Source organism: Paraburkholderia sediminicola, from assembly GCF_046026855.1.
GTDB classification, from domain to species: Bacteria; Pseudomonadota; Gammaproteobacteria; order Burkholderiales; family Burkholderiaceae; genus Paraburkholderia; species Paraburkholderia sediminicola_A.
In genome coordinates this window covers 1-44,307 of the sequence record NZ_JAQQET010000052.1, presented here as the reverse complement: position 1 = coordinate 44,307, position 44,307 = coordinate 1, and the positions used below count along the sequence as shown (strand labels likewise).

Annotated in this window: 35 protein-coding genes; 19 read left to right on the top strand and 16 right to left on the bottom strand. The window is 63.0% G+C overall.

Annotated elements, in window-relative coordinates:
- Positions 1-624 precede the first annotated feature (624 nt).
- The 3 genes from PQR40_RS36860 to PQR40_RS36850 form a co-directional block, all read right to left on the bottom strand.
- Positions 625-2,025: a sigma-54-dependent transcriptional regulator gene (locus PQR40_RS36860; RefSeq protein ID WP_408238500.1), complete on the bottom strand. Its 1,401-nt coding sequence runs from the start codon at positions 2,023-2,025 to the stop codon at positions 625-627.
- Positions 2,026-2,342: 317 nt separating this feature from the next.
- Entirely contained in the window at positions 2,343-2,621 is a 279-nt protein-coding gene (locus PQR40_RS36855; protein ID WP_408238497.1) for a hypothetical protein, read from the bottom strand.
- A 48-nt stretch (positions 2,622-2,669) separates the two neighbouring features.
- Positions 2,670-2,987, bottom strand: a complete 318-nt coding sequence (locus PQR40_RS36850; protein WP_408238494.1) for an ElaB/YgaM/YqjD family protein — start codon at positions 2,985-2,987, stop codon at positions 2,670-2,672.
- Between the two features lie 376 nt (positions 2,988-3,363).
- Between PQR40_RS36850 and PQR40_RS36845 the strand changes: the two genes are divergently transcribed.
- The 3 genes from PQR40_RS36845 (at position 3,364) to PQR40_RS36835 (ending at position 6,004) form a co-directional block, all read left to right on the top strand.
- Positions 3,364-4,425, top strand: coding sequence for a sigma-54 interaction domain-containing protein (locus PQR40_RS36845; RefSeq protein WP_408511097.1), 1,062 nt, complete (start codon positions 3,364-3,366; stop codon positions 4,423-4,425).
- A gap of 374 nt (positions 4,426-4,799) precedes the next feature.
- Positions 4,800-5,387, top strand: a complete 588-nt coding sequence (locus PQR40_RS36840; RefSeq protein WP_408392901.1) for a hypothetical protein — start codon at positions 4,800-4,802, stop codon at positions 5,385-5,387.
- 128 nt (positions 5,388-5,515) lie between these two features.
- Positions 5,516-6,004, top strand: a complete 489-nt coding sequence (locus PQR40_RS36835; RefSeq protein WP_408511098.1) for a hypothetical protein — start codon at positions 5,516-5,518, stop codon at positions 6,002-6,004.
- Positions 6,005-6,064: 60 nt separating this feature from the next.
- On the opposite strand, the gene PQR40_RS36830 is transcribed toward PQR40_RS36835, so the two are convergent.
- Together PQR40_RS36830 and PQR40_RS36825 are read right to left on the bottom strand one after the other, a co-directional pair.
- Entirely contained in the window at positions 6,065-7,411 is a 1,347-nt protein-coding gene (locus tag PQR40_RS36830) for an ABC transporter ATP-binding protein (RefSeq protein ID WP_408238485.1), read from the bottom strand.
- Between the two features lie 124 nt (positions 7,412-7,535).
- Positions 7,536-9,287 (bottom strand): ABC transporter permease, encoded by a 1,752-nt coding sequence (locus tag PQR40_RS36825; protein ID WP_408511096.1) that lies wholly within the window; start codon positions 9,285-9,287, stop codon positions 7,536-7,538.
- Positions 9,288-10,009: 722 nt separating this feature from the next.
- Between PQR40_RS36825 and PQR40_RS36820 the strand changes: the two genes are divergently transcribed.
- Entirely contained in the window at positions 10,010-11,701 is a 1,692-nt protein-coding gene (locus tag PQR40_RS36820; RefSeq protein WP_408238479.1) for a sensor domain-containing diguanylate cyclase, read from the top strand.
- Positions 11,702-11,897: 196 nt separating this feature from the next.
- Positions 11,898-12,164: a hypothetical protein gene (locus tag PQR40_RS36815; RefSeq protein ID WP_408238476.1), complete on the top strand. Its 267-nt coding sequence runs from the start codon at positions 11,898-11,900 to the stop codon at positions 12,162-12,164.
- A 102-nt stretch (positions 12,165-12,266) separates the two neighbouring features.
- On the opposite strand, the gene PQR40_RS36810 is transcribed toward PQR40_RS36815, so the two are convergent.
- Together PQR40_RS36810 and PQR40_RS36805 are read right to left on the bottom strand one after the other, a co-directional pair.
- Complete coding sequence (locus PQR40_RS36810) at positions 12,267-13,583, bottom strand: ATP-binding protein (RefSeq protein WP_408511095.1); 1,317 nt, start codon at positions 13,581-13,583, stop codon at positions 12,267-12,269.
- Positions 13,567-14,292 carry a response regulator gene (locus PQR40_RS36805; protein WP_054035058.1) on the bottom strand — a complete coding sequence of 242 codons (726 nt, stop codon included), beginning with the start codon at positions 14,290-14,292 and terminating at the stop codon, positions 13,567-13,569. Before PQR40_RS36805 ends, PQR40_RS36810 begins: the two co-directional genes overlap by 17 nt.
- 220 nt (positions 14,293-14,512) lie before the next feature.
- Here PQR40_RS36805 and PQR40_RS36800 point away from each other — a divergent pair, with 220 nt between their 5' ends.
- A complete protein-coding gene (locus PQR40_RS36800) occupies positions 14,513-15,049 on the top strand; it encodes a Spy/CpxP family protein refolding chaperone (protein WP_408511094.1) in 537 nt (178 codons plus the stop codon).
- A gap of 205 nt (positions 15,050-15,254) precedes the next feature.
- Here PQR40_RS36800 and PQR40_RS36795 read toward each other — a convergent pair whose 3' ends face one another.
- Positions 15,255-15,965, bottom strand: coding sequence for a pirin family protein (locus PQR40_RS36795; RefSeq protein WP_408511093.1), 711 nt, complete (start codon positions 15,963-15,965; stop codon positions 15,255-15,257).
- A 579-nt stretch (positions 15,966-16,544) separates the two neighbouring features.
- Here PQR40_RS36795 and PQR40_RS36790 point away from each other — a divergent pair.
- The 5 genes from PQR40_RS36790 (at position 16,545) to PQR40_RS36770 (ending at position 21,563) form a co-directional block, all read left to right on the top strand.
- Positions 16,545-17,321: an ABC transporter substrate-binding protein gene (locus PQR40_RS36790; protein WP_408511092.1), complete on the top strand. Its 777-nt coding sequence runs from the start codon at positions 16,545-16,547 to the stop codon at positions 17,319-17,321.
- 266 nt (positions 17,322-17,587) lie between these two features.
- On the top strand, positions 17,588-18,277 hold the full coding sequence (locus tag PQR40_RS36785; protein ID WP_408332854.1) for an ABC transporter permease: 690 nt from the start codon (positions 17,588-17,590) through the stop codon (positions 18,275-18,277).
- Positions 18,274-18,987: an ABC transporter permease gene (locus PQR40_RS36780; RefSeq protein WP_408511091.1), complete on the top strand. Its 714-nt coding sequence runs from the start codon at positions 18,274-18,276 to the stop codon at positions 18,985-18,987. The genes PQR40_RS36785 and PQR40_RS36780 overlap by 4 nt, the downstream gene beginning before the upstream one ends.
- 49 nt (positions 18,988-19,036) lie before the next feature.
- Positions 19,037-19,816 carry an ABC transporter ATP-binding protein gene (locus tag PQR40_RS36775; protein ID WP_408219276.1) on the top strand — a complete coding sequence of 260 codons (780 nt, stop codon included), beginning with the start codon at positions 19,037-19,039 and terminating at the stop codon, positions 19,814-19,816.
- Between the two features lie 592 nt (positions 19,817-20,408).
- A complete protein-coding gene (locus PQR40_RS36770) occupies positions 20,409-21,563 on the top strand; it encodes a porin (RefSeq protein ID WP_408511090.1) in 1,155 nt (384 codons plus the stop codon).
- Between the two features lie 239 nt (positions 21,564-21,802).
- Here PQR40_RS36770 and glnK read toward each other — a convergent pair whose 3' ends face one another.
- Together glnK and PQR40_RS36760 are read right to left on the bottom strand one after the other, a co-directional pair.
- A complete protein-coding gene (glnK, locus tag PQR40_RS36765; protein ID WP_006048444.1) occupies positions 21,803-22,141 on the bottom strand; it encodes a P-II family nitrogen regulator in 339 nt (112 codons plus the stop codon).
- A gap of 169 nt (positions 22,142-22,310) precedes the next feature.
- Positions 22,311-23,999: an NAD+ synthase gene (locus PQR40_RS36760; RefSeq protein WP_408238452.1), complete on the bottom strand. Its 1,689-nt coding sequence runs from the start codon at positions 23,997-23,999 to the stop codon at positions 22,311-22,313.
- A gap of 130 nt (positions 24,000-24,129) precedes the next feature.
- Here PQR40_RS36760 and PQR40_RS36755 point away from each other — a divergent pair, with 130 nt between their 5' ends.
- Together PQR40_RS36755 and PQR40_RS36750 are read left to right on the top strand one after the other, a co-directional pair.
- A complete protein-coding gene (locus PQR40_RS36755; protein ID WP_408332862.1) occupies positions 24,130-25,299 on the top strand; it encodes a GNAT family N-acetyltransferase in 1,170 nt (389 codons plus the stop codon).
- Positions 25,300-25,309: 10 nt separating this feature from the next.
- Positions 25,310-25,642, top strand: a complete 333-nt coding sequence (locus tag PQR40_RS36750; protein WP_408332865.1) for a GIY-YIG nuclease family protein — start codon at positions 25,310-25,312, stop codon at positions 25,640-25,642.
- Positions 25,643-25,757: 115 nt separating this feature from the next.
- Here the strand turns inward: PQR40_RS36750 and PQR40_RS36745 are convergent, their stop codons facing one another.
- Positions 25,758-27,863: an FUSC family protein gene (locus PQR40_RS36745; RefSeq protein WP_408511089.1), complete on the bottom strand. Its 2,106-nt coding sequence runs from the start codon at positions 27,861-27,863 to the stop codon at positions 25,758-25,760.
- A 317-nt stretch (positions 27,864-28,180) separates the two neighbouring features.
- The gene (gene ppa, locus PQR40_RS36740; protein ID WP_408332870.1) at positions 28,181-28,708 is read right to left on the bottom strand and encodes an inorganic diphosphatase; all 528 of its coding nucleotides are present in this window, start codon (positions 28,706-28,708) and stop codon (positions 28,181-28,183) included.
- Positions 28,709-28,981: 273 nt separating this feature from the next.
- Between ppa and PQR40_RS36735 the strand changes: the two genes are divergently transcribed.
- From PQR40_RS36735 to PQR40_RS36725, 3 genes are all read left to right on the top strand, one after another.
- On the top strand, positions 28,982-30,421 hold the full coding sequence (locus tag PQR40_RS36735; protein ID WP_408511088.1) for an aldehyde dehydrogenase family protein: 1,440 nt from the start codon (positions 28,982-28,984) through the stop codon (positions 30,419-30,421).
- A 98-nt stretch (positions 30,422-30,519) separates the two neighbouring features.
- The gene (locus PQR40_RS36730) at positions 30,520-31,278 is read left to right on the top strand and encodes an SDR family oxidoreductase (RefSeq protein ID WP_408238437.1); all 759 of its coding nucleotides are present in this window, start codon (positions 30,520-30,522) and stop codon (positions 31,276-31,278) included.
- A gap of 84 nt (positions 31,279-31,362) precedes the next feature.
- Positions 31,363-32,682 carry an MFS transporter gene (locus tag PQR40_RS36725; protein ID WP_408511087.1) on the top strand — a complete coding sequence of 440 codons (1,320 nt, stop codon included), beginning with the start codon at positions 31,363-31,365 and terminating at the stop codon, positions 32,680-32,682.
- 207 nt (positions 32,683-32,889) lie between these two features.
- Here the strand turns inward: PQR40_RS36725 and PQR40_RS36720 are convergent, their stop codons facing one another.
- From PQR40_RS36720 to hemC, 3 genes are read right to left on the bottom strand one after another with little or no spacing between them, the layout of a single operon-like run.
- Positions 32,890-34,080, bottom strand: a complete 1,191-nt coding sequence (locus PQR40_RS36720; RefSeq protein ID WP_408238431.1) for a heme biosynthesis protein HemY — start codon at positions 34,078-34,080, stop codon at positions 32,890-32,892.
- A gap of 2 nt (positions 34,081-34,082) precedes the next feature.
- Positions 34,083-36,101, bottom strand: a complete 2,019-nt coding sequence (hemDX, locus tag PQR40_RS36715; protein WP_408511086.1) for a fused uroporphyrinogen-III synthase HemD/membrane protein HemX — start codon at positions 36,099-36,101, stop codon at positions 34,083-34,085.
- Positions 36,101-37,105 carry a hydroxymethylbilane synthase gene (gene hemC / locus PQR40_RS36710; RefSeq protein WP_408238425.1) on the bottom strand — a complete coding sequence of 335 codons (1,005 nt, stop codon included), beginning with the start codon at positions 37,103-37,105 and terminating at the stop codon, positions 36,101-36,103. Before hemC ends, hemDX begins: the two co-directional genes overlap by 1 nt.
- Positions 37,106-37,509: 404 nt before the next feature.
- Between hemC and ppc the strand changes: the two genes are divergently transcribed.
- A complete protein-coding gene (gene ppc, locus PQR40_RS36705) occupies positions 37,510-40,734 on the top strand; it encodes a phosphoenolpyruvate carboxylase (protein ID WP_408238422.1) in 3,225 nt (1,074 codons plus the stop codon).
- 234 nt (positions 40,735-40,968) lie between these two features.
- Here ppc and PQR40_RS36700 read toward each other — a convergent pair whose 3' ends face one another.
- Positions 40,969-41,721: a class I SAM-dependent methyltransferase gene (locus PQR40_RS36700; RefSeq protein ID WP_408511085.1), complete on the bottom strand. Its 753-nt coding sequence runs from the start codon at positions 41,719-41,721 to the stop codon at positions 40,969-40,971.
- Between the two features lie 180 nt (positions 41,722-41,901).
- Here PQR40_RS36700 and PQR40_RS36695 point away from each other — a divergent pair, with 180 nt between their 5' ends.
- Positions 41,902-42,714: a helix-turn-helix transcriptional regulator gene (locus PQR40_RS36695; RefSeq protein WP_408238416.1), complete on the top strand. Its 813-nt coding sequence runs from the start codon at positions 41,902-41,904 to the stop codon at positions 42,712-42,714.
- A gap of 99 nt (positions 42,715-42,813) precedes the next feature.
- Positions 42,814-44,220, top strand: a complete 1,407-nt coding sequence (gene argH / locus PQR40_RS36690) for an argininosuccinate lyase (protein WP_408238413.1) — start codon at positions 42,814-42,816, stop codon at positions 44,218-44,220.
- The last annotated feature ends 87 nt before the right edge of the window (positions 44,221-44,307 follow it).

Here is a 44,307-nt window from a genome sequence, read left to right as displayed (position 1 = left end):
AGCAAGAGAAAGCGGCTCACCCCGCTAATTCTTAAGCGGGTCCCCCGCGCAGTTGCGGTAGTGGTACATCTGGAGTCCGTGTTCTCGCACATTCAGCCATGGCGACAAGGCAGTCATGCTTCCCGCCTCGCACTGCGTGCTCGCCGGCAGGGTTCATCATGCAAACCCATGGCTTCGTTTGAAGGTGCATCGAATACCGCTTCATTTGGAGGTGCGTCGAATACCGCGGGCGGCTTTGTGAAGTACTGCTGAGCGAAAAAACGGCGCACGGTTCAATGAAGTACCCTTCGACGCGCGCAGCGCCGCCGGAAGTATGACGGCCTTGTCACCAAGGCAGAATGTGCGAGGGCACAGATTCCAGATGCACCACTACCGCCACTGTGCGGGGGACCCGCTTAAGAATTAGCGGGGTGAGCCGCTTTCTTTGCTTATCTTTCTTTGCGGCGGCAAAGAAAGTAAGTGCCTGCCCCGCACAGGGGCGAGCACTAATAGACCACTAAGAATTCAAGGAAAGGCCAACGCCACAGGCCAACAGCCAAACAAACGCCGAGCAGGCAAAAACCCAGGCAAAAGACCAACACCGTAGGCAATCAACCCCATCCCCAACGGCAAAAAACCCCACCTTCAGGCATCCGCCCCCCCCAAAGCCCGCGATTCATCAGCAGCATCACCGTCATCACGCGCATCGTTGCCGTACTCAACGAGACGGTTATAAAGCGTCTTCAGACTAATACCAAGAATCTCAGCAGCGCGCGTCTTCACGCCACCACATTGCTCGAGCGTAGCCAGAATCAACTGACGGTCCGCTTCGGCAAGCGAGGTGCCAAACGGAATCGTGATTGCCGTGCCGGTCGCGGGCTTCGACAACGTGATCTGCAGCGGCACCGTCGCCGTACTGTCCGAATCCGTACCCGACATGATGTGCGCGCGCTGCACGTAGTTCTTCAGTTCACGCACATTGCCCGGCCACGGATACGACATCAGCATTTCCTTCACCGCGGGCGGGAAATGCTTCTTCGTACTGTGACGCTCATTGAGGTCGTCGAGGAACGCTTGCGCGAGCAGTTCGACGTCCTTACCCCGGTCGCGCAGCGGTGGCAGACTGATCGGAAACACGTTCAGACGGTGGTACAAGTCCAGCCGCAACTTGCCTTCCAGCACCGCCTGCTCAGGATCGCGGTTGGTCGCCGCGATCAGGCGCACGTCCGTTTCGATTTCCTTGGTCGTACCGACCCGCATGAACATGCCGGTTTCCAGTACGCGCAGCAGTTTCACCTGCAACTCGATCGGCATTTCGGTGATTTCGTCGAGGAACAGCGTGCCGCCATTCGCGCGCTCGAAATAGCCTTTGTGCTGACGGTCCGCGCCGGTGAACGAACCGCGCTCGTGGCCGAACATTTCCGATTCGATCAGGTTCGGCGAGATCGCGCCGCAGTTCACCGCGAGGAAGGCATGCTTGCGGCGCAAGCTGAGTTGATGCAGCGTCTGGGCGGCGACTTCCTTGCCGGTGCCCGACTCGCCTACCAGCATGACCGAGGCCGCCGTCGGCGCAACGCGGCCGATCTGGTCGTAGACCTCCTGCATGGCGGGCGAATTGCCAAGCATCAAACCAAAACGGCCCATGCGGCGCAACTCACCGCGCAAGGTGCCGATTTCCGCTTTCAGGTCGCCGGCGCGCGGCAGGCGCGACAGGATCGCCTTCACGCGCTGCATGTTGATCGGCTTCACCAGGTAGTCGGTGGCGCCCATCTTCAGCGCGTTGACCGCCGACTCCACCGTGGCGTGACCGGTAATTACGATCACCTCCACGCCGGAGCGCGGATCGAGATCTTCAAACAGATCGACCCCGCTGCCGTCAGGCAGCTTCAGGTCGGTGAAGACCACGTCCGGCATCTGCCGGACCAGTTGAATGCGCGCTTCGCGCAAATCGCCCGCAGTGGCGGTAGTCAGACCGTCTTCCCCGATGATGGCGGCAAGCGCCTCGCGGGTACCGGCATCGTCATCGACAATCAGTACGTGTGGCATCGCGTCTCGAGAGCCCGAAAGCGTGAATGGGGGAACATTTAAAACCGTATGCTGGACAGCCGGCCGGCCACTGGTCGTTGCGCCGCGTATGCGCCCAGATGTGAGCACACGCTAACATTTCGCGACAGCGCCGAGCCTTCGACTTGATTCAATATCGCAACAATCGACGGCGAAACCGCGCCACAACGTGCGACATTGTTGTCTATTTACCTATTATACGGCTTTAGCGAGACAAATCTGTAATGTGCGGGAGGACGCTACTTGGCGGAGCGTTACCCCGGCGATACAGCGCACCCAAAGGTCCTCAACCGTAGTCCTCAACTGCGCGGGAACGGCCACGCACCTTCTTTTCCGTTCGGATGCGTCGAGCCATTTGCGCCGTGCGCGGTGTCTGGAGTCGACGGGCCGGCACTCGCCGCGCTCACGCTACCGGCCGGCGTAGGCGGCGTCGCCACCGTGCCGCCCTCGCCTTCCCAGCGGCTTAGTTCACGCGCCGCCGGAACCTGCGCGGCACGGTTTCGCTGCACGTAGCGCAAAGCCAGAAAGCCGCCGAGGGCCATCAGCGCGCCAAAGATGCCAATTTTGGGTCGTCCCATCGCGAACTCCTTGTTATCGTCAAACGAATCGGCGTCGAGCATTGCGCGTTAGCGCGCGCTCAGAACGCCAAGCAGGAAGCCGGCGCCCGCGGCAATACCGATCGAGCGCCACGGGTTGTGCCGCACGTAGCGTTCGGTATTGACTGTCGCGACCCGGTAGCGGCGCTGCGCGTTCTGTTGCGCATCGCCGAGCGCCGTTTGCAGCGTTTCGACATGCGCCCCGAGCCGGCCGCGCAGTGCGTCGACGCCCTCACCCGGTACGTTGGCGGCAAGCCGCAGCATCTCTTCCGAGTCCGTCAGCAGCACCCTCAGATCCTCGACAATCTTCTGGCCGCCGAGTGCAAGCTGTTGCGTGGTGTCAGTCATCATTCACTCCTATGTCTGAATTCGGCGTTTTGCGCGTTGTGCGCGCGTTATTTCCGGCGCGTCGCGATCAATCGACAAACCGCGCCTGCCGCCGGCGCGCTTTGAACGGAGCCGCTCATAAAGCACTCGCGTGTCGGATGGATTGCGCAAACGTCGTGCCCGGTAAATTTGCCGCCTTCATTCGAGGCTGGCACGGGCTAAGGCACTTTCGACCGACCCCGCGCCGGCCTATTTCGCCGTCCGTCACATGGATTGCCCGAAGCCGCGCCAAAGTGGTTAAATCGAATTTCTGTGAGATAGTGCCCGCATGGGTCCCTCTTGCTCCAAGGCCTGCGCGCCGCAACACCGAACCCCATTTGCACAGGACTCCCCGTTTATGGCGTCAATCGATCTGGACTCGCCCACCGTCACCGCCGGCGGCAATGCTTCGGCACAGGCGAAGCAGCGCGTCGCGGACGGCATCGCGGGACTGAAATCGTACGGGCTGCTGTATGGCTCATCGCCGGTGATGCTCGATCTGTACGAACAGATTGAACGCGTCGCCAGCACTGACGCGACCGCGCTGATCATCGGCGAATCCGGCACCGGCAAGGAACTGATTGCCCGCACGATTCACGATCAGAGCAGCCGCAAGGACGCGCCGTTTGTCGCCGTGAACTGCGGCGCGATTCCCGACGAACTCATCGAAGCCGAATTGTTCGGCCACGAAAAAGGCAGCTTCACCGGTGCGGTCCAGGGCCGCGTCGGCTACTTCGAACATGCGAACGGCGGCACGCTATTCCTCGACGAAATCACTGAAATGGCGCCGGTACGCCAGGTCAAGCTCTTGCGCGCGCTTGAGACCGGCACGTTTTTTCGGGTCGGCGGTAACGAACTGATTCGCGGTGACGTGCGCGTGATCGCGGCAACTAATCGCGACCCCGCGGTAGCCGTGAAGGAAAACGGTTTGCGTGAAGACCTGATGTACCGGCTTGCGGTTTTCCCGTTGCGCGCGCCGCCGCTGCGGGAGCGTGAGAGCGATCGCGAACTCCTTGCGCAACACTTCCTCGCCTTGCTAAATCAGCAGGAAGCCGCGAGCAAGAGCTTCAGCAAACGGTCGATCGAAACACTGCGAACCTGGTCGTGGCCCGGCAACGTACGCGAATTGAAGAACGCGGTGTATCGCGCGTTCATTCTCGCGGAGAAAACAGTCGAGCTGCCGCATCCACATCTCGCATCGCGCGTGAAAAAGCCTGTGACCCAAGGCGACGCAATGAGCGTGTGGATCGGCACCCCGCTCGCCGATGCGCAAAAGCAGATCATTCTCGGCACGCTCAAGTATTGCGGCGGCGACAAGCGGCGCGCGGCCAAAGCGCTCGGCGTGAGCCTGAAAACGCTGTATAACCGCTTGAGCGTGTACGGCGGCGACGAAGGCGCTGAAGAAGAAAACGAGCAGTAAGCCGTGCCAGGCACTCATGCGGCGCGTTCGCGTGAGCCTTTTTTTTCGCGCTCGCCACCTATTTTTTGCCCTTCCTTTTGCACCCCTCTTGTACGCCTCTTTTGCATTCCCTATGTGCTGAATTGCCCTTTTCTGCACACCCGTCATCTCATAATTAATCCATTCGCACCACCAATCAAATTGGCCGCTGCTCAGCAGAAACCGATTTGACTCGCATCATCTTTTGCAATTGCTTGCACTTTCCCTCTGCCAATTACAAATGGCATCCTGCAAAATGCGGCAGCGCATCGTGCAGCAATGAGAAAGACGTGCCGCTCGTTTACGCACTTGGCGTCGCGTGACCGAAAGGCAGTAGCAGGAGCAGAGACAGGGAAATGCAAAAAAGTATGGTGTGGGCCAAATGGGCAAAGCAAACAAACAACGCGGCTAAATGCGGGCGTCCCGGTGCAACGGTACTCGTCGCGTTGGCCGTGGCGATCACGTCGACATTGAGCGGCTGTAGCTCGCTCTATTCGGAAGGTGCCACCGCCGGCGCCGGTATCGCAGGCGCCGCGCTCGCGGCCAAGGTCACTAGCAATGCGGCGGTCGCCACCGGCATCGGTCTCGGCGCGCTGGCCGCGGCGCGCGCCGGCGTGCAGTACTCGGAGCGCGTGGTGCACACGAATACGCAGGACGGTATCGCCAAAATCGCCGGGCCGCTCGAAGTCGGCGCGATCGCCCCCTGGAGCGTGACGCACTCGGTGCCGATCGAAGATGACGAACACGGCCGCGTCACCGTTAGCCGCACGATCAGCGCCGGCGCGCTCGACTGCAAGGAAATCGTCTTCTCGGTCGATCAGACCGCTACCAAGAATGTGCCGGCAAGCAGCGCGTTCTACGTCGCGTCGATCTGCCGTGACGGCGACAACTGGAAATGGGCGTCGGCCGAGCCCGCTACCGAACGCTGGGGCGCGCTGCAATGAGGGCGCTGTCACCTCCACGGCCCCGGAATGAACGCACGCTGTCCGGGCGACGCCTCGCCGATGGTGCGCGTGCCGCCCTGGTCCCCCGCACGTCTGCGGCAGCGCTTGCCGGCAACCGGCTACGGCTCATGCTGGCCGGTGTGATCTGCATCGGCGCCAGTCTGCTGACAAGCGGTTGCTCGTCGGTCGGCGCGGCGAGCGGCGCTGCCGCCGGTGTCGCGTCGGGCCTGGTGACGTCCAACCCGGCAGTCGGCATCGGCGTCGGTATCGCCGTGCAGGCCGCGACCGACGAAGCCATCGGCCGCTACATGCGCAACATGCACACCGATCAGCAGAACATGATCGCCGCGTTGGCGGGTGCTATGCCAGTCGGCGAGACGCGGCCCTGGGCGGTCAAGCACACGCTGCCGATCGAGAACGGCCACGGCCAGGTGCGCGTGACGCGCGCGTTCGGCTCGGCGCTCGCGCTGTGCAAGGATTTCGTGTTCTCGGTACAGGACGGCGACGGCCCGAACGCGCATGAAGCCTGGTACACGGCGAGCGCGTGCCAGCAGGACAAGGGCTGGAAGTGGGCGTCGGCGGAACCGGCGGTCGAGCGCTGGGGCAATCTGCAATAAAAAAGCGGCAGGGTCTCCCCTGCCGCTTTTTGCCTGAAGCCGTCTTGGCCAACCGCGGGTTTAAGACTCCACGTCTTCCAGACTGAAAATTTCCGTCTGGTCGTTGTACGAGAAGATCTCGCCATAACGGCCCCAGTTGATCACTGCGTCGAGCGTCTCTTCCGCGGCGCTGTCCGACAGAAAATCCTCGAGCTCCTGTTCGAAGCGTACGCGCGGCGCGCGATGCCCCGGCCGTTCGTTCAACACCTTCTTGATTCGTGCGGCGAGCGGCACATGGCGCAGCAGATGCTCGGCGAACATCATCTTGCGTTCCTGGGTGCCGAATTCAGAGAACACGCGCGCCGGCGGCGTCAGGAAAATATCACCTTCACGCACGTCGGCGAACCCCAGATGCTGCAGCACTTCGGCGACCGGGAACAGATCGTCCACCTCCAGATGCAACGAACGGGCGATTTCCGGCATGTCCGCGCGGCCATGGTACGGCGCAGCGGCCAGTGTTTCGATCAGACCGGCCATCAGGTTAGTCGACACATGCGGCAGCCAGCTGTGCAGCTCCAGCCCCTTCTTGGTCTTTTCGTCGGTCTGACGCGCGGTCATCTTCGCGTAGATCTCGTCGACCAGACGACGGAACGCCGGGTCGAGGCGGTTACGCGGATGCTTGAACGGCACCTTGATCTCGGCGATCACGCGCCCCGGATTGGACGACAACACCAGAATCCGGTCGCACATGAACACCGCTTCCTCGATGTTGTGCGTGACGATCAGCACCGCCTTGATCGGCATGCGGCCTTGCGTCCACAAGTCGAGCAAATCGGTACGCAGCGTTTCAGCGGTCAACACGTCGAGCGCCGAGAACGGTTCGTCCATCAGCAGCAGCGTGGGGTCGACCACCAGCGCGCGTGCAAAGCCGACGCGCTGACGCATGCCACCCGACAACTCGCGCGGATAAGCGTTTTCGAAGCCGTCGAGACCGATCAGGTCGATCGCCGCAAGTGCGCGTGTGCGCCGCTCGCTCGCGCCGACACCCTGCGCTTCGAGACCCGCTTCCACGTTTTGCAGCACGGTCAGCCACGGGAACAGCGCGAAGGTCTGGAACACCATTGCCACGCCCCTGGCCGGGCCGTCGAGCGGCTTGCCCATATACGTGACTTCGCCGTCGGTCGGCTCAATCAGACCGGCGATGATGCGCAACAGCGTCGACTTGCCCGAGCCCGAACGGCCCAGCAAACCGACAATCTCGCCTTCGCGCAACGACAGATTCGCGTCGTCGAGGACGAGCAACTCGCCCTGCGACTTGTTAAACCCGCGGCACACGTCCTTGACGCGCAAGATCTCTTCGCCGAGGCGCGGTGGCTTCGGCGGGGTCTGGATCGGCGCGGCGGTCATAGCAGCTTTAGGATTTTGCATCGCGTTTAGCCTTTATTCTCTCAAGAAAACGCCGGGCCGCCCCCAGGTTTTCCGCTCCGCAGGAAGTCCTCTTGGGGGATTACCCACTCGGGGGCCTGGCGCGAAGCGTCAGGTTCGGGGGCGCTCAGTCTAGCCGGAGCTTGGCTTCGGCATAGGCGTACATCGGACGCCACAGCAGGCGGTTGAACAGGGTCACGAACAGGGACATCACGGCGATGCCCAGAATGATCTTCGGATAGTCGCCCGCCGCAGTGGTCTGCGCGATATAGGCGCCGAGGCCATGCGCGGCGACCTTGGTGTCGCCCCACTGGACGAATTCCGCGACGATACTCGCGTTCCACGCACCGCCCGAGGCGGTGATCGCGCCCGTGACGTAGTACGGAAAAATGCCCGGCAGCATGATCTGACGCCACCATTGCCAGCCGCGAATGTGGAAGTTCTTGGCCGCCTCGCGGTAGTCGTTCGGATACGAACTCGCGCCGGCAATCACGTTGAACAGGATATACCACTGGGTGCCGAGCACGATCAGCGGCGACAGCCAGATATCCGGGTTCAGATGAAAGCGCACGATGGCGATCACGAACACCGGGAACAGCAGGTTCGCCGGGAACGCCGCGAGGAACTGCGCGATCGGCTGCATCTTCTCCGCCAGCGCCGGCCGCAGCCCGATCAGCACACCGATCGGCACCCAGATCACCGAGGCGATTGCGATCAGCAGCACCACCCGCAGCAGCGTGATGAGCCCGAGCACGAACACATGCCAGACTTCGTCGAGCGACACGCCGGTTCGCACGTAGGTGATCACGCGGAACACCACATAGACCGTGGTGACTAGCACCAGAATCGCCCAGGTGATGTCTCCGAGACGCGAGGACTTTTCGCGCTGTGGAATATGGAAGCGCGGGCCATGGAATACCGGCAACCGGAACGGCATACGCGCGGCTTTCGCAAACAGCCAGCCGAGCGGCACCAGCAAGCGGTGAATCAACCGGGTGCGGCGGATCAGGTCGAGCAGCCACGACTCCGGCGCATTGCCCGAGCTGGTGGTTTCCATGCGGAATTTGTCGGCCCATGCGACCAGCGGGCGAAACAGAAACTGGTCGTAGGCGAGAATCACGACCGTCATGGCAAGGATCACCCACCCGACCGCATGCAGGTTCTTATCGGAGATCGCCTGCGCAAGGTAGGCGCCGATACCCGGCAGCGTGATCGTATTGTTGCCGACCGTGATGGCTTCCGACGCGACCACGAAGAACCAGCCGCCCGACATCGACATCATCATGTTCCAGATGAGGCCCGGCATTGAGAACGGCACTTCGAGTTTCCAGAAGCGCTGCCATGAAGTCAGATGAAAGCCGCGCGAGACTTCGTCCAGATCACGCGGCACCGTGCGCAGCGACTGGTAGAAGCTGAACGTCATGTTCCACGCCTGGCTCGTGAAGATCGCGAAGATCGCCGCGAGCTCGGCGCCGAGCACACGGCCCGGAAACAACGCGAGGAAGAACGTAACCGTAAACGAAATGTAGCCGAGCACCGGCACCGACTGCAGGATGTCGAGAATTGGCACCAGCACGAGGCCGGCGCGGCGGCTCTTGGCAGCCAGCGTGCCGTACACCAGCGTGAAGGTCAGCGAAGCGACCATTGCCGCCAGCATGCGCAGCGTGGTGCGCATGGCGTATTCGGGCAAATTCGACGGATCGAGCGAAATCGCTTGAGTCTTGAGCGTCGACATCGGCGCCAGGGTCTCGTGGAAGCCGATCGCGGCCATTGCGATGATGCAGATGATCAGCGGAAAGGCGACGAAGTCCCAACGATTGGGCAGCACCCGCCATGCCGATGCATTGGCGGTGCGCTTCAGGTTGAAGCTGAAATCCATCAGACGCTCTCCCTCTTCATACAGGCATTCAAACGCACCAAGGGGGCCGCGGCTTCGGCGCGGCGGTCTGAAATTTGGTCCGGAAAGCGGAAATCAGGCATGGCAAAACGCGTGTGCGCGGTAAATCGTTAGCGTTGGAGACACGTGGACCGGTGACGGATGTGTCCGTGGGCGAGCTGCCCGGGACCGCAACCGGCAAGCCGGGCTCCTGTCGCCGCAGGCGCCGCCCGAAGGCTGGCGGGCTTTCCTTGTTTTGGACGGCACGACACTACACCATCCTATGTTTCAGGCACAACCTTTCGCGGCAATTAGTGGCAAATAGCGCTGAACGCCCCGGCAATGGCCTTCGCCAGCCCCAGCCAGCGGTGATGCACGAGTCATCGACTCCCGTGCGCCAGCCACTTTTCCCGCCATCGTGATCGCGGCCCGGGTCGCGTTTCAAACACCCGGAAAACCCGCGCTGCCATTCAGAAAGCTGACACGTTGCCGTTAAGAATCGGATGGACGCGGCGGGCGCACTTCGCATTCCCGCAATAACGGTGGCATCAAGCCCCATGACGGTTAAAATCAAGAGACGGCACATCTCTTCGCGGTTATGCCAGACCACCGCGCGGCCCACACCGAGGGCGTATCGCCGGCCGCTTCCGCAGGGGCGAAACAGCGCCAGCGCGCTGCCACGAATGAGCTAGTTGCATGTCACAGCCAGACGAATCAGAGGGTCGATGAACAGGACAACCTTGCGCCAGGCAACCGGACCGATCAGCTTCGTGCTGATCGTGCTCGTTTGCTGGTTCGTGGCTGGCATGGTCGCGGACCGGATGGTACAGCAAGAGCTGGACGCGGCCTTGCGCACGCAGCGGCAAATGTCCACGTCGATCGTCGACAACATGGCGGAGGTGATCGCCAGCGACCTCGCGATGTCCCGGGCCATCCCCGCAACCATGGCCGAAATGGACGTGATCCAGCACGCGCTGGTGCAATCCCAGAATTATGCCGCGAACAGCGCAGCGGCGGAACCCGCCTTACGCGCCGCGTTGTTAAAAGACCCGCAGATGAGCGCCGTGAGTGATTTCCTGCACGACGCGCAAGGCTTCTCCGGGCTCGACCAGGTCTGGCTCGTCAACGCCAACGGCATCTGCGTCGCTTCGAGCAACTCCATCAATCACCCGCTCGGCGCGGAACACTCCTTCGTCGGCGTCGACATGCGCACGCGCGGTTACCTGACGAATGCTCTGCTCGGCGCGTTTTCGGAAGCCTATGGCGTCGGCCGCAATACCGGCGAGCCTGGCATTTTCATCGCGGCGCCGGTGTACGCCGACGGCCTGCTAGTCGGTGTGGTGGTGGCCAAGGTGGGGATCGCGCGACTGCGCCACTGGGTCGCGCATGCAGGTACCTTCGTCGCCGATGAGAACGGCGTCATCATCATGGCGCACAACAGCGAACTCGAAGGCCACGCGCTGCCGAACTCGCGCGTCGCGCAGATGAGCACAACCGAACGCGTGACCATCTATCGCCGCGAAATCCTCCCCGACATACGGATTCAGGTCGACCCGCAAGTGCGTGAACAGGCACCCTGGGTGCCCGCAAGCGTCGCCGGACAACTGTTCGGCATGAGCGAGCAACCGGCGCCAGCGCTATATCAGGCACGCAGCGGCTTGAATTCGGGGCTGTCAGCGCATCTGGTCGATCCGCTCGCGGCCTGGCCCGAACTGCTGCGCAATCACAAGCGCGATCATCTGCTGGTGTTTCTGACGCTGGCCGGCACCGTCGCGCTCGCGTGGGTGATCACCGTGTCGTACGTGCGCGAGCGGCGCCACCATCGCGCCACGCGCGATCTTGCGGAGCAATTGCAATCGGCCAACACCCTGCTCTCGGCCGAGGCGCGCCATGACGCGTTGACCGGCGCGCTGTCGCGGCGCTACTTCCTCGATCTGCTGCGCCGCGAGATCGAACATGCGCATACGGCCAACGAGCCGCTGTGCATGGCAATCGCCGACCTCGACCACTTCAAGCAGATCAACGACCGCTTCGGCCACGCCGCCGGCGACCGCGCGCTCGAACATTTCGTCGACACCTGCCGCGCCGAACTGCGCGGCTCCGATGCGGTTGGCCGGCTGGGCGGCGAAGAGTTCGGCTTGCTGCTGCCGGCCACGGACCTGGCCGGCGGCCGCGAAGTCGTCGAACGCCTGCGTCTGCGTCTGAAGGCGGTTCCTTCGCCGAAGTTGCCAGTCTCGGTGGGCTTGAGCGTGAGCATCGGCATCACCGAACTCTCGTCCGACGATCTGCCCGAACGCATCATGAGCCGCGCCGACACCGCGCTTTACGCGGCAAAGACAGGCGGCCGCGACCGCACCGAAGCGCTTCCGCCCGACGACACCGCACCGCCCGCGCGAACGGTGGCCACCGCCTGGTGACACCTGGCGATGCCTGGCGACACCAGGCAGTACGCCGGTCACCGCCGGAAACCCATTCCCGCCTCAGTGCCGTCAGTGCCCCGGTGAGTCAGGTAACTGACGCAAAGCAAGTCACAGCCTCGGGCGTCCCGTAACGAAGCAGGTATCATCAACCCTGACATTGAGGTTGCCGCTACCGCACTAACGGGAGATTCGCATGAAGGGAAATTTGGTCATCGTCTGTCGCGATCACGATGCTGACGCATTCGACCATCTGCTGGCCGAATACGGCGCGTTCCAGACGCGCTTGTCGTCGACCGCGTGGTATCTGAAACTGGCTGTCGCGCCGGAACTGATTCAGGAAGAGATACTCGCGCGTCTTGGCAAATACACCACGCACTACATCTTTGAAGCCGAAACGGTGACGTGGAATACCGTGGATAGTGACGCGGCGAATGCGTTGAACACGCTGTTTTCAGACTAGCGCAACGATTGCCGGACGCCGCGTTCCGAACATTGCGTTCGGACGTCGCATTGCAGTATGGATATAGCGGGGCCGGCGCCTGCCGCCCTTGCCCCGCTCAACCTACCAGACGCTTTCCGAGATTGCCAGGACACGCGGCACCACTTCGAACGGAAAGCTCATCAAGACCCGCAAGCCACGGCCGCCGTGGTTGCCAATCTCCCACTCCCCGCCCGCACGCCGCACCAGACGCTCGACGATCGCGAGCCCCAACCCGCTATGGCCGTTGCCGCCACGTGCCGGGTCGAGCCGGACGAACGGCCGGCTGGCATTGATCAGGTCCTGCGCGGCGATACCGCTGCCGTTGTCGCTCACCGTGAGGGTGAAACCCTGCGCTGTGCGCGCCGTGGCAACGACGATCGGCGGTGCGCCGTAGGCATGCGCGTTGTCCAACAGGTTCGACAGGATCCGGTCGAGCGTCGCCGCCGGCAGCAGGAAACCGGGCCCCGCGTTGAGCTCGGTCCGCACGGTGGGCGCACCAGCAGCAACCGCACGGTAACTGCGGACCACGCGCTCGCACTGCGCGTCCACTTCGACCGCTTCGCTGCGATCGGCGCCGTCGTGCGCGAACACCAGAAACTGTTCGACGATATGCGTCATCGAATCGACGTCGCGCACGACGCCGTCGCGCATCTTCACTTCTTCCATCATTTCGGCACGCAGCCGCAAGCGCGCCAACGGCGTTTTCAGGTCGTGCGCGACGCCGGCCAGCATCACGGCCCGGTCGTTTTCAGTACGCGCCACTTCCTGAACCATCTGGTTAAAGCCGTGCGTCAACTGCCGCAACTCGCGCGGACCGCGTTCGGGCACCGGCGGCACGGGCAAGCCGCGGCCGAAGCGCGCCACCGCCTGGGCGAGCGAGCGCAACGGTTGCTGCAACGCCCACGCGGCAAAGAGCGCCGCCATCACCGCGAACGAGAAAATGATCGCGAGCCACAGTACCGTGCGATCGAGCGAACGCGGTGGGCGCAATGGCTGCACCGGCACCACGATCCAGCTGCGATCCGTAGTGGCGCGCACCCACAGCGTGGGTGGACGGCCTGGCTGGCCGACCCGCACTAAAGTGCCGGCGGGCATGCGATCGCGCACGTCCTCAATGAAACGTTCGAGCGGCGGCGGCAGTGTGGTGATATCCGGCGGCACGTCAGCGCTCGCCGGATCGACCAGCCTGACGCGTGACGGCAAGGGCTGATCCGGCGTACGGGCGACGTGCTGGCGCACCGCGTCGACGAGGAAGGTGGCTTCCTCGACTGCGTAGCGCGTTTGCAGCTGGCTGCGCTCGAGCCGCATCAGCGCGTACCACGCGAAATGCGACAGCAGCAGCACCGCAATGACTAGCAGCGCGAGGCGCCCGAAAAGCGAATCAATGGGCCGGCGCATGCTGTTCGCCATCCGGCACGAACACGTAGCCGCGTCCACGCACCGTTTGAATGAAGCGCGGCGTGGACGGGTCGGTTTCGAGAATGCGACGCAAACGCCACACCTGTACATCGATACCGCGGTCGGTGCCGTCGTATTCCGGCCCATGCAGCAGTTCGAGCAGGCGCTCACGTGTGAGCGTGCGCATGGGGTGATTGACAAAAATCTTCAGGAGCGCGAATTCGCTGCCCGACAGCGTGAGCGGCTTGTCTTCGAGATGCAGCGTGCGCGACTGGAAATCCAGCGTGAAGCGGCCGAAGTTGAACGGCTCGCGCTGCTCGGGCGCCGCCGCCGACGGCAGCGTGCGGCGGCGCCGCAGCACCGCCTGCACGCGCGCCAACAGCTCGCGCGGGTTGAACGGCTTGCCGAGATAGTCGTCCGCGCCGAGCTCCAACCCGACGATCCGGTCGACGTCGTCAGCCCGTGCGGTGAGCATGATGACGGGGATGTCGTCGCCCGACGCGCGCAGCTTACGCAGCGCGGTCAGCCCGTCTACGCCGGGCATCATCAGGTCGAGCACGATCAGATCCGGACGCTCGCGTTCGAGTCTGCGCTCGAGCGTGCCCGCGTCGTGCAGCACCGAGACTTCGATGCCCTGACGGGCCAGATAGTCGCGCAGCAGATCACGCAATTCGACGTCGTCGTCAACAACAAGTATTTGAGTAGCCATGGCATGAAGTTTAACGCGCAGCAGGAAGGGTTTTCGATTTCAGACGGCCCGCAAGGGTTACCGGGTGTTACGGTGAAAGGCGTACGTAATGGCCCGTAACAGCCGCATTAACCCACGTAACACAGCGCCGGGCGCAGTTCTCTACGCTGTGACTTACCGAATGCACGCCGTCCTTTATCAGCGGTTGCATCGTCGGCTATTCCATTACAGGGAGTCTTACATGTCCACCAAAAAAATGTCGCGCGTTCTCGCCGTTGCCGCCACTGCACTCGCCATCGGCGCGGGCGCTGCCTATGCCGCACAACCCGCCGGTCACGGCGGCCCCGGCGGCCCCGGCGGCTGGCATGGCCACTTCATGAAGGAACTGACGCAACTGCATGACCAGTTGAAGCTGAACGCGGATCAGGAAAAGCAATGGCAAGCCGCGCTCGACACGATGAAGCAGAACCACGAAGCCATGCGCGCCAACCATGAACAGATCAAGAACCAGATGAAGGCCGCGCAGCAGCAGCCGATCCTGGATCTGAACGCCATGGCCGCCGCGCACCAGCAAGTTGAGCAGAAAGACGCACAACTGCGTCAGCAAACCACAGACGCGTGGCTCAAGTTCTATAACGGCTTGAACGACCAGCAGAAGACTACCGTCAGCACCGCGCTGAAGCAGCGTTTTGCGAAGATGGAAGCGCGTCACGAGAAGATGCGCGAGCGCTGGGAACATCGCAAGGGCGCGGCGTCGGCGCCGGCTGCGAATCAGTAAGCGGTACGACGCAGGCGGAAGGCGGCCTGCGCGGCCGTCGTCCGAATGCAAAAACGCCACGGAAGGTCTTCCGTGGCGTTTTTGTTTGCGTACAGCTTGCGCTTCAGGCTGGGGGCTTCGTTGCGCCAGCAACTACCGGTAGCACCCGGCACCCGCCAACCATCGGCGGATGCATGAACGGCCGGTAACGGGCACTTCGCCGCGCTTATCCGTTGAGCGGACCGAGGTCGAACAGCAGCACTTCGGCGTTCTCGCCCTTTTCGAGCGTCACCAGATCAGTCTCACTGAGCCTGGCGGCGTCGCCGGCCTGGAGCGCCTCGCCGTTCACGGTCAGCGCTCCGCGCGCCACGTGCACATACGCCAGCCGGCCTTTCGGCAACGCGAACGCAGCCTGTTCCGCGCCGTCGATCAGCGCGGCGTAGATCGAGGCATCCGCATGAATCGTAACGGAGCCGTCCCGGCCGTCAGGCGAGGCGATCACGCGTAGACGCCCGCGCTTATCGGCATCGTCGAAGCGCTTTTCCTCATAGCCGGGCTGGTCGCCCGCACGTTGCGGGATCACCCAGATCTGCAGCAGGTGCGCCGCCTCGTCCTGCGATGCATTGAACTCGCTGTGCTGCACGCCCGTGCCGGCGCTCATGCGCTGCACGTCGCCGGGACGGATGGTCGAACCGTTGCCCATGCTGTCGCGGTGCGCGAGCGCGCCTTCCAGCACGTACGTGACGATTTCCATGTCGCGATGGCCGTGCGTGCCAAAGCCCTGGCCGCCGGCGATGCGGTCTTCGTTGATCACCCGCAGCGGTCCGAAATGCACATGTTGCGGGTCGCGGTAGTCAGCAAACGAAAAGCTGTGATACGAGTCGAGCCAGCCGTGATTGGCGTGGCCGCGTTCGTCGGAACGGCGAATCTCGATCATGGGGATCTCCCGGAGAGTAAATAGCGATGCTCAGAATGTATGGGCGCGAAGCACGCTAAACAATCGGCAACAGCGCACCGGATCGTTTCATAAATCCGTGCAATCGGGCGCCGGTCGGGCGCGCGGTACTGCCAGACCGGCTGCTGGCGGCCGTTCTCGCAACACCGGCCACCTGTTTGTCGATCATCAGCCTGAACGAGCGCGAATGGGCGCGTGCCAAGCGCAACCGGACCGCGACCCGGCAACGTCGCGCATCCACAACGCATGCACCCGGCCACCGGCAGGCAGCGGCGTCCGGCACTGGCGCGCAGCCCCTGTTCGGGTAAAATACCGCCCTTTTCGAGACGCGTGGGCGCTCAAGGTGCGCCGGCGGCCCCGGCAACCGGGCCGAGAGGGGGCAGCCACCGGTTTCAGCGCCTGCCAATTTCCCTCGAAAGCGTCGAAAAGACACCGGCGGGACCGAAGCGAACCCCATACGCGGCGCGACAATTTTGACCGCCTAGAATAGCGACGGTCGGCCATGAGCCGGCGGTCGTCGAGATCGGCACACCACGACGATCAGTTTGATCCAGGAGAAACATGAAGAAGGCCGCACTGTGCGTGGCGCTTGCCGTCATGGCCACCAGCGCAATGGCGAAAGAATGGAAAACCGTGCGCATCGGGGTGGACGCCAGCTATCCGCCGTTCGAATCGACGGCGGCAAGCGGCCAGGTCGTCGGCTTCGACGTCGATTTGACGAAAGCGCTGTGCGCCAAAATGAACGTCAAGTGCGTGTGGGTCGAGCAGGATCTGGACGGGATCATCCCGGCATTGAAGGGCAAGAAGTTCGACGCAATCGTGTCGTCGCTGACTGTCACGGACAAGCGCCGCGAGCAGATCGATTTCTCCGACAAGCTGTTTGACGCGCCGGCCCGCATGATCGCCAAAGCCGGCTCCCCGCTGCTGCCCACGGCCGAGTCGCTGAAGGGCAAGCATGTCGGCGTCGAGCAGGGCTCGACTCAGGAGGCCTACGCTAAGGCGTATTGGCAGCCCAAAGGCGTGACCGTGGTGTCCTACCAGAATCAGGATCAGGTGTACGCCGACATCGCGTCGGGGCGTCTCGACGCTGCGTTGCAGGACGAATTGCAAGCCGACGCCGGGTTCCTGAAGACGCCGCGCGGCAAAGGCTTCGCCTGGGCCGGCCCGGAAGTGAAAGACCCCAAGACCATCGGTGAAGGCACGGCCATCGGCCTGCGCAAGGACGACGTCGAGCTGAAAACGATGTTCAACCAGGCGTTGGCGCAGGTGCACCAGGACGGTACGTTCAGGAAACTCGAGAAGCAGTACTTCGACGTCGATATTTATCCGGGTTATTGAGATGGTCACGAACTCGGGGCTCGCCCGCATGGGCTTTCCCGAGGCTTCGTAATACAGTCGCAAGAGATTCAAAAACAGCTTCAACCCCGATTCAGAACGAGAGTCGAAAAGCGCGCTGCAAGACCGGCAACGGTCATGCAGTCATGATTTGCACAGCGGTGCGCTGTGCGCCGCAGGAAACGGCGAGCTCAGGCTCGCGGCAAACGCGGTGCAGAGCTGGCCGCGTCTTTCGCGGTACGTCACACGCGTATCGTCAAGGACCCCATATGTTCCTTCAAGGCTACGGCCCGCTGCTTCTTAACGGCACCTGGCAAACCGTCAAACTGGCGGTGTTGTCGCTGGCGTTCGCTTTTGTGCTGGGCCTGCTCGGCGCGGCGGCGAAACTGTCGAAGAATCGCTTGACCTATAGTGTCGGCACTATCTACACGACGCTCGTGCGCGGCGTGCCCGACCTGGTGCTGATGCTGCTGCTGTTCTACAGCATCCAGATCTGGCTGAATAACCTGACCGACCTGCTCGGCTGGGACCAGATCGACATCGACCCGTTCGTGGCCGGAGTCGCGGTGCTGGGCTTCATCTACGGCGCGTACTTCACCGAGACGTTCCGCGGCGCGTTTCTCGCGGTGCCGCGCGGCCAGCTCGAAGCGGGCTCGGCCTACGGCATGAGCAGCTGGCAGGTGTTCTCGCGAATCATGTTCCCGCAGATGATGCGCTTCGCGCTGCCTGGCATCGGCAATAACTGGCAGGTGATGGTGAAAGCCACCGCGCTGGTGTCGATCATCGGTCTCGCGGATGTGGTCAAGGCCTCGCAGGATGCGGGCAAGGGCACGTTGCGATTCTTCTTCTTCACCCTGCTCGCAGGGGCGATCTATCTCGTCATCACCACAGTGTCCAACTTCGTGCTGATGTACCTCGAAAAGCGTTACTCGACCGGCGTACGAAAGGCGGATCTATGATCGAGATCATTCAGGAATACTGGCGCAACTATCTTTATAGCGACGGCTACCGCCTCACCGGCGTCGTGATCACGCTGTGGCTGCTGGTGGTGTCGATCGGACTCGGCTTCTGCCTGTCGATCCCCCTCGCGGTCGCGCGCGTGTCGAAGAAGAAGTGGCTGGCCAGCCTGGTGTGGCTGTATACGTATATCTTTCGCGGCACGCCGCTCTACGTGCAACTGCTGCTCTGCTACACCGGCCTGTACAGCCTCGAGATCATCCGCAATCACGAGCTGACCAACGCGTTCTTCCGCGACGGCATGCATTGCACGCTGCTCGCGTTCACGCTGAACACCTGCGCGTACACCACCGAAATTTTCGCGGGTGCGATCAAGGCCACGCCTTATGGTGAGATCGAAGCGGCGCGCGCGTATGGCATGTCGTCGTTCACGCTGTACCGGCGCGTGATTCTGCCGTCGGCGCTGCGCCGCGCGTTGCCGTACTACAGCAATGAAGTGATCCTGATGCTGCACGCCACCACCGTCGCGTTCACCGCGACTGTGCCGGACATCCTCAAGATCGCGCGCGACGTGAACTCGGCTACGTATCAGTCGTTCAATGCATTCGGCCTCGCCGCCCTGCTCTATCTGTTGATTTCTTTTGCGCTCGTGTGGCTGTTCCGCCGCGCGGAGCGTCGCTGGCTCGCTTACCTGCGGCCGCAAGGCAAGTAATTAAAAAGGGCACTGCGCCCCCAAGCAAGTAAGCCCGCCAAGGATCCCGATGAACACCAAGAAGCAAAAGCTCTTCGTTGACGAGCTTCACAAACAGTACGGCGACAACGAAGTCCTCAAGGGCGTGTCGCTGAAGGCCAACGCCGGCGACGTAATCAGCGTGATCGGCTCGTCCGGCTCGGGCAAGAGCACGATGCTCCGCTGCATCAACTTCCTCGAACAGCCGAACTCCGGGCGCATCTTTGTCGACGGCGAAGAAGTCCGCACGCAGATCGCCAGGAATGGCGCCTTGCGCGTGTCCGATCCGAAGCAGTTGCAGCGCGTGCGCACCAGACTGTCGATGGTGTTCCAGCACTTCAACCTGTGGTCGCACATGAACGTCCTCGAGAACATCATCGAGGCACCGGTCAACGTGCTGGGTCTGAAGCGCAAGGAGGCCGAAGAGCGCGCGCGTGAATATCTGGAGAAAGTGGGCCTCGCACCGCGCCTGGAAAAGCAGTACCCGTCGCATCTGTCGGGCGGCCAGCAGCAACGTGTCGCGATCGCGCGCGCGCTGGCCATGCATCCGGACGTCATGCTGTTCGACGAACCGACTTCCGCACTCGATCCCGAACTGGTCGGCGAAGTACTCAAGGTCATGCAGACGCTCGCCGAAGAAGGCCGCACGATGATCGTCGTCACCCATGAGATGGCGTTCGCGCGCAACGTGTCGAATCACGTGATGTTCCTGCATCAAGGCCGCGTCGAAGAAGAAGGCCACCCGGACGAAGTCTTCAGGAACACGAAGAGCGAACGGCTCAAGCAGTTCCTCTCTGGCAGCCTCAAATAAGACTGTCGTACAGCCTGGTATTTGGGTTGTAGTCAAAGTAGTATTACAAGGCGCTTACGAGCGCCTTTTTTACTTCGCTCACCTGTGCATTCCGGCCGTTCTGGCCTCGAAAATGCGCTTGAACCACGCCCAAGCCGCCCTCTCCCCGCCTTACTCTGCCGCATTTGAAGCGTCAATAGTGGCAATCCTTAACGCTGCTCGTCCCAATCCGTGATTCCCTTACGGCATAAGGGTTTCCCGGCTTTTTGGGGACGTTGCAACGCTTCCTCGCGCACATTCGTATTGCAATTTGGAGACACCAGCCCAGGCCGGTACTAATTTCTTCTCCCAGTCAGGGGTATTTTTGATAAATTAGTAACCAAAGTAGCAAAACAAAGTTCATTAAAAGTAGTTTCACTTCAAAGCAACAGAGGAGAACCGGTCGGCGAGGGATCGGCATGACGCAAAGAATAGCCCGTTGAGGCTATCCGTCACGGCAGGAGACCCAATCCACCCGCTAATCTCCCTGGTACCGATTTCTGTTCGGCGCGCTTGCGTCCGAACACCATTCGCAGTACTGGGTTTCACTTTTTGACAGGGTATGGAGGAGAAGATGAAGAAAGCTTTGCTCGCCGCTGCGCTAATGACAGCCGGTGTAGTTGCTCACGCCCAAAGCAGCGTGACGCTGTACGGCCGCCTTGACGCTGGCCTGGAATACATGTCGGGCGTTCCGCAAGGCGTCGGTGCAAATGGTCAGGCAACTGGCAGCACGAACCGTTTCAAGGCAGAAAGCGGCGACTGGGGTACCAGCCTGTGGGGTATGAAGGGCGTTGAGGACATCGGTGGCGGTAACAAGGTCCTGTTCCAGTTGGAAGGCTCCTTCAACACGATGAACGGCACGGGCCCTGGCGGCGGCGGTCTCTTCAATCGTTGGGCGACGGTCGGTATGTCGAACGACGCATTCGGTACGCTGCTGTTGGGTCGCGAACTCTTCATCTCGAATGGCGTGTGGGACTTCGATCCGTTCGGTCAGTCGAACTGGTCGTCGGCGTCGCTGGTGCGTGGCCGCAACTGGCCGCAATCGAGCAACAACATTTCGTACCAGTCGCCGAAAGTCGCAGGCTTTGACTTCTACGGTCAATATGCCCTGTCGAATGCAACGAACTGGAACGGCAACGGCACGACCGCTCAAGGTCGCGAAGCTGGCGCACAGGTCACTTACACGAACTCGCTGTTCCAGGTTCGCGGCCTGTATGACGAAATTCGCAACCCGGGCAACGGCGTCCTGTACGGTCCGGCTGCTGCCACTTCGGCCAATGCGGCTAACATCTCCACCGGCATCTTCGCGGCATCGCGCGAATACTCGGCTCTCGTGAACGTGTTCCTCGGCCAGTTCAAGATTCAGGGCGCATACCAGGCTGTCCGTTCGGCAGGTGCGACGGGCGTTCTGCCAGGCCAGCCGACCACGCTCGATCACGAATGGGGCGGCGTGACGTGGCAAGCAACGCCGGCTGCAGCGCTGATCGCAGCGGTCTATCACGTCAACGGCAACAATGGTGCAGGCAATGCGACGATCTACACGATCGGCGGCTCGTACAACCTGTCCAAGCGCACGCTGCTGGATATCCAGATCGCTACGGCACGCAACAGCAAGAATGCTAACTTCGGCCTGAATGCTGACAATGCCGGCACGTCCACCGCAACGGACAACCCGCTGCCGGGTCACAGCCAGTCGGGTGTGTATGCAGGTATTCAACACTCGTTCTAATCGAACGGTGTGCCCCGGGGGGACTTCCTTCGGGGCGTAGTAACGAGTTCTCCAAGAGAATCTTTTTCACGCTGCTGCGAGAGGCGCGTATCGGTGCGATGTCCGAAAGGGTATCGCACCGTTTTTTATTTGTGCGCGCGGTTTTGCCACCGCCCCGGCGCACCTGATCGGTGCGCGCGTTGCGCGGGTGCCAATACCAGCGCTTTAACTCTGTGTTTTAACAGTGCGGGTCGCACCGCTCAAACCGCGGCTTCGTTTTCCTCGCCCGTACGAATCCGGATCACGCGCTCAACGTCCGCGACGAAAATCTTGCCGTCGCCGATCTTGCCGGTACGCGCCGCGCCGATGATCGCGTCGATCACCTGATCGCACTGGTTGTCCGCGACAACCACTTCGATCTTCACTTTCGGCAGGAAGTCGACCACATACTCTGCACCACGATAGAGCTCAGTGTGGCCTTTTTGCCGGCCGAAGCCTTTGACTTCAGTAACGGTCAACCCCGTGAGGCCGACTTCAGCGAGCGCCTCGCGCACTTCGTCGAGTTTGAACGGTTTGATGACTGCAGTGATGCGCTTCATGGCGGACCTCGTCTCGTGATTGGAAGGTTGAAAGGGAAATGGATGATTTTTATTCTACGCCGCGCCGGATGCGTTGCGGCGATCCGCGCGGTCCGGCAATCCGGCGGTCCGGCGATCCGACGCGCGCTTCCGGGCTGCTTCGGGTAAGTCCGCAGCAGCCGTTCGCTTCTCACTGAACCGGTTCGGTGTAGCGCGACGTAATCGGATACCGCCAGTCGCGACCAAACGCGCGATGCGTGACGCGAATGCCGATCGGCGCCTGACGGCGTTTGTACTCGTTGATCTTGATGAGGCGCGTAACGCGTTTCACGTCGTCGACCGCGTAGCCCGCCGCGATGATTTCCGCCAGCGAGCGGTCCTCCTCCATATACATGCGCATGATCGCGTCGAGCACTTCGTACGGCGGCAAGCTGTCCTGATCGGTCTGGTTATCGCGCAGTTCGGCCGACGGCGCGCGCGTCAGAATCCGCTCAGGGATCACATCCTGCTTGCCGAAGGTGGTGGCCTGGTTGCGGTAATGGCACAGCTTGTAGACCAGCGTCTTGGCGATGTCCTTGATCACCGCGAAGCCGCCGGCCATGTCGCCGTAGAGCGTGCAGTAGCCCACCGCCATCTCGCTCTTGTTGCCGGTGGTCAGCACGATCGAACCGAACTTGTTCGACAACGCCATCAGCAAGGTGCCGCGAATGCGAGCCTGAATGTTTTCTTCCGTGGCGTCTTCGGCGCGGCCCGCGAATTCTTCGGCCAGCGAGCCACGGAACGCGTCGAACATCGGCGCGATCGCGATTTCGTCGTAGCGTACGCCGACGCGGCGTGCCATCTCGGCGGCGTCGGTGGTTGAAATGTCCGCGGTATAACGCGACGGCATCATCACCGCGCGCACACGATCCGCGCCCAGCGCGTCGCACGCAATGGCCAACACCAGCGCCGAATCCACGCCGCCCGACAGGCCGATCAGCGCGCCCGGGAAACCGTTCTTGTTGATGTAGTCGCGCACACCCATCACGAGCGCGGCGTACACCTGCGCTTCGAGCGAGAGCTCCGGCGCGATCGCCGTGGGCACCGGCTTGCCAGCATCGAACTCGACAATCGCGTTGCCTTCCTCGAACTGCGCCATCTTCGCGACCAGTGCGCCCTTTTCATCGAGCACGAACGAGCCGCCGTCGAACACCAGTTCGTCCTGCGCGCCGACCATGTTCACGTAGACCATGGGCAAGCCGGTCTCGCGAATCCGCGCACGCAGAATGTCGAAGCGCACCGCTTCCTTGTTCAGGTGATACGGCGAGCCGTTCGGAATCAGCAGCACTTGCGCGCCCGCCGCCTTCGCCATTTGCGCAGCCGACGCGTGCCAAGCGTCCTCGCAAATCACCACGCCGTACTTCACGCCGTCCAGTTCGAACACGAACGGCTTCGGGTCGGAAGCGAAGTAGCGCTTCTCGTCGAACACCTCGGCATTGGGCAAATCCTGCTTGCGATAGGTGCCGGCCACTTCCCCGTCCACGATCAGCGAGGCCGCGTTGAAGGTATCGACCGGCGGGACGCCGCGCTCGATCGGCGCGTTTGCATTACCATGGCCGTGCGCCGCATCGCGCAGCGGATGGCCGACGATCACATGCAAGCCGGCGAAGGGCTTCAGTTGCGTAGCCAGATCGGCGAGCGCCGCCGCACTTGCGGTGTAGAACGCGGGGCGCAGCAACAGATCTTCGGGCGGATAGCCGGACAGCGCGAGTTCAGGCGCGATCAGCAGCTTCGCACCATCGTTGTGCGCAGCGCGCGCGGCAGCGACAATCTTCGCGACATTGCCGGCGAAGTCGCCGACGGTGACATTGATTTGAGCAAGAGCGATTCGGGTCTTCATGGCAGGATCGACAGGCAAGCCAGACAGCTTGCGAGTACCGCGGCTGGTTAGCTCGACGGCAACGGACATCGGATAAACGAACGACGCATCGCACCACGCATGGGTCGCTCATTGGGAACAGTCACACAGATTGAACCAGGAACGCTTTGATTATCGCACGGGCATTCTGGCGTCACCCTCCGAGGTAGACGCCGCGGAATGGAATGCCCTCCTCGCGCAGCAATCTCAACCCACGCCGTTTCTGCGGCACGAGTTTTTGAGCGCGCTGCACGCGACCCGATGCGCGGTCGCCGATACCGGCTGGGTGCCGCAATTCGTCACGCTCACCGACCCACGCACCGACAAGCTCGTGGCGGCCGCGCCCGTGTATCTGAAGGGACACTCGTACGGCGAATACGTCTTCGATTGGGCCTGGGCCGATGCGTACAAACGCAACGGCCTGCCGTATTACCCGAAGCTGCTGTGCGCCGTGCCGTTCACACCGGTGCAAGGCAACCGGCTGTTGTCGGCGGATACGCATGCTCTCCGGCATCTGGCGGCAACGCTGATGGCGTTCGCCGAGCAAGCCGACGTGTCGTCGCTGCACGTGCTCTTTCCGACCGCAACGGAAGGCGCCGCGCTGACCGACATGGGCATGATGCAGCGCGAAGGCGTGCAATTCCACTGGCTGAACGACGGCTATCGCGACTTCGACGATTTCCTCTCCACGCTCGAACAGAAGAAGCGCAAGAACATCCGCGCGGAGCGCCGCAAGGTTCAGGAGGCCGGCGTGACGATGCGGCGGATTCGCGGCGAAGATATCCAGGACGCCGATTGGCGATTCTTCAGCAAGTGTTATCGGCAAACCTACCGCGAGCACTTTTCGAGTCCGTATCTGAACCTCGATTTCTTCCGGATGATCGGCGCGTCGATGCCGGAAAATCTGCTGCTGGTGATCGCCGAATACGAAGGTAAGCCGATCGCCAGTTCGCTCGTGGTCTATCAGCGCGACGAGAAAACCGGCGGCACGCTGTACGGCCGCTATTGGGGTGCGCTCGAACATGTGCCCTGCCTGCACTTCGAAACCGCGTACTATCAGCCGCTCGAATTCTGCATCGAGGAAAAGCTCGGCGCATTCGAAGGCGGCGCGCAGGGCGAGCATAAAATGGCGCGTGGGTTTTTACCGACTGTGACGCGCTCGGCGCATTGGCTCGCGCATCCGGCCTTCGCCGATGCGGTCGGCCACTTCCTCGACAACGAAAAGAACAGCATCCACGCGTATGTGGGCGAGCTGCGCGAACATAACCCGTTCAAAGGCTAAAAGCGTATCCATGGCGTGGTTTCTGTATCTGCTCGAATGCTCGGACGGCAGCGTCTATACCGGCATTGCGACCGACGTGCAGGCGCGCTTCGACAAACACATGAGCGGCGAGGGCGCGCGCTATACGCGTTCACGCAAGCCGGTGCAGGTGTTGGCGTCGTTCGAGTTAGCGAATCGTTCGAGTGCGTCAAGTGCGGAGTATTGGGTCAAGCGTTTGTCGCCGTCCGAAAAGCGGGCGCTGGCCGGGGGGCTGCGTACGCTCGAGTCGGTGCTGCCTGAGCCTGTGCCTGAGCCTGTGCCTGCTGCCGACGAGGAAGCGGAAGAAGAAACCGGCGCGTCCTGACAGCACTTTGGCTTCCTCCTGGCGAGTTGGCCTCCGCTCACGCATTCGTTTCCTTTAATGCGTTCGCGGTGCAACTGCGCGCAGCCAGGCGGCTGGATACGCTGACCCGCACCACCTAGCCCCTCGCCTCCCGCATCCGCTCAGTCAGCAGCCGATGCATCAGCGCGACTTCCCCCACTGCATCCGCTTCTAACGACGTCAGCCGCTCTCGCGCAGGCAGATCGCGCCGTATCGGCCGCAGGGTTCGATTCAAGGCCGCCTCGATGTCGGCACTCGTGGCGGCAAGCCACGCGCCAAGCTCATCGTGCATACCGCGCCGGTTCGTACTCAAGCGCAGTTGGGTCGCCGTTCCCGCCATTTTTCGCGACACGCTCAGCACGGTCAGCGTCACCGTGTCGACCATCGAGTCCTCGAGTTTTTCGAGTCGAATGCGGCCGATTGCCTCCTCAGCATTATTGCTGCCCAAACCGGCGGCTCGGCGCAAGCGTTCCATATCCTTCCCGCTTCGGTCCGGTGACTCCAGTGCCGCCCTCAGATAGCCAAGATTCGCCCGCACCGCCTCGCTCAGATAGGCGCGATAGTCGACTTTTTCCCGCGTCGGCCACAGATAGAACGTTGCCAGCAGCGCCAATACACAGCCGAGCACATTGTTGCCGAGCCGCGTGAGCGCGTAGACGAATTCGCTGGCGCCGGGCGTCGCAAAGTCGGCCACGAGCACAAAGGTCGGGGTCAGGAACAGAACGAACAGGCTGTAGCTGACGGGACGCAGCGCCATCGTGGCCACCACCAGCGGAAAGACCGCCAATGAAATGCCGAGCGGCGAATGGATCGCGTAGCCGATGGCGGCCGCCAGCACGCCCCCGACGATGCTCCCGGCAGCGCGCTCGATACTCCTCGGCCAGGTCGCGGCAATGGACGGTTGCAGGATCAGCAGCGTCGCCATGGTGGCCCAATAGCCGAAGGGAAGCCCGAGCGCCCGTATGACCAGAAAACCCGCCGTCGTCGTGACGCCCACACGGGCAGCGTGGCGCAAGCCGACCGACTGCACCGAGAGGTTCGCCTTGAGGGTCGACCACGTGCGCGTCAGCAATCTGGCGGCACTGTCCGACCATTTCAGCGGCTCAGCATACGTCGGCGCGAAATCGACCAGTTCGAAGTCCGACTTGAGTGTCACGGGTTCCATCAACGCAGATTCGAGCCGCCTTGCAAGGCGACGCAAACGGCGTTGCAGATCAGCGAGACGATTCCATTGCGCTTCGTTAGTGGCCGCGCCGATTCTGCGCAGCACCTCGCCTATCCCGGTCAACAGACGAGCCGCGCGTCTGACGTGACGTGCGTCTTCCGGGGGTTTTTCGCAAGCACCCGTGACCGCAATCAGATACGCAAAGAGCGCTTCACTTTCGGTTAGCAAGGCGAGGAGATTGTCATAGGTTTCCCGGCCGGCCGTTCTCGAGTCCGGCACGTTCGCCAGCGCCTTGCGCGAGCGCTCAAGCGTTGCCCGCGCATCGGCGCGAAACTTCGCGGCATGCGTGGCCCACTGTCCAGGGGCTGCGCGCTGCTCGAGCAGGCGCGCGCTGTCGAACGCGATGTCGGCCAGGCGCAAGTACACCGCACGCAGCGAAGCGCGGCTCGTGCCGAACGGATGAATGCGCCAGACGGTCAGGCTCAGCACGACGGCAAACAGGCATCCGGCCAGGTAGATGCCGAGAAACGCCATGCCTTCCCGAACCTCGCGCATCGGCCGGTCGACCATCACGACGCAGGCGGTCGCGGCGAGAATCGTCACCTGCGATGTCGCGGCCCCCCAGATCCTGCCGAACCCGCCGAGCGTTGTGAATATCAGAATGGCAAGCGCTGCGAACACGGTCCCTGCGCCTGACGCAAAGGCGGTCACGCCACCGCACACGGTCGACAGCAATGCAAAGCCCATCATCGAGGCGAAGCGCGCGCGGTTCGAGCCGGCCGCGTCGGCGAGACAGGTCCAGAAAGCGCCGATCGCCGCCCATGCGAAGACCGGGTCGTGCAGCAGATTGCCAAGCACCAGCATCGCGGTGGACGCGCAGGCGGCTCTCAGCCCTTCCGACAGATTGGCCTCGCTTGTCGAAAACGACACCATCCACACCGGCCGTCTGCGGTAGATCGCGGTGACGAGCGCGTACAGGCCCGCGTACAGGCGGCTCGACCAGCGCGGCGACGAAGGGTTGGACTTGCGATTCAGCATCCGGACAGTGGGCTCCCAAAAACGCACATTGGCGCTGCCTCAGCGCATTAATACGCCGACGGCAGGAAACCTGCTGCAGCCGCCGAATGATAAGGGTTAACGCGGAGATATAAAAATTCCTTCGCTTCACCCTGTCGATGCGTTGTGTCTATGCGCTGGAACGAGTGGGCGCCCTGGCGGATAGATAGGCAAATGGGAGATGGCCGGCAAATACGCATTGAACGCGGAGTGGACTCTCTGAAAACGCCACCCATGAAAAAACCGCGCGGCCCTTGCAGGCTCGCGCGGTTTTTATCGAACACCGGGTGCAACGCAGCTTACTTCTTGAAGTTCGCCACGCCTTCGGTGATTTCCTTGTGCGCGGCCTCGATGCCCGCCCAACCCTCGACCTTCACCCACTTACCCTTTTCCAGCGCCTTGTATTGCTCGAAGAAGTGCTTGATCTGGTCTTTCAGGTATGCCGGAACGTCGTCGATCGACTTGAGATCAGCGGTCATCGGGCAGACCTTGTCATGCGCGACGGCGATCAGCTTGGCGTCGACGCCCGATTCGTCGGTCATTTGCAGCATGCCGAGCGCGCGGGCGCGGACCACCGAGCCAGCCAGCAGCGGGAACGGCGTGATCACCAGCACGTCGACCGGATCGCCGTCGCCCGACAGCGTTTGCGGAATGTAGCCGTAATTCGCCGGATAGCGCATGCCCGTGCCGATGAAACGGTCGACGTGGAGCAGGCCCGTTTCCTTATCAGCTTCGTACTTCACCGGATCGCTTTGCGCCGGGATTTCGATGATGACGTTGAAATCTTGCGGAAGGTCTTTGCCTGCGGGGACGTGATTGAAGCTCATGAGCGCTCTCTGATCAGATGGAATTCGGAACACGGCGTGCGGCGCGTGAGTTCGATCGGCGTGAATCGTGAAACTCGCCAGGACGAAGTGCCGCGGCCGGACAGTGCGGAATACGCCATTATAGCCAATCGGCCGATGGCACCTCTGGTTGGATCAGCGCGATAATCGTCTGGCGTCTCTCGATTGTGCCTCTCGTTTGTGAACACCGCGCATCCGGACATCGGCTTGAATCGCGGCCTGGACATCGATTGCGCGACACCTCAAGGAGCATGCATGGAAGAAGCCCGGCATTTCATCGGCGGCGAATGGTCCGCTGCATCAGGCGGCGAGACGATCGCTGTGCTCGACCCCTCGGACGGCCAGCCGTTCACCCGGCTGGCTCGCGGCACCGCGGCGGATATCGACGCCGCCGTTCACGCCGCCCGCCGCGCCTTCGAAGGCGCATGGGGTGAGGCAAGCGCCGCCGAACGCGGCCGCGTACTGTACCGGCTCTCGATGCTGGTGGCCGCCCACCAGGAAGAACTCGCCCAGATCGAAGCCCGCGACACCGGCAAGCCGCTCAAACAGGCGCGCGCCGATTCGGCGGCGCTGGCCCGCTACTTCGAGTTTTACGCCGGCGCAGCGGACAAACTGCACGGCGAAACGCTGCCCTATCAGGCCGGCTACACGGTACTGACGATCCGTGAGCCGCACGGCGTGACCGGTCATATCGTGCCGTGGAACTATCCGATGCAGATCTTCGGCCGCAGCGTCGGCGCGGCGCTCGCCACCGGCAATGCGTGCGTCGTCAAGCCGGCGGAAGACGCGTGCCTGTCAGTGTTGCGCGTCGCCGAACTGGCGGCCGAGGCGGGTTTGCCAGCCGGCGCGCTGAATATCGTCACCGGGTTTGGACACGAAGCAGGCGCGGCACTCGCGCGCCATCCCGGCATCGATCACATCTCGTTCACCGGCTCGCCCGAAACCGGCAAACTCGTGACGCAGATGGCCGCCGAGAACCACGTGCCGGTCACGCTCGAACTGGGCGGCAAATCGCCGCAGATCGTTTTCGCCGACGCGGATCTCGACGCGGCGTTGCCCGTGCTGGTGTCGGCGATCGTGCAGAACGCCGGGCAAACCTGCTCGGCGGGCAGCCGCGTGCTGATCGACCGGGCAATTTACGAGCCGCTGCTCGACCGTCTGAGCGGCGCCTTCCACGCGCTGCGGGTCGGACCGTCGCATGCCGATCTCGACTGCGGTCCGCTGATCAGCGCGAAGCAGCAACAGCGCGTATGGGACTTCCTCTCCGATGCGCAACACGACGGCATTCCGATGGCGGCCCACGGCGAAGTGATTCCCGAAGCGCCGGAAAGCGGCTTCTATCAGGCGCCCACACTGCTGCGCGACGTGCCGGCAAACCACCGCCTCGCGCGCGACGAAGTGTTCGGCCCGGTCCTCGCGGCCATGTCGTTCATCGACGAAGACGAGGCGCTAGCGCTCGCCAACGGCACGCAGTACGGCCTGGTCGCGGGCATCTGGACGCGCGACGGCGCCCGTCAGATGCGCCTCGCGCGGCGCCTGCGCTCTGGTCAGGTGTTCATCAACAACTATGGTGCCGGTGGCGGCGTCGAATTGCCGTTCGGCGGCGTAAAGCACTCCGGCCATGGACGCGAAAAGGGTTTCGAAGCGCTGTATGGCTTCACGGTGTTGAAGACCATCGCGATCCGTCACGGTTAGGCCGGGTTAGTCAGGCACTCCCATTCGCAGCAGAGAACAGCAGACAGCAACAAACAGACGTAGGCGCATCACCATCCACAACAAACAACGGAGACATCATGCGGTTGACAGGTAAAACGGCCATCGTCACGGGTGGCGGCTCGGGTTTCGGCGAAGGCATCGCGAAGACCTACGCGCGCGAAGGCGCGAACGTGGTGATCAACGATCTGAACGGCCCGGCGGCCGAGCGCGTGGCGAGCGAAATCGCTCTCGCCGGCGGCAAGGCGATCGCGGTGACCGGCAACGTCACGCAACGCGAAGACTGGCAGAGGCTGCGCGAGGCCGCGCTCGAAGACTTCGGCAGCGTACAGATCGTCGTCAACAATGCCGGCACGACGCATCGCAACAAACCGGTGCTCGACGTGACGGAGGCCGAGTTCGACCGCGTCTATGCGGTTAATGTCAAAAGCATCTACTGGAGCGTGCAGGAATTCGTGCCGTATTTCCGCCAGCAAGGCGGCGGTGTTTTCATCAATATCGCGTCGACAGCCGGCGTCCGGCCACGGCCGGGCCTCATCTGGTACAACAGCAGCAAGGGCGCGGTGATCATCGCCAGCAAGTCGCTCGCCGTCGAACTGGGCCCGGACCGCATTCGGGTGAACTGTGTGAACCCCGTGATGGGCGAGACGGGGCTGCTGTCGGAATTCATGGGCGTCGAAGATACGCCGGAAAACCGCAAGCGCTTTCTCGCCGGCATTCCGCTCGGGCGTTTCTCGACGCCGCAGGATATCGCCAACGCGGCGCTGTACCTCGCCTCGGACGAGGCGGAGTTCATCACCGGCGTGTGTCTCGAAGTGGACGGCGGGCGCTGCGTGTAAACGCCATGCAAACCAAACCATCCTGCACGGCTAGAATCGCGATCGACGGCGGTACTTCATTTCCACAAGAAAAAAGGAGACACCATGGCTAGTCCCGCAAATCCGCTCCACCACCCCGGCGCGGGGGCGCCACCTTCAACGTTCGAAGAGGCGACCTACCGCAAGGTCACCTGGCGGCTCGCGCCGCTTCTGATGCTCTGCTACGTGGTCGCGTATCTCGACCGCGTCAACGTCGGCTTCGCCAAGCTGCAAATGACCACCGATCTCGGCCTGAGCGACGCGGTTTACGGATTCGGCGCGGGGATTTTCTTCGTCGGCTATTTCATCTTCGAAATTCCGAGCAACGTGATCCTGCACAAAGTGGGCGCACGCGTGTGGATCGCGCGGATCATGGTGTCGTGGGGCGTGATCTCGATGCTGACCATGTTCGTCACCACGCCGGCCATGTTCTACGTCATGCGCTTCCTGCTCGGTCTCGCCGAAGCGGGCTTCTTCCCCGGCATCATCCTGTATCTCACCTACTGGTATCCGTCGCATCGTCGTGGCCGCATGACTACCTGGTTCATGACCGCCATCGCGTTGTCCGGCGTGATCGGCGGCCCGGTGTCGGGCTATATCCTCAAGAGCTTCAACGGCATGAACGGCTGGCATGGCTGGCAGTGGCTGTTTCTGCTCGAAGGGATTCCCTCGGTGATCGTCGGGATCATGGTGTTCCTGATGCTCGACGACCGCGTCTCGAAGGCGAAGTGGCTCACCAGCGAAGAGAAGGAATTGCTCGAACGCCAGGTGTCGGCCGAAGAAGCCACCAAGCACGACATGCCGATTCGTCAGGTGCTCACGAGCGGCCGCGTGCTGATGCTGAGCCTCACGTATTTTTCGTTCGTGATGGGCCTGTATGGCGTGAGCTTCTGGCTGCCGACCATCATCAAGGCGACCGGTGTGACAGACTCGTTCATGATCGGCCTGCTGTCCGCGATTCCGTTTGCGGCAGCGGCGGTCGCGATGGTGTTCGTGTCGCGCAGCGCGGACCGCCTGCGCGAGCGGCGCTGGCATATCGCGTTGCCGGCATTCGCGGGGGCGATTGGCCTCGTGCTCTCCGTGGTATGGGCGCACAACACGGTGCTGGCCATGGCTTCGCTCACGCTCGCGACCATGGGCATCCTGACCACCCTGCCGCTGTTCTGGAGTTTGCCGACGGCGATCCTCGCCGGCACGGGCGCGGCAGCCGGCATCGCGATGATCAATTCGATCGGCAATCTCGCGGGCTTTCTCAGCCCGTACGCGGTCGGCTGGTTGAAGCAGGCAACGGCCGCGAACGACTCCGGCATGTATATGCTGGCGGCGTTCATGATCCTCGGCGGTTTGCTGGCGGTCAGTGTGCCGGCGAAGATGGTCAATAAGTGAGGCGGCTCGCTTCGTGACTTAACGCAGGAAGCGCAGGAAGCGCCGTCAAACACCGCTCGTCACGAGCCATGAGTCGCGGGGCGCGAACCCGGGTTCACGTAATACGCTCCACGCATCACAAACGAAAAAACCCCCGGCGTCCATCTCCGGGGGTTTTTTCCATCTACCGCAGCACGCGATCAAACAAACGCCGCAGCGATTAACGCATCAAACGATATTCATCGCCAACGCGCTCTCACGATAATGCTGGCTCGCCTTATCGGAGTCACCGAGCTGTTCATGCAAACGCGCCAACGCCCGATGTGAACGAATCTTCAGCGTCTCGTTGTCGGCCAGCTTCAGCGCACGCTCGAGGAATGATTGCGCCTTGCCCCACAACTGCTGATGCAAACACAAGCGGCCCAATGCAAACATCAGATCCGCGTCTTCCGGGCGATCCTTCTGCCACCCTTCGGCCTTCTGGATCAGCGGCAACGCGTCACCCCCGGCCGTGTCCGGATAACGGCGCAGCAGACGCGCGTCCCAGTTCTGCGCCAGCGCTTCTTCGACGATCTTGCGTGCTTCCTGCGGACGATTCAGCGACACCAGCAGTTCAGCCGCGAGATCCGCGAGACGCGGCGAATGACGCTCCGTAGCCGACAGCGAATTCCACAACTCCAGCAGCGCATCAGCGTTATGACGCCGGTCGCGCAAGAGGTTTTCCGCCGCGAGCTGACGCAAACGCACCGCCACCGCCGGATGGATCGCTTCCCGTTTTTCCAGCGTCTTGACGAGCTTGAGCACTTCGCCCCAGTTCTTCAATTGCTGTTGCGCGCGCAACGTGATCTGCTGCGCGTGAATCCGCCGGGCGCCCTGCGACTGCATTTCGGTGAGCGCGGTGAGCGCGCCGTCCGCGTCGCGGCCGTCGGCACGCATGTCGGCGGTGGCCATCAGGCGTGCGTCCTGCCAGTCGGCTTCGTCGATCTGGGCGAGCCATTCGTCGCGCCGCGCATATTCATGCATGCGGTGCGCCGCGGTGGCCGCGATCAAACCGGCCGCACCCTTGTTGTCGCCATTTGTGAGCGAATCTTTCGCGGCTTTTTCAGCGCGCGAGAAACGCCCCGCGTACAGATTGCCGATCGCGTCACGCAATGCAGCGTGCGCCTTCGCGACACGCGAGCGAGCGCGATATGCAGCCACGCGCTGTGGCATGCGCCAGATATTGCGCACGATGCGCAGCAGCGCGTACAGCAGGATGAACAGCACCACCAGCCCGACCACGAACAGATTCAACGAGATGTCGACGCGGTACGGCGGATAGATCAGCAGCACCTGCCCCATGTCGAAGCGTCCGACCACCGCCAGCACCACCGCGATGGCGAACAGCAACGCGAGCCATAGAAGTCCCCGGATTGCCATGATTAGCCTCGGCTCCGGTATTGATTGACGGCCTGCAGGCTGGTGTTCAGATTCGGCAGTTCAACCGCCGCCGAGCCCGCATCCACCTGCTTGACCAGATCGGTCACGGTTTGCGTTTTCTTCGACGTGTTGTCGAAGTAGCGCGTGAGCGCCGCTTGCGCCGCCTGCAGGTCGGACTTCAGCGTGGTCTGGTTGCGCGAGAGCAGCGCAAGCCGCGCCGACAGCAAACGCAGCTTCAGATTCTCTCGCACAAAGTAGCCTTGATCGGGCGTGACGAGCATGGCGTCGGCGTTGTCGATACGGCGTACTTGCACGAGACTCGTCAACTGCTGGCCGATGCCGGTCGTGACTTCACGCCACCACACTTTCCAGCGCGGCTCGCCAGTGGCCGCGGCCACCTTTGCCGTGTCGGCCCAGGTGGCGGCCTTCGGCGTGGCATGGGCAATCGGCGCTTCGCCAGAGAGCGGCAGGCTGTCGACCTGGTCGATCGCATTGTCGAGCTTGATCGCCATACCGGTCAGATCCGTGGAAGGCGCGGCCTTCAGCTTGTCGATGTCTTGCGCGATCGCCTTGCGGACGGTGACGGCCTGCGGGCTATCCGAGGCGGCGAGACGCGTGTCCGCGCTTTGCAGCGCGAACAGCGCGAGTTGCGTATTGCCGGTGAGCTGCAACTGCTGGCTCGCGGCCGACAGCATCTGGCCGACCTCAGCCATCGTCCAGTCGTCGCGATTGCGGGCGAGATCGGTGTATTGCTGCTGCAGCGCCTGCTGCGCGGTTTGCGCGTCAGCGAGTTTGCCTTCGAGTTGCGCGACCTGCGAGTCGGACTGATGCACCGTGGCCAGCGCCTGATCGGTCTTGACGCGCAGTTCGCTGGTCTGCGCGTCGTTCGCCTGCTGGCGTTGCACGAGCTGTTGCTCGGTGCGCTCCACCTTGCGATTGAGCGCGTAGCCGCCCACGCCCGCCGCACAAGCAATGATCACGACGACAAACCACAGCAGCGGTCCGCTCGCGCTGCGGCGCTTTTGCGCTTCGTAGGGCGTGAAGGGTGGATTCGGCGGCAACGCGCTGGTTGCGGCCGGCTGGGGTGAAGCGTTCGTGGATGCGTTCGTTTCAGTCATGCGTGATTTAGCCGGTGAATGAGCCGGGTTGGACGGTACCGGTTGAACAACGGTCGGGACGGCGGCAAGCAAGGCGCGGGCAATGCGATCATCGCCCGCACCGGACACCGTAATGCTATCAAAACCCAATGCCCGCGCGGTCTGCGCGATACGGGGATGCGGCGTGACCAGACTGGCGCGCTTCAGTTGCGCGATTTCGCCGGCGGTCAGATGCTCTTGTGCGAGTTCATGCAGATTGCGCACACCTTCGGAACTCGTGAGCAACCAGGCGTGCGGCTCGCCGGCAAGCAATGCGTGCACGCGTGCCCAGCCGCCGATCGACGGTTCCGGTACGAGGCGCCGATAGGCCGCAACCGTCTCGACTTCGGCGCCTGCCTCGCGCAAGCGGTCGGCGAGCCATTCGCGGCCGCCGTCGCCGCGCACGATCAGGACGCGCTTGCCTTCGAGCGCGCCCGCGCCAAGCGCGGTATCGATCGCCGCGAACAGGCCTTCGGAATCGAAACGCGCCGTATCCTCGTCGGCTACGGACGGCGGGCTGATGACGTTGTACGCCGGCGCCGCGACGCCGTGGCGCGCCAGCGCCTGCACACTGCCCGGCCCGACTACACCGATCGGCAGCGCGTGCGGCCAGATCGCATCGCTCTTGGCGAACGCGTGATCGACCGCATTGGGCGAGACGAACACCACCAGTGCATAGCGTTCCAGAGAGGCCAGCGCTGCGCGCAACGGCGCTTCGTCGGTGACAGGCGCGATGTCGATCAGCGGAAAGTCGAGCACGGCAATGCCCGCCGCCGCGAGTTGCGCGATCATGTCGTTCGACTGACCGGCCGGTCGCGTAATCACGACCGTGAACACCGCCTTGCCGGCGGACGAGGATGCGTTGCCCGGGGTATCGGCCGCCATCACTCGCCGGTCGCCGCGCTATCCGCGGCCCCTGCTGCGGGACCGCTGGCCGTGCTCAGCGCGCGGACGATTTCCATCGCGCCTTGCTGTTCGAGTGCGCTCGCCACTTCCTGGCCGAGCGCGATAGCACGTTCGACGGTGGGCGCCGGCGCCGATGCCTGCGCGCTCAAGACACGCTGGCCGTCAGGGGTAGCGACGATGCCGCGCAGATGCAGCGCGCCGTCATGCCAATGCGCATAAGCCGCGAGCGGCACTTCGCAACTGCCGCCGAGGGCGCGCGAGACCATCCGCTCAGCTTCAACGGCCGCAGCCGTATGTTCGTGATGCAGCGGCGCAAGCCATGCCGCGAGGTCCGCGCGATCGGCGCGAATCTCGATGCCGAGCGCGCCCTGACCGGCTGCGGGCAAGCTGTCTTCGGGATCGAGCAGTGCGCGGATGCGCTCGCCGAGACCCAAACGCTTCAAGCCGGCTGCCGCCAGAATGATCGCCGCATAGTCGCCGCGATCGAGTTTCGACAGGCGCGTGTCCAGATTGCCGCGCAACGGCCGCACCACAAGGTGCGGGTAACGCATGCGCAGCATGGCCTCGCGGCGCAGGCTGGAGGTGCCGACCACGGCGCCGGCTGGCAGCGCGGCAAGCGAGTCGTAATCGTTGGACACCAGCGCGTCGCGGGGATCTTCGCGTTCCATGATGGTGGACAGCGCAAAGCCCGCGGGCAATTCCATCGGCACGTCTTTAAGCGAGTGGACGGCCAGGTCGGCGCGGCCGTCGGCCAGCGCGGCTTCCAGTTCCTTGACGAAAAGGCCCTTACCACCAACCTTCGACAAAGTGCGATCGAGAATTTGATCGCCACGTGTCGTCATTCCGAGGATTTTTACGTCACAAGATGGATATAATTTGTGCAGCGCACATCGCACATGCTCCGCCTGCCACATGGCAAGGCGGCTTTCTCGCGACGCAATCACAAGCGTGTGGGGTGGCGTAGAAAACGTCTCGGTGTTCATTAGCTTGCTGATCGAATGACGGGATGTAATAACAATCAATGTTAGCACGCGACCCCGTGTCTCAAAGCACAGCGGAGCGCCGTGCCGGCACGGTATCGATGGAGGAGACGGGCCTCGCGCAGCGCGCGCCTGCCCCATCCCAGCCTGTTCAAGCACGGTCGTTCGCGCACCGGGGCGCGGCATGCGGGATGATGCAATGCGGCGCAACCTGCCCCGGGTGCCTGGCGTGCATGCAATGCGCGTCACGCGGCTCGTGCGTTTTGCGCACCATGCGCGCGGCCACCTCTCCGGCGTATTGCCATCGGCGCATACCGTTTCGCGCAGTTCACGTTGCAGTTCATAGAGCAGTTCCGCAGTAGCAGTTCATCACTCAACAGACCCTGGCTTCCCTGAGGAAACCCATCGTGACGTCTTCCGGATCGGCGCGCCCTGCCCGCCGCAACACTGCATCGCCCAATGCTCAAGCGGCCGACGCCGCCACGGCACCCGCCGCTTCTGCCTCCGCAACAACGGCTGCCCAGTCCACACCGGCCAAACGCGCCGGCAAAGCGGCCACGGCAACCCAGGCCGCTCATATCGCCAAAGCCACCAGGTCCGCCAAAGCCTCGTCGCCCGCCAAGGCGGACAAGGCGGTGAAGGCCGTCAGGACAGGTAAGGCGACGCAAACCGCGAACGCGACCCAGGCGCTGAAACCGGCCAAAGCCAAGTCCCCGAAGGCTAAGGTCGTCGTGAGCGAAGCCGCGCCGCAAGCCGCCAAAGCGCCCAAGCTGCAAGCCGTTTCACAGAATACCGTCGTGCCCGCGTCGAAAAGCAGCGGCCGCACGCGTGAGGACAAGGACCATCCGCTGTTTCAGGACATCCGCTATCTGGGACGCCTGCTCGGCGACGTGCTGCGCGAACAGGAAGGCGACGCGGTATTCGACGTCGTGGAAACGATCCGCCAGACCGCCGTGCGTTTTCGCCGCGAGGACGACAACGCCGCCGCGCAGACGCTTGACAAGAAACTGCGTTCGCTGAGTCCGGAGCAAACGGTCAGCGTGGTGCGCGCGTTCAGCTACTTCTCGCATCTTGCGAATATCGCTGAAGACCGCCACCGCAATCGCCGCCACCGGATTCACGCGCTGGCCGGCTCCACCTCGCAACCGGGCACCATGGCGCATGCGCTCGAACGGCTCGTCGAAGCGGGTGCCGCTGCAACGCCGGTGTTGCAGCAGTTCTTCAACGACGCGCTGATCGTGCCGGTGCTGACCGCGCACCCAACAGAAGTGCAGCGCAAGAGCATTCTGGACGCGCAGCACGACGTCGCGCGCCTCCTGGCCGAACGTGATCAGCAGTTGACCAACCGCGAACGCGCGCATAACGAAGCCATGCTGCGTGCAAGCGTCACGTCGCTCTGGCAAACGCGGATGCTGCGCGATTCGCGGCTGACCGTTGCCGATGAAATCGAAAACGCGCTGTCGTATTACCGCGCGACCTTCCTCGAAGAAATTCCGGCGCTCTATGCCGATATCGAAGAAGCGCTCGCCGAGCATGGCCTCGCGGCGCGTCTGCCGCCGTTCTTCCAGATGGGCAGCTGGATCGGCGGCGATCGCGACGGCAATCCGAACGTCACGGCCGAAACGCTCGAGCACGCGATCACCCGCCAGGCCGCGGTGATCTTCGAACACTATATGGAGCAGGTGCACAAGTTGGGCGCCGAGTTGTCGGTGTCGAACCTGCTGGCCGGCGCAAGCAACGCGTTGAAAGAACTCGCGGCCGCCTCGCCCGACCAGTCGCCGCACCGTACCGACGAACCGTATCGCCGCGCCTTGATCGGCATGTACACACGGCTCGCCGCAAGTGCGCGCGTGCGTCTCGGCGAAGGCAGCGTGCCGGTGCGCAGCGCGGGCCGCGGCGCGGCGCCGGTGCGCGCCAAACCGTACGGCGACTCCGCCGAATTCGTGCGCGACCTGCATGTGCTGATCGATTCGCTCGCCGAGCATCATGGCGCACCGCTCGCTACGCCGCGTCTGTCGCCGCTCGCGCGCGCCGCCGAAGTGTTCGGCTTCCATCTGGCAAGTATCGACTTGCGCCAAAGCTCCGACATCCATGAAGCGGTAATCGCCGAGTTGCTGAAACGCGCGGGCGTCGAAGAAAACTACGCGTCACTCTCCGAAGAAGACAAGCTCAAGGTACTGCTCGCCGAACTGGCTCAACCGCGCCCATTGCGTTTGCCGTATGCCGAGTACTCAGATCTCGTGAAGAGCGAACTCGGCGTGCTCGAAGAAGCCCGCATCACGCGCGAAAAGTTCGGCGCGCGCGCGGTGCGCAACTACATCATTTCGCACACCGAGACCGTCAGCGATCTGGTCGAAGTGATGTTGTTGCAAAAGGAAACCGGCCTGCTGCATGGCCGTCTGGGCGATGCGAACGATCCGGCGCGAGCCGGCCTGATGGTGATCCCGCTGTTCGAGACGATCCCCGACTTGCGCAACGCGCCGCACATCATGCGCGATCTGATCGCGCTGCCAGGCGTCGACGCACTGATTGAACATCAGGGCAACGAGCAGGAAGTGATGCTCGGCTATTCGGACAGCAACAAGGACGGCGGCTTCCTGACGTCGAACTGGGAGTTGTACCGCGCCGAACTTGCACTCGTGTCGCTGTTCAACCAACGCGGCGTGACCTTGCGTCTGTTCCATGGCCGCGGCGGCACGGTTGGCCGTGGCGGCGGTCCGACCTATCAGGCGATTCTGTCGCAGCCGCCGGGCACCGTCGACGGCCAGATCCGTTTGACCGAGCAAGGCGAAGTGATCGCCAGCAAGTTCGGCAATCCGGAAATCGGTCGGCGCAATCTGGAAACGGTGGTGGCCGCGACGCTCGAAGCCTCGTTGTTGCCGCACGGCAATGCGCCCGCGCAACTGCCCGCCTTCGAAGAAACGATGCAGCAATTGTCCGACGCGGCGATGGCGTCGTATCGCGCGCTGGTCTACGAAACGCCGGGCTTCAAGGAGTATTTCTTCGAGTCGACGCCGATCTCGGAGATCGCCGAACTGAACATCGGCAGCCGTCCGGCTTCACGCAAGTTGCAGGACCCGAAGCAACGCAAGATCGAAGATCTGCGCGCGATTCCGTGGGGCTTCTCATGGGGTCAATGCCGTTTGCTGCTGACCGGCTGGTACGGTTTCGGCAGCGCGGTGGCCGCGCATCTGGACAGCGCACCGAGCGACGCCGAGCGCACCCGCCGTCTTGCGCTGCTCAAGAAAATGCACAAGACCTGGCCGTTCTTCGCGAACCTGCTCTCCAACATGGATATGGTGCTGGCAAAGACCGATCTCGCGGTGGCCTCGCGCTACGCACAGCTCGTGTCCGACAAGAAGCTGCGCAAGCACGTGTTCGACCGGATCGTCGCGGAATGGGAGCGTACATCGAAGGTGTTGTCGGAGATTACCGGCAAGAGCGAACGGCTCGCGGAGAATCCGTTGCTCGCGCGTTCGATCAAGAACCGCTTCCCGTATCTCGATCCGTTGAATCACTTGCAAGTTGAATTGCTCAAACGTCACCGCGCGGGCGATACCAACGCGCGCGTGCGGCGCGGGATTCATTTGAGCATCAACGGGATTGCGGCGGGGCTGCGTAATACGGGCTAAGCCAGCAGTTGCAGTTGGTTTCGAGTCTCAGCCGGATAGGGTGAACTAACCCGCGTCCGGCTGAGATTGATGAAAAAAAGAAGCCGGACATGGGTCAGTTGACCGTGCCCGGCTTCAGTTTTTCCGGCGCGGACCGAACCCGGCACCGTTCCCCCGAAACGCCCCCCCGGGATCCTGTGCATTATTCGCCGCCGAGTCGCACTTTGCTCACGCGTTGCAACTCGCCGCGTCAACTCATTGCGCCTCGACCATCAGCGCGTCGAGCTTGAACGAGCCATCTTCCTGCACGTCGAAATACTGGCGCACCTCATCGGGCGAATTGCTCCACAGCGAGCGAATCGCCACCACACGCGGCTCCGGCGTGCGCATGCGCGCCACCCACGAGCTGAACTCGATCGCGATGCGCCAACGCTCGCGAATCGATGCCTTGAAACCAGCCGCTTCGAAGAATGCAATCCATTCGTCAGCGCGGTAATCGCGGATATGCGAGCCATCGCGCAATACTTCCACTGCCTGAATATGCGTGTCGAGCAGCGGATGATCGGCGCCGGCGATGTCGATGAACAGCACCTTGCCGGCCGGCTTCAACACGCGCCGCACTTCGGCCAAGGCAAGCGGCACGTCGTGCCAGTGATGCGCGCTCATCCGGCTGATGATCCAGTCGAACGAATGATCGTCGAACGGCAGCTTTTCAGCCGCGCCCTGTTGCGTGCGGATGTTGGTCAGGCCGCGATCCTTCGCCGCGCCTTCGACCGTCGCCAGCATTTGCGGCGCGATGTCGTACGCGACCACTTCTTTTGCGTGCGGCGCCACCGCGAAACTCGCGTGACCCGCCCCGCAGCCCATGTCGAGCACCTTCGCGTCCGGCGTCACGGCGATCGACCCGGCCAGCGTCTGCAGATCGGCGCCGGTGGCATGCGTCTGACTCGTCAAATACGCGGCGGCGGTCGAGCCGAAGGCGTCGGCAACTTGATCGTGGTGCTTCACGGAAGGCTCCGGTTATCTAGGTGGGCTTGGGCTGGGCTTGGGCCAGGTTGGTCTGGACGGCACTGCACCGCTCCAGCCGTTACAATAGAGCCCGTCGTGTACCAGTACAAGTTAAGCGATTATTCTGGTATCAATAACACCACCCCCACACTGCCCCCTTCCACGCGCTGCCTGACAAGAATGACCACGCCGTCCTCCGCCGACAACCCGCCGCCGCTCGACGCCACGCCTGCCCGCGCGCTCGGCGATTTCATCCGCGCTCACCGCGAACGGCTCACGCCGCAAGCGCTCGGCCTGCCGCCGGGCCCGCGCCGGCGCACGCCCGGCTTGCGCCGCGAGGAGGTCGCGCAGCTGTGTGGCGTGAGCCCGACCTGGTACACGTGGATCGAACAGGGACGCCCCGTCTCCGCTTCTGCCGAGGCGCTGGCGCGGATTGCCGCCGCATTGCAACTGTCGCGCGCGGAGCGGGCCTATCTGTTCGAGCTGGCCGCCCAGCGCGACCCGGCCGAGCCCGATCCGGCCGCCGCCGACGCGCCCGCCACCCTGCTGGAAACGGTGCAACTCGTGAACGCACCGGCTTACGTGCTCGACCGGCAGTGGAACGCGCTCGCCTGGAACGCGCGCGCCGCCGACCTGTTCGTCGGCTGGCTGGACGGCACGCACGACCGCAATCTGCTGCGCTACACCTTCACCGAACCGGCCGCCCGCGAGCTGATCGTCGACTGGGAAACGCGCGCACGGCGCCTTGCCGCAGAATTCCGCGCCGACTCGATCCGCCATCTGAACGACGCCCCCACCCGCGGGCTGATCGACTCGCTCACCACCGCCAGCGACGCGTTCGCCCGCTTCTGGGCGTCGCAGGACGTGGGCGGCCGCGAGGGCGGCCGGCGCGAATTCAATCATCCGCGCGACGGCCGCATCGTCTACGACCAGATCACCTTCAAGCCCGCCCATCGCGAGGATCTGAAGCTGGTGGTGCTGGTGCGGGAATAGCCCAGTGTTAAAATCACCGTCTTTCTTCGCTTCGGCGGCGCCTTTGCACTGATGCAAACGCCGTCAGCCTCTTCACCGCTCGCTCAACTGCCAAACACCATGACGTCCCAACTGCACAAAAAAGGCGAAGCCTGGTCGGCTCGCTTCTCGGAGCCGATGTCGGAGCTCGTCAAACGCTACACGTCGTCGGTTTTCTTCGACAAGCGTCTGGCGCTCGTCGATATCGAAGGGTCGCTCGCGCACGCCTCGATGCTGGCCGCGCAGAAGATCATCGCCGACGACGACCTCGCCGCGATCCAACGCGGTATGGCGCAGATCAAGGGCGAAATCGAGCGAGGCGAGTTCGAGTGGCAACTCGATCTGGAAGACGTCCACCTGAACATCGAAGCGCGTCTGACCGCGCTGATCGGCGACGCCGGCAAGCGCCTGCACACGGGACGCTCGCGTAACGACCAGGTCGCGACCGACATCCGTCTGTGGCTGCGCGGCGAAATCGACCGCATCGGCGGCCTGCTGACGGAATTGCGCACGGCCCTGCTCGACATGGCGGAAAAGAACGCGTCAACCATCATGCCGGGCTTCACGCACCTGCAAGTCGCGCAACCGGTCACGTTCGGTCATCACCTGATGGCTTACGTTGAAATGTTCTCGCGCGACGCCGAGCGTATGGTGGATTGCCGCAAGCGCGTGAATCGTCTGCCGCTGGGCGCAGCCGCTCTGGCCGGCACCAGCTATCCGATCGACCGTCATGCCGTGGCGAAGACGCTGGGCTTTGACGGCATCTGCGCGAATTCGCTGGACGCGGTGTCCGATCGTGACTTCGCGATCGAATTCACGGCCGCCTCGGCACTGATCATGACGCACGTGTCGCGCTTCTCCGAAGAACTCGTGCTGTGGGTGAGCCCGCGCGTGGGCTTCATCGATCTGGCCGACCGTTTCTGTACCGGTTCGTCGATCATGCCGCAGAAGAAGAATCCGGACGTGCCCGAACTGGCGCGTGGCAAGACGGGCCGCGTGAACGGCCATCTGATCGCGCTCCTGACCTTGATGAAAGGCCAGCCGCTCGCGTACAACAAGGACAACCAGGAAGACAAGGAGCCGCTGTTCGACACCGTCGATACAGTCGCGGACACGCTGCGCATCTTCGCTGAAATGGTCGCCGGCATCTCGGTCAAGCCGCAAGCCATGCGCGACGCCGCGCTGCAAGGTTTCTCCACAGCAACCGATCTCGCCGACTACCTCGTCAAGCGCGGCCTGCCGTTCCGCGACGCGCACGAGGCGGTGGCGCTAGCGGTTCGCGTGTGTGCCGATCGCGGCTGCGATCTGGCCGACCTGACGCTGGAAGAAATGCGTCAGGAACTGCCGAACGTCGCGCATCTGATCGGCGAGGACGTGTTCTCGTATCTGACGCTCGAAGGTTCGGTGGCGAGCCGCAACCATCCGGGCGGCACGGCGCCCGAGCAGGTGCTCGCGGCGGTCAAGGCTGCGCGGGAAGCGTTGAAGTAAGGCCCGGCGCGCGTGAGCGCGTCCGGCAACGCGTGCCTTACAGGCCGCGTTGCCGCAGGCATCGCTGCAAGCACCAGGCGGCACGCG

Bases quoted from the DNA above. Each gene is read 5' to 3' on its own strand.
- PQR40_RS36860 (WP_408238500.1), bottom strand. From the start codon at position 2,025: ATGCCACACGTACTGATTGTCGATGACGATGCCGGTACCCGCGAGGCG.
- PQR40_RS36855 (WP_408238497.1), bottom strand. From the start codon at position 2,621: ATGGGACGACCCAAAATTGGCATCTTTGGCGCGCTGATGGCCCTCGGC.
- PQR40_RS36850 (WP_408238494.1), bottom strand. From the start codon at position 2,987: ATGACTGACACCACGCAACAGCTTGCACTCGGCGGCCAGAAGATTGTC.
- PQR40_RS36845 (WP_408511097.1), top strand. From the start codon at position 3,364: ATGGCGTCAATCGATCTGGACTCGCCCACCGTCACCGCCGGCGGCAAT.
- PQR40_RS36840 (WP_408392901.1), top strand. From the start codon at position 4,800: ATGCAAAAAAGTATGGTGTGGGCCAAATGGGCAAAGCAAACAAACAAC.
- PQR40_RS36835 (WP_408511098.1), top strand. From the start codon at position 5,516: ATGCTGGCCGGTGTGATCTGCATCGGCGCCAGTCTGCTGACAAGCGGT.
- PQR40_RS36830 (WP_408238485.1), bottom strand. From the start codon at position 7,411: ATGCAAAATCCTAAAGCTGCTATGACCGCCGCGCCGATCCAGACCCCG.
- PQR40_RS36825 (WP_408511096.1), bottom strand. From the start codon at position 9,287: ATGGATTTCAGCTTCAACCTGAAGCGCACCGCCAATGCATCGGCATGG.
- PQR40_RS36820 (WP_408238479.1), top strand. From the start codon at position 10,010: ATGAACAGGACAACCTTGCGCCAGGCAACCGGACCGATCAGCTTCGTG.
- PQR40_RS36815 (WP_408238476.1), top strand. From the start codon at position 11,898: ATGAAGGGAAATTTGGTCATCGTCTGTCGCGATCACGATGCTGACGCA.
- PQR40_RS36810 (WP_408511095.1), bottom strand. From the start codon at position 13,583: ATGCGCCGGCCCATTGATTCGCTTTTCGGGCGCCTCGCGCTGCTAGTC.
- PQR40_RS36805 (WP_054035058.1), bottom strand. From the start codon at position 14,292: ATGGCTACTCAAATACTTGTTGTTGACGACGACGTCGAATTGCGTGAT.
- PQR40_RS36800 (WP_408511094.1), top strand. From the start codon at position 14,513: ATGTCCACCAAAAAAATGTCGCGCGTTCTCGCCGTTGCCGCCACTGCA.
- PQR40_RS36795 (WP_408511093.1), bottom strand. From the start codon at position 15,965: ATGATCGAGATTCGCCGTTCCGACGAACGCGGCCACGCCAATCACGGC.
- PQR40_RS36790 (WP_408511092.1), top strand. From the start codon at position 16,545: ATGAAGAAGGCCGCACTGTGCGTGGCGCTTGCCGTCATGGCCACCAGC.
- PQR40_RS36785 (WP_408332854.1), top strand. From the start codon at position 17,588: ATGTTCCTTCAAGGCTACGGCCCGCTGCTTCTTAACGGCACCTGGCAA.
- PQR40_RS36780 (WP_408511091.1), top strand. From the start codon at position 18,274: ATGATCGAGATCATTCAGGAATACTGGCGCAACTATCTTTATAGCGAC.
- PQR40_RS36775 (WP_408219276.1), top strand. From the start codon at position 19,037: ATGAACACCAAGAAGCAAAAGCTCTTCGTTGACGAGCTTCACAAACAG.
- PQR40_RS36770 (WP_408511090.1), top strand. From the start codon at position 20,409: ATGAAGAAAGCTTTGCTCGCCGCTGCGCTAATGACAGCCGGTGTAGTT.
- glnK (WP_006048444.1), bottom strand. From the start codon at position 22,141: ATGAAGCGCATCACTGCAGTCATCAAACCGTTCAAACTCGACGAAGTG.
- PQR40_RS36760 (WP_408238452.1), bottom strand. From the start codon at position 23,999: ATGAAGACCCGAATCGCTCTTGCTCAAATCAATGTCACCGTCGGCGAC.
- PQR40_RS36750 (WP_408332865.1), top strand. From the start codon at position 25,310: ATGGCGTGGTTTCTGTATCTGCTCGAATGCTCGGACGGCAGCGTCTAT.
- PQR40_RS36745 (WP_408511089.1), bottom strand. From the start codon at position 27,863: ATGCTGAATCGCAAGTCCAACCCTTCGTCGCCGCGCTGGTCGAGCCGC.
- ppa (WP_408332870.1), bottom strand. From the start codon at position 28,708: ATGAGCTTCAATCACGTCCCCGCAGGCAAAGACCTTCCGCAAGATTTC.
- PQR40_RS36735 (WP_408511088.1), top strand. From the start codon at position 28,982: ATGGAAGAAGCCCGGCATTTCATCGGCGGCGAATGGTCCGCTGCATCA.
- PQR40_RS36730 (WP_408238437.1), top strand. From the start codon at position 30,520: ATGCGGTTGACAGGTAAAACGGCCATCGTCACGGGTGGCGGCTCGGGT.
- PQR40_RS36725 (WP_408511087.1), top strand. From the start codon at position 31,363: ATGGCTAGTCCCGCAAATCCGCTCCACCACCCCGGCGCGGGGGCGCCA.
- PQR40_RS36720 (WP_408238431.1), bottom strand. From the start codon at position 34,080: ATGGCAATCCGGGGACTTCTATGGCTCGCGTTGCTGTTCGCCATCGCG.
- hemDX (WP_408511086.1), bottom strand. From the start codon at position 36,101: ATGGCGGCCGATACCCCGGGCAACGCATCCTCGTCCGCCGGCAAGGCG.
- hemC (WP_408238425.1), bottom strand. From the start codon at position 37,105: ATGAACACCGAGACGTTTTCTACGCCACCCCACACGCTTGTGATTGCG.
- PQR40_RS36695 (WP_408238416.1), top strand. From the start codon at position 41,902: ATGACCACGCCGTCCTCCGCCGACAACCCGCCGCCGCTCGACGCCACG.
- argH (WP_408238413.1), top strand. From the start codon at position 42,814: ATGACGTCCCAACTGCACAAAAAAGGCGAAGCCTGGTCGGCTCGCTTC.